Annotated in this window: 55 protein-coding genes and 2 pseudogenes (1 of these 57 only partly in view); 29 read left to right on the plus strand and 28 right to left on the minus strand. The window is 72.1% G+C overall.

Features of this window, described 5'->3' with window-relative positions; genetic code table 11:
• The first annotated feature begins 198 nt into the window (after positions 1 to 198).
• The 4 genes from AC3EUJ_RS28445 (at position 199) to AC3EUJ_RS28460 (ending at position 3,489) form a co-directional block, all read left to right on the plus strand.
• Entirely contained in the window at positions 199 to 711 is a 513-nt protein-coding gene (locus tag AC3EUJ_RS28445) for a toxin-antitoxin system HicB family antitoxin (protein ID WP_431966263.1), read from the plus strand.
• 83 nt (positions 712 to 794) lie between these two features.
• The gene (locus AC3EUJ_RS28450) at positions 795 to 1,637 is read left to right on the plus strand and encodes a DUF4097 family beta strand repeat-containing protein (protein ID WP_431966265.1); all 843 of its coding nucleotides are present in this window, start codon (positions 795 to 797) and stop codon (positions 1,635 to 1,637) included.
• Positions 1,638 to 1,711: 74 nt separating this feature from the next.
• Positions 1,712 to 2,698: an ATP-binding cassette domain-containing protein gene (locus tag AC3EUJ_RS28455; protein ID WP_431966267.1), complete on the plus strand. Its 987-nt coding sequence runs from the start codon at positions 1,712 to 1,714 to the stop codon at positions 2,696 to 2,698.
• A complete protein-coding gene (locus tag AC3EUJ_RS28460) occupies positions 2,695 to 3,489 on the plus strand; it encodes an ABC transporter permease (protein ID WP_431966269.1) in 795 nt (264 codons plus the stop codon). The genes AC3EUJ_RS28455 and AC3EUJ_RS28460 overlap by 4 nt, the downstream gene beginning before the upstream one ends.
• A gap of 99 nt (positions 3,490 to 3,588) precedes the next feature.
• Here AC3EUJ_RS28460 and AC3EUJ_RS28465 read toward each other — a convergent pair whose 3' ends face one another.
• Both AC3EUJ_RS28465 and AC3EUJ_RS28470 read right to left on the minus strand, forming a co-directional pair.
• Positions 3,589 to 5,250: an alkaline phosphatase D family protein gene (locus AC3EUJ_RS28465; RefSeq protein ID WP_431966271.1), complete on the minus strand. Its 1,662-nt coding sequence runs from the start codon at positions 5,248 to 5,250 to the stop codon at positions 3,589 to 3,591.
• Between the two features lie 114 nt (positions 5,251 to 5,364).
• Positions 5,365 to 6,036, minus strand: coding sequence for an HNH endonuclease family protein (locus tag AC3EUJ_RS28470; protein WP_431966273.1), 672 nt, complete (start codon positions 6,034 to 6,036; stop codon positions 5,365 to 5,367).
• 436 nt (positions 6,037 to 6,472) lie between these two features.
• Between AC3EUJ_RS28470 and AC3EUJ_RS28475 the strand changes: the two genes are divergently transcribed.
• Complete coding sequence (locus tag AC3EUJ_RS28475) at positions 6,473 to 6,958, plus strand: hypothetical protein (RefSeq protein WP_431966275.1); 486 nt, start codon at positions 6,473 to 6,475, stop codon at positions 6,956 to 6,958.
• Positions 6,959 to 6,966: 8 nt separating this feature from the next.
• On the opposite strand, the gene AC3EUJ_RS28480 is transcribed toward AC3EUJ_RS28475, so the two are convergent.
• From AC3EUJ_RS28480 to AC3EUJ_RS28495, 4 genes are all read right to left on the minus strand, one after another.
• Positions 6,967 to 7,725, minus strand: a complete 759-nt coding sequence (locus AC3EUJ_RS28480; RefSeq protein WP_431966370.1) for a Mut7-C RNAse domain-containing protein — start codon at positions 7,723 to 7,725, stop codon at positions 6,967 to 6,969.
• 258 nt (positions 7,726 to 7,983) lie between these two features.
• Entirely contained in the window at positions 7,984 to 8,646 is a 663-nt protein-coding gene (locus AC3EUJ_RS28485) for an HAD-IA family hydrolase (RefSeq protein ID WP_431966277.1), read from the minus strand.
• A 168-nt stretch (positions 8,647 to 8,814) separates the two neighbouring features.
• On the minus strand, positions 8,815 to 9,348 hold the full coding sequence (locus AC3EUJ_RS28490; protein ID WP_431966372.1) for a hypothetical protein: 534 nt from the start codon (positions 9,346 to 9,348) through the stop codon (positions 8,815 to 8,817).
• A gap of 171 nt (positions 9,349 to 9,519) precedes the next feature.
• Entirely contained in the window at positions 9,520 to 10,506 is a 987-nt protein-coding gene (locus tag AC3EUJ_RS28495) for a peptidoglycan-binding domain-containing protein (protein WP_431966279.1), read from the minus strand.
• Between the two features lie 188 nt (positions 10,507 to 10,694).
• On the opposite strand from AC3EUJ_RS28495, the gene AC3EUJ_RS28500 reads away from it, so the two are divergent.
• From AC3EUJ_RS28500 to AC3EUJ_RS28510, 3 genes and pseudogenes are all read left to right on the plus strand, one after another.
• Positions 10,695 to 12,740 (plus strand): MFS transporter, encoded by a 2,046-nt coding sequence (locus AC3EUJ_RS28500; RefSeq protein ID WP_431966281.1) that lies wholly within the window; start codon positions 10,695 to 10,697, stop codon positions 12,738 to 12,740.
• A 94-nt stretch (positions 12,741 to 12,834) separates the two neighbouring features.
• Positions 12,835 to 13,177 (plus strand): annotated as a pseudogene (locus AC3EUJ_RS28505) (PNPOx family protein); the annotation flags it as partial.
• A 172-nt stretch (positions 13,178 to 13,349) separates the two neighbouring features.
• Positions 13,350 to 14,015: a nitroreductase gene (locus AC3EUJ_RS28510; protein ID WP_431966283.1), complete on the plus strand. Its 666-nt coding sequence runs from the start codon at positions 13,350 to 13,352 to the stop codon at positions 14,013 to 14,015.
• Positions 14,016 to 14,304: 289 nt separating this feature from the next.
• On the opposite strand, the gene AC3EUJ_RS28515 is transcribed toward AC3EUJ_RS28510, so the two are convergent.
• Positions 14,305 to 14,634 (minus strand): antibiotic biosynthesis monooxygenase family protein, encoded by a 330-nt coding sequence (locus tag AC3EUJ_RS28515; protein WP_431966285.1) that lies wholly within the window; start codon positions 14,632 to 14,634, stop codon positions 14,305 to 14,307.
• A gap of 247 nt (positions 14,635 to 14,881) precedes the next feature.
• Between AC3EUJ_RS28515 and AC3EUJ_RS28520 the strand changes: the two genes are divergently transcribed.
• Positions 14,882 to 15,148, plus strand: a complete 267-nt coding sequence (locus AC3EUJ_RS28520) for a DUF2087 domain-containing protein (RefSeq protein ID WP_431966287.1) — start codon at positions 14,882 to 14,884, stop codon at positions 15,146 to 15,148.
• A 31-nt stretch (positions 15,149 to 15,179) separates the two neighbouring features.
• Here AC3EUJ_RS28520 and AC3EUJ_RS28525 read toward each other — a convergent pair whose 3' ends face one another.
• Positions 15,180 to 15,848 (minus strand): hypothetical protein, encoded by a 669-nt coding sequence (locus tag AC3EUJ_RS28525; RefSeq protein ID WP_431966289.1) that lies wholly within the window; start codon positions 15,846 to 15,848, stop codon positions 15,180 to 15,182.
• A gap of 123 nt (positions 15,849 to 15,971) precedes the next feature.
• Positions 15,972 to 16,640: a DedA family protein gene (locus AC3EUJ_RS28530; RefSeq protein ID WP_431966291.1), complete on the minus strand. Its 669-nt coding sequence runs from the start codon at positions 16,638 to 16,640 to the stop codon at positions 15,972 to 15,974.
• 521 nt (positions 16,641 to 17,161) lie between these two features.
• Here AC3EUJ_RS28530 and AC3EUJ_RS28535 point away from each other — a divergent pair.
• From AC3EUJ_RS28535 to AC3EUJ_RS28545, 3 genes are all read left to right on the plus strand, one after another.
• Entirely contained in the window at positions 17,162 to 18,583 is a 1,422-nt protein-coding gene (locus tag AC3EUJ_RS28535; protein WP_431966293.1) for a family 2B encapsulin nanocompartment shell protein, read from the plus strand.
• 179 nt (positions 18,584 to 18,762) lie between these two features.
• Entirely contained in the window at positions 18,763 to 19,530 is a 768-nt protein-coding gene (locus AC3EUJ_RS28540; RefSeq protein ID WP_431966295.1) for a DUF4097 family beta strand repeat-containing protein, read from the plus strand.
• Positions 19,531 to 19,620: 90 nt separating this feature from the next.
• On the plus strand, positions 19,621 to 20,865 hold the full coding sequence (locus tag AC3EUJ_RS28545) for a hypothetical protein (RefSeq protein ID WP_431966297.1): 1,245 nt from the start codon (positions 19,621 to 19,623) through the stop codon (positions 20,863 to 20,865).
• Between the two features lie 52 nt (positions 20,866 to 20,917).
• On the opposite strand, the gene AC3EUJ_RS28550 is transcribed toward AC3EUJ_RS28545, so the two are convergent.
• Positions 20,918 to 21,046, minus strand: coding sequence for a hypothetical protein (locus AC3EUJ_RS28550; RefSeq protein WP_431966299.1), 129 nt, complete (start codon positions 21,044 to 21,046; stop codon positions 20,918 to 20,920).
• Between AC3EUJ_RS28550 and AC3EUJ_RS28555 the strand changes: the two are divergent.
• Positions 21,018 to 21,383: pseudogene (locus tag AC3EUJ_RS28555) on the plus strand (1-deoxy-D-xylulose-5-phosphate synthase N-terminal domain-containing protein); the annotation flags it as partial. The gene AC3EUJ_RS28550 and the pseudogene AC3EUJ_RS28555 overlap by 29 nt on opposite strands.
• A 123-nt stretch (positions 21,384 to 21,506) precedes the next feature.
• Here AC3EUJ_RS28555 and AC3EUJ_RS28560 read toward each other — a convergent pair.
• On the minus strand, positions 21,507 to 21,728 hold the full coding sequence (locus tag AC3EUJ_RS28560; protein WP_431966301.1) for an FmdB family zinc ribbon protein: 222 nt from the start codon (positions 21,726 to 21,728) through the stop codon (positions 21,507 to 21,509).
• A 20-nt stretch (positions 21,729 to 21,748) separates the two neighbouring features.
• Positions 21,749 to 22,408 carry an O-methyltransferase gene (locus tag AC3EUJ_RS28565; protein WP_431966303.1) on the minus strand — a complete coding sequence of 220 codons (660 nt, stop codon included), beginning with the start codon at positions 22,406 to 22,408 and terminating at the stop codon, positions 21,749 to 21,751.
• Positions 22,409 to 22,430: 22 nt separating this feature from the next.
• On the opposite strand from AC3EUJ_RS28565, the gene AC3EUJ_RS28570 reads away from it, so the two are divergent.
• On the plus strand, positions 22,431 to 23,075 hold the full coding sequence (locus AC3EUJ_RS28570) for a nucleoside/nucleotide kinase family protein (protein ID WP_431966305.1): 645 nt from the start codon (positions 22,431 to 22,433) through the stop codon (positions 23,073 to 23,075).
• Here AC3EUJ_RS28570 and AC3EUJ_RS28575 read toward each other — a convergent pair.
• From AC3EUJ_RS28575 to AC3EUJ_RS28585, 3 genes are read right to left on the minus strand one after another with little or no spacing between them, the layout of a single operon-like run.
• Positions 23,056 to 23,883: an HAD family hydrolase gene (locus AC3EUJ_RS28575; protein WP_431966307.1), complete on the minus strand. Its 828-nt coding sequence runs from the start codon at positions 23,881 to 23,883 to the stop codon at positions 23,056 to 23,058. The genes AC3EUJ_RS28570 and AC3EUJ_RS28575 overlap by 20 nt on opposite strands.
• Positions 23,880 to 26,306 carry a phosphoribosyltransferase gene (locus AC3EUJ_RS28580; RefSeq protein ID WP_431966309.1) on the minus strand — a complete coding sequence of 809 codons (2,427 nt, stop codon included), beginning with the start codon at positions 26,304 to 26,306 and terminating at the stop codon, positions 23,880 to 23,882. The genes AC3EUJ_RS28575 and AC3EUJ_RS28580 overlap by 4 nt, the downstream gene beginning before the upstream one ends.
• 32 nt (positions 26,307 to 26,338) lie before the next feature.
• Complete coding sequence (locus AC3EUJ_RS28585) at positions 26,339 to 27,505, minus strand: HpcH/HpaI aldolase/citrate lyase family protein (RefSeq protein ID WP_431966311.1); 1,167 nt, start codon at positions 27,503 to 27,505, stop codon at positions 26,339 to 26,341.
• Positions 27,506 to 27,731: 226 nt separating this feature from the next.
• On the opposite strand from AC3EUJ_RS28585, the gene AC3EUJ_RS28590 reads away from it, so the two are divergent.
• The gene (locus AC3EUJ_RS28590) at positions 27,732 to 28,646 is read left to right on the plus strand and encodes a TerD family protein (RefSeq protein ID WP_431966313.1); all 915 of its coding nucleotides are present in this window, start codon (positions 27,732 to 27,734) and stop codon (positions 28,644 to 28,646) included.
• 25 nt (positions 28,647 to 28,671) lie between these two features.
• On the opposite strand, the gene AC3EUJ_RS28595 is transcribed toward AC3EUJ_RS28590, so the two are convergent.
• The 6 genes from AC3EUJ_RS28595 to AC3EUJ_RS28620 form a co-directional block, all read right to left on the minus strand.
• Positions 28,672 to 29,403, minus strand: a complete 732-nt coding sequence (locus AC3EUJ_RS28595; RefSeq protein WP_431966314.1) for a TerD family protein — start codon at positions 29,401 to 29,403, stop codon at positions 28,672 to 28,674.
• An 83-nt stretch (positions 29,404 to 29,486) separates the two neighbouring features.
• Complete coding sequence (locus AC3EUJ_RS28600; protein WP_431966315.1) at positions 29,487 to 30,629, minus strand: DUF475 domain-containing protein; 1,143 nt, start codon at positions 30,627 to 30,629, stop codon at positions 29,487 to 29,489.
• Positions 30,630 to 30,645: 16 nt separating this feature from the next.
• Positions 30,646 to 31,221: a TerD family protein gene (locus AC3EUJ_RS28605; RefSeq protein ID WP_431966316.1), complete on the minus strand. Its 576-nt coding sequence runs from the start codon at positions 31,219 to 31,221 to the stop codon at positions 30,646 to 30,648.
• Positions 31,222 to 31,284: 63 nt separating this feature from the next.
• Positions 31,285 to 31,860 carry a TerD family protein gene (locus AC3EUJ_RS28610; RefSeq protein ID WP_431966374.1) on the minus strand — a complete coding sequence of 192 codons (576 nt, stop codon included), beginning with the start codon at positions 31,858 to 31,860 and terminating at the stop codon, positions 31,285 to 31,287.
• A gap of 84 nt (positions 31,861 to 31,944) precedes the next feature.
• Positions 31,945 to 32,403, minus strand: coding sequence for a peroxiredoxin (locus AC3EUJ_RS28615; protein ID WP_431966318.1), 459 nt, complete (start codon positions 32,401 to 32,403; stop codon positions 31,945 to 31,947).
• Between the two features lie 138 nt (positions 32,404 to 32,541).
• Positions 32,542 to 32,982, minus strand: a complete 441-nt coding sequence (locus AC3EUJ_RS28620; protein ID WP_026250565.1) for a DUF3052 domain-containing protein — start codon at positions 32,980 to 32,982, stop codon at positions 32,542 to 32,544.
• Between the two features lie 406 nt (positions 32,983 to 33,388).
• Here AC3EUJ_RS28620 and aceE point away from each other — a divergent pair, with 406 nt between their 5' ends.
• Positions 33,389 to 36,133 carry a pyruvate dehydrogenase (acetyl-transferring), homodimeric type gene (gene aceE, locus AC3EUJ_RS28625; RefSeq protein WP_431966320.1) on the plus strand — a complete coding sequence of 915 codons (2,745 nt, stop codon included), beginning with the start codon at positions 33,389 to 33,391 and terminating at the stop codon, positions 36,131 to 36,133.
• Positions 36,134 to 36,213: 80 nt separating this feature from the next.
• Here aceE and AC3EUJ_RS28630 read toward each other — a convergent pair whose 3' ends face one another.
• The gene (locus tag AC3EUJ_RS28630) at positions 36,214 to 36,576 is read right to left on the minus strand and encodes a peptidase inhibitor family I36 protein (RefSeq protein WP_431966322.1); all 363 of its coding nucleotides are present in this window, start codon (positions 36,574 to 36,576) and stop codon (positions 36,214 to 36,216) included.
• 104 nt (positions 36,577 to 36,680) lie between these two features.
• Positions 36,681 to 38,282, minus strand: coding sequence for an MFS transporter (locus AC3EUJ_RS28635; protein WP_431966324.1), 1,602 nt, complete (start codon positions 38,280 to 38,282; stop codon positions 36,681 to 36,683).
• 103 nt (positions 38,283 to 38,385) lie between these two features.
• Here AC3EUJ_RS28635 and AC3EUJ_RS28640 point away from each other — a divergent pair, with 103 nt between their 5' ends.
• The 3 genes from AC3EUJ_RS28640 (at position 38,386) to AC3EUJ_RS28650 (ending at position 41,187) form a co-directional block, all read left to right on the plus strand.
• Entirely contained in the window at positions 38,386 to 39,069 is a 684-nt protein-coding gene (locus tag AC3EUJ_RS28640; protein WP_431966326.1) for a TetR/AcrR family transcriptional regulator, read from the plus strand.
• A gap of 53 nt (positions 39,070 to 39,122) precedes the next feature.
• Positions 39,123 to 40,322, plus strand: a complete 1,200-nt coding sequence (locus AC3EUJ_RS28645; RefSeq protein ID WP_431966328.1) for an alpha/beta hydrolase — start codon at positions 39,123 to 39,125, stop codon at positions 40,320 to 40,322.
• 76 nt (positions 40,323 to 40,398) lie between these two features.
• Positions 40,399 to 41,187 (plus strand): DUF4429 domain-containing protein, encoded by a 789-nt coding sequence (locus AC3EUJ_RS28650; protein WP_431966330.1) that lies wholly within the window; start codon positions 40,399 to 40,401, stop codon positions 41,185 to 41,187.
• On the opposite strand, the gene AC3EUJ_RS28655 is transcribed toward AC3EUJ_RS28650, so the two are convergent.
• Positions 41,148 to 42,167, minus strand: coding sequence for an aldo/keto reductase (locus AC3EUJ_RS28655; protein WP_431966376.1), 1,020 nt, complete (start codon positions 42,165 to 42,167; stop codon positions 41,148 to 41,150). The two genes, AC3EUJ_RS28650 and AC3EUJ_RS28655, sit on opposite strands and share 40 nt — an antisense overlap.
• A 5-nt stretch (positions 42,168 to 42,172) precedes the next feature.
• On the minus strand, positions 42,173 to 42,634 hold the full coding sequence (locus tag AC3EUJ_RS28660; RefSeq protein ID WP_431966332.1) for a MerR family transcriptional regulator: 462 nt from the start codon (positions 42,632 to 42,634) through the stop codon (positions 42,173 to 42,175).
• 61 nt (positions 42,635 to 42,695) lie between these two features.
• On the opposite strand from AC3EUJ_RS28660, the gene AC3EUJ_RS28665 reads away from it, so the two are divergent.
• Positions 42,696 to 43,514, plus strand: coding sequence for a serine hydrolase domain-containing protein (locus AC3EUJ_RS28665; RefSeq protein ID WP_431966334.1), 819 nt, complete (start codon positions 42,696 to 42,698; stop codon positions 43,512 to 43,514).
• Positions 43,515 to 43,606: 92 nt separating this feature from the next.
• Here AC3EUJ_RS28665 and AC3EUJ_RS28670 read toward each other — a convergent pair whose 3' ends face one another.
• Positions 43,607 to 44,335, minus strand: coding sequence for a cache domain-containing protein (locus tag AC3EUJ_RS28670; protein WP_431966336.1), 729 nt, complete (start codon positions 44,333 to 44,335; stop codon positions 43,607 to 43,609).
• A gap of 46 nt (positions 44,336 to 44,381) precedes the next feature.
• A complete protein-coding gene (locus AC3EUJ_RS28675; protein ID WP_431966338.1) occupies positions 44,382 to 45,122 on the minus strand; it encodes a FadR/GntR family transcriptional regulator in 741 nt (246 codons plus the stop codon).
• 113 nt (positions 45,123 to 45,235) lie between these two features.
• On the opposite strand from AC3EUJ_RS28675, the gene AC3EUJ_RS28680 reads away from it, so the two are divergent.
• The 9 genes from AC3EUJ_RS28680 to fabF all read left to right on the plus strand — a co-directional run bounded on the left by AC3EUJ_RS28680 (position 45,236) and on the right by fabF (position 54,228).
• A complete protein-coding gene (locus AC3EUJ_RS28680) occupies positions 45,236 to 46,315 on the plus strand; it encodes an ABC transporter ATP-binding protein (protein ID WP_431966340.1) in 1,080 nt (359 codons plus the stop codon).
• Positions 46,306 to 47,505: an ABC transporter substrate-binding protein gene (locus AC3EUJ_RS28685; RefSeq protein ID WP_431966342.1), complete on the plus strand. Its 1,200-nt coding sequence runs from the start codon at positions 46,306 to 46,308 to the stop codon at positions 47,503 to 47,505. Before AC3EUJ_RS28680 ends, AC3EUJ_RS28685 begins: the two co-directional genes overlap by 10 nt.
• A gap of 7 nt (positions 47,506 to 47,512) precedes the next feature.
• A complete protein-coding gene (locus AC3EUJ_RS28690; RefSeq protein WP_431966344.1) occupies positions 47,513 to 48,409 on the plus strand; it encodes an ABC transporter permease in 897 nt (298 codons plus the stop codon).
• An 11-nt stretch (positions 48,410 to 48,420) separates the two neighbouring features.
• Positions 48,421 to 49,236, plus strand: coding sequence for an ABC transporter permease (locus AC3EUJ_RS28695; protein ID WP_431966346.1), 816 nt, complete (start codon positions 48,421 to 48,423; stop codon positions 49,234 to 49,236).
• Positions 49,237 to 49,302: 66 nt separating this feature from the next.
• Positions 49,303 to 50,502, plus strand: a complete 1,200-nt coding sequence (locus tag AC3EUJ_RS28700) for a PucR family transcriptional regulator (protein ID WP_431966348.1) — start codon at positions 49,303 to 49,305, stop codon at positions 50,500 to 50,502.
• Between the two features lie 101 nt (positions 50,503 to 50,603).
• A complete protein-coding gene (locus AC3EUJ_RS28705; protein WP_431966350.1) occupies positions 50,604 to 51,539 on the plus strand; it encodes an ACP S-malonyltransferase in 936 nt (311 codons plus the stop codon).
• A 14-nt stretch (positions 51,540 to 51,553) separates the two neighbouring features.
• Positions 51,554 to 52,585, plus strand: a complete 1,032-nt coding sequence (locus tag AC3EUJ_RS28710; RefSeq protein WP_431966352.1) for a ketoacyl-ACP synthase III — start codon at positions 51,554 to 51,556, stop codon at positions 52,583 to 52,585.
• Positions 52,586 to 52,658: 73 nt separating this feature from the next.
• Positions 52,659 to 52,904, plus strand: a complete 246-nt coding sequence (locus tag AC3EUJ_RS28715) for an acyl carrier protein (protein ID WP_018556746.1) — start codon at positions 52,659 to 52,661, stop codon at positions 52,902 to 52,904.
• Positions 52,905 to 52,968: 64 nt separating this feature from the next.
• Entirely contained in the window at positions 52,969 to 54,228 is a 1,260-nt protein-coding gene (gene fabF, locus AC3EUJ_RS28720; RefSeq protein ID WP_431966354.1) for a beta-ketoacyl-ACP synthase II, read from the plus strand.
• 68 nt (positions 54,229 to 54,296) lie between these two features.
• Here fabF and AC3EUJ_RS28725 read toward each other — a convergent pair whose 3' ends face one another.
• Positions 54,297 to 54,804, minus strand: the 3' portion of a protein-coding gene (locus AC3EUJ_RS28725; RefSeq protein WP_431966356.1) for a beta-ketoacyl-ACP synthase 3. It continues 449 nt past the right edge of the window; only the last 508 of its 957 coding nucleotides appear in the window; its start codon lies off the right edge, out of view — the gene reads right to left on this strand; the stop codon is at positions 54,297 to 54,299.

Consider the following 54,804-nt stretch of genomic DNA (forward strand, 5'->3'; position numbering starts at 1 on the left):
CCCCCCCCCCTCCCCCCCCCTCCCCCCCCGCGGTGCCAAGCAGCGCCATCCATGGCGCGTCGAGTGCGCATGGCGCCACAATGACCCTGTCCGACGCCACGGCATTTTGCCAGTTCAGAGCAGCCACAGCCAAAGTCGCGCCACACGTGGCGCCATTCGGGCTTGCGCGTGGCGCCATAGTGGTGCCACTATGACGTCATGGACCTCACGCCGTATGTCGACACCCTCCGCCGCGAACTCGCGGTGGCCGCCGAGGCCGGCGGGGAGGATGCCCGCGAGCTGGCCGAGCGGCTCACCGCTCCCCTGGAGTCGGCGACCCGCCTGACCATGCTCAACGTGCTCTCCGCCGCGATGGACGAGATCACCCGCGAACTCGCCCCCGGCTCGGTCGACGTACGGCTGCGCGGACTGGACCCCGACTTCGTGGTGACACTGCCGCCCGCCGGCGGCGGCCCCGCGGACCCGCCCGTCGCGCCCGTCGAACCGCTCAAGGCCCCGGCCGAGGGCGACGAGGGTGGCACCGCCCGCGTCAACCTGCGCCTGCCGGCGCACCTCAAGGCCCGTGCCGAGGAGGCCGCGAGCCGCGAGGGCCTGTCGGTCAACGCGTGGCTGGTACGGGCCGTGTCGGCCGCGGTCGACGGCGCCCCGCAGCCGCGCACGGCGGAGAAGACCCGCACCACCGGACAGAGCTTCACGGGCTGGGTGCGCTGACCGCACCCCGCGCCCGACCCGCTTCACCCACACCGCGTCCCACCAGCGGGGACGACCCAAGGACTCAAGAGGACGGGACAGCCATGCCTTCTTTCGACACGCCCGAACCGATCTCGGTCACCGCCCACGTGGGCGCCGGCTCCGTCCGGTTCACCGCGGGCGACCGCCCCGACACCGTCGTCGAGGTGCGGCCCCGCGACCCGCAGCGGGACAAGGACGTGCGGGCCGCCGACCAGACCGAGGTCGGCTACGCGAGCGGCGTCCTGACCGTCAGGACGAAGGAGCGCCACCTCATCGGGCCCAGCGGCGCCGTCGACGTGACGGTCGAACTGCCCACGGGCTCGCGCGTCGACGTGACCGGCTCCTGGACCCAGGTGCTGGGCGAGGGCCGGCTCGGCGAGGTCCGGGTGAAGACCTCGTCCAACGACGTCCGCCTCGACACGACCGGCCCGCTGCGGCTGACCGCCTCGCACGGCTCGATCAACATCGACCGGGTCGAGGGCGCGGCCGAGATCACCACCAGTTCCGGCAGCCTGCGCGTCGGCACCCTCGACGGTCCCGCCGTCCTGAAGAACTCGCACGGCACCACGACCGTAGGTGCCGCGCTCGGTGAACTGCGGGTGCGCGGTGCCCACGGCAACGTCGACGTCGAGCGCGCCGAGGGCTCGGTCACGGCCACCGTCGCCCACGGCAACCTGCGCGTCGCCGAGGTCGCCGGCGGCACCGTCCGGCTGGAGACCTCCTACGGCGCCATCGAGGTCGGCATCCGCGAGGGTACGGCCGCCTGGCTCGACGTCAGCTCCGAGCGCGGACAGGTGCGCAACACGCTCGCCGACGCCGAGCCCCCGCAGAAGACCGAGGGCACCGTCGAGGTCCACGCCCGCACCCGCTGGGGCAACATCGAGATCCGCCGCGCCCGGGCCTGAGCGCCACCACCCCAACCACCGCCTCCCCCATCCACGTCAGCCTTCGAACGGAGGGCCCCGTGCCTTCATCTGTCATGCCCACGCCCATCCAGCCGGACGGCCACGCGTCGCCGGCCGCCGTCTCCGCCATCGGACTGCGCAAGTCCTACGGCGGCAAGACCGTCCTCGACGGCATCGACCTGCGCATCCCGGCCGGGTCCGTGTTCGCCCTGCTCGGCCCGAACGGCGCCGGCAAGACCACCGCCGTCAAGATCCTTTCCACGCTCATCACCGCCGACGGCGGGCAGGCCCAGGTCGCGGGCCATGACCTGGCCGGCAATCCGCAGGCGGTGCGTGCGGCGATCGGTGTGACCGGGCAGTTCTCCGCGGTGGACGGGCTGATCACCGGTGAGGAGAACATGCTGTTGATGGCGGACCTGCACCACCTGCCCCGGCGCGAGGGACGGCGGGTCGCCACCGAACTGCTGGAGCGCTTCGACCTGACCGAGGCCGCGAAGAAGCCCGCCTCCACCTACTCCGGCGGCATGAAGCGACGCCTGGACATCGCCATGACCCTGGTCGGCAGCCCGCGGATCATCTTCCTCGACGAGCCGACCACCGGCCTCGACCCGCGCAGCCGCCACACCATGTGGCAGATCATCCGCGAACTCGTCACCGGCGGCGTCACCGTCTTCCTCACCACCCAGTACCTGGACGAGGCCGACGAACTCGCCGACCGTATCGCCGTCCTGAACAACGGCACCATCGCCGCCGAAGGCACCGCGGAAGAACTCAAGCGCCTCATCCCCGGCGGACACATCCGGCTCCGCTTCACCGACCCCGCCGCCTACCGGAACGCCACCGCCACCCTGCCCGCCGCCGCCCGCAACGACCAGGCCCTGACCCTGCAGATCCCCAGCGACGGCAGCCAGCACGCCCTGCGCACCCTCCTGGACCGACTCGACGCCGCCGCCGTCCACGCCGACGAGCTGACCGTGCACACCCCCGACCTCGACGACGTCTTCTTCGCCCTCACCGGCGACACCACCCTCCCCCACCAGCCCACGGAGGCCCTGCGATGAGCACCCTGACCCTCGCCCTGCGCGACTCCTCGACGATGCTGCGCCGCAACCTCCTGCACGCCCGCCGCTACCCCTCCCTCACCCTCAACCTCCTGCTCACCCCGATCATGCTGCTCCTGCTGTTCGTCTACGTCTTCGGCGACACCATGAGCGCCGGCATCGGCGACGGCACCCCCGACCGCTCCGCCTACATCGCCTACCTCGTCCCCGGCCTGCTCCTGATGACCATCGGCAGCACCACCATCGGCACCGCCGTCTCGGTCGCCAACGACATGACCGAAGGCATCATCGCCCGCTTCCGCACCATGGCCATCCACCGCGGCTCCGTGATCGCCGGACACGTCGTCGGCAGCGTCCTGCAGTCCGTCCTCAGCGTCGTCCTCGTCGGCGCCGTCGCCGTCGCCATCGGCTTCCGCTCCACCCACGCCACCCCCCTCGAATGGCTCGCCGCCTTCGCCCTCCTGGTCCTGTTCGCCACCGCGCTGACCTGGATCGCCGTCGGCATGGGCCTGGCCGGCCCCAACGCCGAAGCCGCCAGCAACAACGCCACACCCCTGATCCTGCTCCCCCTGCTGTCCAGCGCCTTCGTCCCGCTGCACTCCATGCCCGGCTGGTTCCAGCCCATCGCCCACTACCAGCCCTTCACCCCCGCCATCGAAACCCTCCGCGGCCTCCTCCTCGGCACCGGCATCGGCAACAACGGCTGGATCGCCATCGCCTGGTGCGCCGGCCTCACCGTCCTCGGCTACCTCTGGTCCACCGCGAGGTTCAACAGCACCAGCGCGTTCTGATCCCGTGCCCGCGCACGACGGCGGAGGGCCCGCGACACACGCGGAGCCCTCCGCTCGCGTGTGGCGTCCCGGCTCGCGGGGCGCGGTGAACGGCCCGGCTCAGTCCGTCGTGAGGTGCGTCTCCATCACCGTCACCAGCGTCGCCCGCCGCGAAGTCCCCTTCGGCGCGCGGGTCTGGTCCAGCCGGAGCCCGGCGGCGCGGCCGCGGAGGGTCAGGGTCATGAGCTGGTTGCCGAACCAGGGGCCGTCCAGTTTGCGCCAGCGCAGCGACGGGGTGCCGGCGCGGCCGTGGCGGGTGAGGGCGCGGCCGATGAGGCGGGCGGGGCCGGTCCAGGCGAAGCGGAAGGCGAGGCGCATGTAGCCGGGGATCGTGTTGTGGACCGGCGAGCAGGTGAGCTGCAGCAGCCGGGAGCGCAGGGGTGCGCCGGGGCGGTGGGCCTCGGCGGTGTAGGCGTGGTGGACGTCGCCGGACAGGACGCAGATCGTGGCGGGGGCCTCGGGGCCGTCGGCGGCGTCGGTGAGGAGCCCGGCGAGATCGTCGAAGGAGCCGGGGAAGGCCGCCCAGTGTTCGAGGTCGCCGGCCTGGCGCAGGCGTTCGCCCCGGTGGGTCCAGCGGCGGCCGCGGCTGCCGCCGCAGAGGGCCGCGCTCCACGCCTCGGTGGCGTGGATGGCGTACGGCAGGAGCCAGGGCAGGGAGGTGCCGATGAGCAGGTGGTCGAAGCTGCCGTCGGGGCGGGCGTTCTCGCGCAGCCAGTCGAGTTCCGCCGGGTCCAGCATCGCGCGGTCGTGCTCGTCCAGGACGCGGGCGGCGCGTGAGTCGACCATGAGCAGGCGGGTGCGTCCGAGGTCGCGGCGGTAGCTCCAGCGGGTCTGCGCCGGGTCGGCCTCCACGCGGGCGGCGAAGGCACGCAGGGTCTCGGTGCCGTCGTCGGCGGCGCGTACCGCCGCGAGGAGCCGGTCGTCGGCGAGTTCGGCGGGGGTGAGGTTGCCGAGGTGCTGGTGGACCCAGTACGAGGCCAGGCCGCTGATGACGCGTTCGTTCCACCAGGCCGCCTCCCGCATGGTGTTGCGCCACGTGTGGGAGGTGTTCCAGTCGTCTATGACGTCGTGATCGTCGAAGATCATGCAGCTGGGCACGGTGGACAGCAGCCAGCGGATGTCCGGGTCGAGCCAGGACTCGTAGTAGAGGTGGGTGTATTCCTCGTAGTCGGCGACCTGGTCCCAGGGCGGCTCGTTCAGGTCGCGGCGCCGGGCGAGCCAGCGGCGGGTGGCCGCGGAGGTCTCGTCGGCGTAGATCTGGTCGCCGAGCAGCAGCAGGAGGTCGGGGCGGAGCGCGTCGCCGGATGCGATGTGGTGGGCCAGGGTGTCCAGCGCGTCGGGGCCGATGGGGTCGGGTTCGCCGGGGGGCGGTGCGGCCCAGCGGCAGGAGCCGAAGGCGACGCGCAGCGGCCGTGCGTCCTGCGCGCCCTCCCCATCGCGCCCGGCGGTGTGGATGGTGCTGGGCGGGTACGGGGAGTCGCGCAGCGGCCAGACCTGCTGCCCGTCGAGAAGGACGCGGTAGGCCGTGGCGGTGCCGGGGCGCAGCCCGGTGACGGTGACGATCGCGTAGTGGTGGCCGGCGATCTGCCAGGTGTGCCCGGTGCCGGTGGCCCCGTCGTCGCAGGCGACGGTCGCGGTGGCGGGGCGGTCGGCCTCGACCCACACGGTGGCCGTGTCCTCGTCCACGTATCGCAGCAGCGGTCCCAGGCGCAGTTCTGCCATGGCGGTCGGCCTTCCCTCCGTCGTCGTGAGGTGTGGACGCCGGAGGGAAGGCGTGAGTTCCCGGCCGCGCCCGGGGCCGCGGTCCCGGCGGCCGGGCGGGGCCGGGACGCGGGGTCAGCAGCCGCTGAGGACGCTGCCGAGCTTGCTCTTCTCGGCGGAGTCGACCGACAGGCCGTAGTAGTACTTCACCTGGACCCAGGCGCGCACGTAGGTGCAGGCGTAGGCGGTGCGGGGCGGCATCCACGTGGCCGGGTCCTGGTCGCCCTTGGCCTGGTTCACGTTGTCGGTGACGGCGATGAGCTGCGGGCGGGTGAGGTCGTTGGCGAAGGCCTGGCGCCTTGCGGTGGTCCAGGCGGAGGCGCCGGAGTCCCAGGCCTCGGCGAGGGGCACGAGGTGGTCGATGTCGAGGTCGGAGGCGGCCGTCCAGGTGGCGCCGTCGTAGACGGAGTACCAGCTGCCGCTGGTGGCGGCGCAGGAGGAGTCGGTGACCACGCCGCTGCCGTCGCGCTTGAGCACGGTCTCACGGGTGTTGCAGGCACCGCTGATGGTGATCCAGTGGGGGAAGAGGTCGCGGTCGTAGCCGGTGCGGTTCTCGGTGGCGACCTTGAGCGACGCCAGGTAGGTGCGGGCGGTGGCGGCGCTGACGGGGGTGGGGAGCGCCGCCTGGGCGGTGGGGCCGTTCAGGGTCGCGAAGCCGGCGAACAGGCTGGTGAGAGCCATGAGGAGACCCAGTCGTCGACGCGCGTAGACACTGCGCCGCGCGAGAGCACTGCGTATCCGGGACATAGGGAACTCCCTTGAATGTGGGGGTGTTTGACTGCTGGAACCGCCGGCCATCCTTCTGCTGGGACGTTTCTGCGGGACAAGCGGCAGGTAACAGATTGTCGACATGCACACGTCATGTCTAGGGGTGGGACGGCACCGGATCCGCGCCATGGCGTCCCCTCGCGCGGGCCGACCCCCCTGCGGCCCGGGCGCGGTAGGCGTATGTGTCAGAGCGTCAGAAAGCCGGCACCCGGACCGATCGCGGTGCGCGCCGCACGACGCGTCAGCCGACGGTGGTCGATGAGGCCGGCGGCGAAGGCGGGGATTCACCGCCGCAGGCTCTCGCCGCCATCAGCCACAGCCGCCGTGCCCCGGGATACGCTGCTCCGCTCCGCACCGACTGGAGGTCACCCGAGTGCTGCCCGCACGTCTGCGCGCCGGAGTTCCGTCGGCTCTGGTGATTCTCTCCCCGTCCGGCTGCTCCTTCCCCTGGGGCTGCACCGACACGACCGCGGAGCGCGGTGAGGCCGGAGTCAGGGTGCAGGTCGAGGACACCTACGGGCAGCCTCTCGGCGCCACCGCCGAGGTCGTCGACTGGCACCTCGAGCCCCACCCGCAGGTGCCCTCCGAAGGCGACCAGGTCCGCTTCCGCTACCGCTTCGACGGCGTCGACGGGAGCTCCGACCCCGTGCTGGACGCCTGCGCCGTCGACAGGGAGCGCGTGGCGCTGGGGTGTCAGCCCGTCTCTGCGTCCCAGGCGTTCGGACCGAACGGCGACCCCACGGGCACCGACTGGCTCGCCGTCGAGCACCCCGAGCAGGTTGCCGGAGTGCTGTTGATACCCAACGACCAGTCCTACGGCGGACGAACCTGCGAGCAGGACATCAAGGACGGCGCCGGGCCGCATCCCCCGGCGCCGGCCCGCATCGGGGACCGGTTGTGAGCCGTCGTTCAGTCAGCGAGCCGGCGATGCGGGGCGTCCTGGGCGGCGCCGAACTCGGTCACCGCGTCACGGACGATGGCCTCGAGGCGGGCGTGGTGCGCGCCCCGCCAGTACGGGCGCTCGCAGACGAGGCACTGCGCGAACACGTCGTAGCTGCGGCGGGTGCCGTGCTCCAGCTTCTCCCAGACCGCGTCCTTGCCGGCCTCCCGTAGCCGCCCGTTGCACGCCGTGCAGCGCGTCCAGGGCTCCAGGACGGGAGCGAACCGGCCCAGCACATCGCGCAGTTGCTCGTCGGGCTGGTCGCTGTAGACGTACGCGCCCGCCCACAACTCCCGGCGGCGCAGCAGGCCGCGGTCCCGCGAGAGCATCACCCGCCGCTCGGCGGCCGACCGGGCGGCCAGGGCGGGGTCGCCGATGTCCTCGCTCTCGTAGGCGGCGTCGACTCCCAGCAGGCGCAACCGCCGGGCGAGTGTGCCCAGGTGCACGTCGAGCAGGAAGCGCAGCGGCGCCCCGGGCACCGACTGCGGCCGGGTGACGGGCTCGACCTCCACGTGATCGCCGGCGACCGCCACGTACGACACGGGCACCTCCCGGCCGTCGGCCAGCAGTCGGCCGACCTCCGTGAGCGGGACCCCGAGCGACTCCACGACGTGCCCCAGCGAGGACACGCCGTCGGTGACGACAGTGGTACGCCCCTCCCGTCGCGCCGCCGCGGCGAAGAGCCGCAGCGGGGAGGCGAAGCTGATGCCGATCTCGGGTCCGGTCACGCCGCTCACCCGGCCAGGATGTCACCCCGGCGGCGCGGGGCACACGGGGTTTTCCCCGGCCCGCGTCACACCGCGCGGTGCTCGATGAGGCTGCGGGCACGCTCCGGCACCGTCTGCCGGGCCGGCCACCTTGCGGCCGTCCTCGCCGAGCCGCTCGGGCGGGGCCCAGGCCATGTCCGCCCTCCAGTCGAAGGCGCCGGAGGTCAGGAGGCGTTCGCCCGCGGCCGGCGGCGAGGTCATCTCCGGTCGCCGCAGGCGCTAGCCGATGCGGAGGAGGAGGGCGCCGTCGGCGGCGACCTCGACGTGGACCGCCGCGAGGGTGTCGACGTGGACGGTGGGCTCGTGGGCCGCCGCACGCGGGCCCACCCCGACCACGCGCATCCCGGCGGCCTTGGCGGCCGCGATGCCGACCTCGGAGTCCTCGAAGACCACGCAGTCCTCGGGCGCGAAGCCCAGTTCGGCGGCGCCCTTGAGGAAGCCCTCCGGGTCGGGCTTGCTGGCGCTGACGCGCTCCGCGGTGACCATGACGGCGGGGAGCGGGAGGCGGGCGGCGTCCATGCGGGCCCGGGCGAGCGCCTCGTCCGCGGAGGTCACCAGGGCGTGCGGGCGGCCCTGCAGCGCCGCCATGAAGGCCGGGGCGCCCTCGACCGGGACCACGCCGTCGACGTCGGCGGTCTCCTCGGCGAGCATGCGGGCGTTGTCCGCGTGGTTCTCCGCCATCGGGCGGTCCGGGAGCAGCACCGCCATCGTGGCGTAACCCTGGCGGCCGTGGACGACCTTCATCACGGCGTCGCCGTCGAGCCCGTGCGTCGCGGCCCACCGGCGCCAGCAGCGTTCGACCACGGCATCGGAGTTGACCAGCGTGCCGTCCATGTCCAGCAGCAGAGCGCGGGCGGGGACGACGGTGGACGGCGACAGCATGGAACTCCCTCGGACGTACAAGCAAGTGGCCCGCCCGCCGGTCAGGGGAAACGGGCGGAACCACTTTGTTCCTACACGATACAAAATCGTGCGGCGGTTCCGCCAGGGGGGGTGCCGGGGCGCCGCCCGCGTCGGGGCCGCCCCGCGTCGGGCCGCGCCCCGCCGGCCTCACGGACCGGCGCCCGGCCCGTCCACGTACTGCAGCAGTCCATAGGTGAAGCCCGCGGTCCGGCGGCCCGCCCCTGGCACGGCCTGCGGATCGGTGAACTCCAGCCGCCAGCGGGTGGGGGCGTCGCCCTCCAGGGGCCGTGCGGGCGGGAACGCCCGGGCCACCTCGTCGACGGTGCAGGACCAGGGCGTGAGGTCGTCGAGGCCCGACAGCCTCGGCCCCGGCTCCCCCGGGGCGCGGACCAGCCACTCGTTCCAGATCGCCCCGCCGCCCGGCGCGCACAGCACCTCGAACCGCAGGGTCGGCCACAGCGGGACCGGCCACAGCAGCGCCGGGCAGGTCAGGTCGCCCACCTTCCGCCGGAGCACCGCCTCGGGCGGCCCGAGCACCGTCCGGTAGCGGCGTTCGCCGCGCGGGAAGCCCCTGGCGTGGCCCCAGGCCTGCCAGCGGCGGTTCGCCTCCCGCATCTCGGTACGGCTCGCCCCGAGCGTGCGCAGCGCCTCCTCCACCAGTTCGGGCCGGTGGTCGGCCATGCGCCGCAGCAGTACGAGTTGGAAGCCCCGCGGCCCGAAGTCGTCGATCGCCACGCCCCCATCCTGCCGGAGCGTCCCCGGGGCCCGGGCATGGCGGCGCCCGCCGCGGGACCGGGTCCCGGGGCGGGCGTCGTGAGGCGTATGCGGAGCCGAGGCGGCGGCCGGCCGGTCTCAGCCGGGTCCGTTTCCGCTTCCGCCGTCGCCGGAGTCCGGGTTCGGCGTCGCGCCGGTCTTCGCCTCCAAGGCCGCCCGGGTGTTGGGCCCGTAGACGCCCTGCGGATCGCCCTTGACCCCGTAGAAGAACTGGAAGCGGGCCACGGCGTCACCGACCTTCCGGTCGTAGTCGCCGTTGGAGGGGCCGTAGTAGAGCCGCACCGCCTTGAGACGGTTCTGGAGGTCCACGACCGCGGGGCCCGTGTCGCCGCGCCGCAACGTCGCGGGCGCGGCCGGCGGAGCCGAACTGGGCGGCTGGGAGACCTGGCCGCCGGCGGAGGCCGTCGGCTGCGACGCGGTGGCGCTGGGTGTCGGGGTGCCCGTCGTGGCCGAGGCCGAGGCCGAGGCGCTCGCGGACGCGAGCGTGGAGGGAGTGACGCTGGGCGAGGCCGGGCGCGAGGCGGAGGACGAGGGCCGCGCGGACGTCGGCAGTTCGACCGCGGGCTCGGAGGCGCCCTGGTCGGGGGCGGCCTCGGTACGGTCCGGTATGCCGGTCAGCTGGGCGGTCAGGAAGACCGCGCCGACGGCGAGGCCGACGGCCCCGATGCCCGCGCCGGCGACCAGCGCACCGCGGCGGCGGCGATGGGCCCCGGCGCGGCGCCTGCTCACGGCAGGGGAGGGATAGGGCGCCAGCTCACGGGACGCGGCGGCAACCGGCACCGGCAGCCGGTCCGAGGAGACCGTGCCGAGGTCGATGAGATCGGTGTCCTCGTCCGGCCGCGCCGCCCCCGCGGCCCCCTCCGGCGGCACCGGCGCCAGGGGCGCGGTCGGCGGGTCCGCGTCGTGCGACGGGAAGGCCTCGGCGGCCCCCGCCGCCACGGCGGCCGTGACGGCCTCATCCGCGTCCGCGTACTCCTCCGGCCCCGGCACGTACGGCCGCACCCGTAGGGACTCGTACTCGTGCTCCTCCTGCGAAGCCGGTGATCCCGGCTTGTCAGACGCCACCGGCGCCCCCTCCCCATGCCCTGACAGACGCAGTGATTATGCAGACCGCGCGTGCTCACTGCCCAGGCGCCTCCGTTTCCGACGGTCGTACAAACGGAGCCAATCTTGTGGAAAGGGTGTGAATATTTGTGGGGTAGTGACGTGAACGCGGTACCGGAGCCCCCGGTGCCCGAGCGGAACGAGTCCGTATGGCGCAGGACGACACCACTGCCCCAGCCGGGCGGGCCACGACGGACGGCCCGTCGGAAGTGACCGACAAGCGGTCCGTGTACGTCGCGATCGGCGCGCTCGCGCTCGGTCTGCTGCTCGCCGCCCTCGACCAGACGATCGTCTCCACCGCGCTGCCGACGATCGTCAGCGACCTGGGCGGGCTGAAGCACCTCTCCTGGGTGGTCACCGCCTATCTGCTGGCCTCCACCGCCGCCACCCCGCTGTGGGGCAAGCTCGGCGACATGTACGGGCGGAAGAAGCTCTTCCAGTCCGTCATCGTGATCTTCCTGGTCGGCTCGGCGCTGTGCGGGCTCTCCCGGAGCTTGGGCGAGCTCATCACCTTCCGCGCGCTGCAGGGCCTGGGCGGCGGCGGTCTGATCGTGCTGTCGATGGCCATCGTGGGCGACATCGTGCCGCCGCGCGACCGAGGGCGCTACCAGGGCGTGTTCGGGGCGGTGTTCGGCGCGAGCAGCGTGCTCGGACCGCTGCTGGGCGGGCTGTTCGTGGACACCCTCGGCTGGCGCTGGGTGTTCTACGTCAACCTCCCCCTCGGCATCGTCGCGCTCGCCGTGATCGCCACCGTGCTCCACATCCCGGTCCGGCGGACCACGCACCGCATCGACTACTGGGGCATGGTGCTGGTGGCGGCCGCGGCGACCTGCCTGGTGCTGATGACCTCGCTGGGCGGTACGACCTGGCCCTGGGGCTCCTGGCAGGTCGTCGGGCTGGCGGTGGCCGGCGTGCTGCCGGTCGCCCTCTTCGTCCTCGTCGAGCGGCGGGCCGAGGAGCCGGTGCTGCCGCTGCGGCTGTTCCGCATCCGCACCTTCTGGCTGTGCTCGGTCATCTCGTTCGTCATCGGCTTCGCCATGTTCGGCTCGCTGACCTTCCTGCCGACCTTCCTCCAGGTCGTGCACGGCTACTCGCCGACCTGGTCCGGCGTGCACATGATCCCGATGGTGGTGGGCATGCTGGTGGCCTCCACCGCCTCCGGCCAGATCGTCTCCCGCACCGGCCACTACAAGATCTTCCCGATCGCCGGAACCGCCGTCACCATCGTCGGTCTGTTCCTGCTGCACCAACTCGACGAGACCACCGCGGTCCGGGCGCTGAGCCTGTTCCTGCTCGTCTTCGGCCTCGGGCTCGGCCTGGTCATGCAGGTGCTGATCCTCGCCGTGCAGAACGCCGTCGGCTACGCCGACCTGGGCGCGGCCACCTCCGGCGTCACCTTCTTCCGCTCCATCGGGGCGGCCTTCGGCGTGTCCATCTTCGGCACGATCTTCTCGGCCAACCTCGCCCGCGAGATCACCGCCGCCCTCGCCGGGCTCACCCTGCCGCCCGGCTTCGACCCGGCCGTGATCCAGTCCGATCCGCGCGGCGTGCGCCGGCTCCCGCCGTCCCTGCGCGACCCGGTGCTGCACGCGTACTCCACCGCCATCACCGGTGTCTTCCTGTGGGCGGTGCCGGTCTGCGCGCTGGCCTTCGTCCTGGCCTGGTTCCTGAGGGAGCAGCCGCTGCGGCGCACGGTCACCGTGCCCGACGCCAGCGAGACGATCGGCACCAACCCCGTCGACCGCTCCTCCCTCGACGAGATCGCCCGCGGTCTGAGCGTCCTCGGCAGCCGGGAGGCGCGCCGTGACCTGTACGCCCGGATCACCGCTCTGACCGGCCTCGACGTCCAGCCCGCAGCCGCCTGGCTGCTGCTGTACATCGCCCGCACCGGCTCCGCCGACCCCGTCGACCTCGCCCTGCAGACCACGGTGCCCTACAACGTCATCGAGGCCGCCGCCTTCGAAATCGAGGAACGCCGCTACGCCGTCCGCCACGGCAACCCGCTGCACCTCACCGAACGCGGCCAGGAGGTCGTGGCCCTGCTCACCGAGGCCCGCCGCAAGGTGCTGGCCGAGCTCCTCGGCGACTGGGACCCCGAGCGCCACGCCGACCTCGCGGCCCTGCTCACCCGGCTGACCACCGAACTCTGCGGCCAGGACCGGGACCGCCCCGGTCCCCACCGGCCCACGGCGTGAGCCAAGACGGTCACCGCGCTGACACGGCGAAGGCGGCCAGTGCGGTGAACTCGGGCTCGCGCAGGCCGACGCGCAGGCCGGCGCGGTGCGGGAGGGCCGGACCGGCGCCCGGCTGCTGTTCGTCATCCCGGGGCGCACCACGACGCTCGGGGTGAACGGCCGGGCCCGCGTCTCCCACCCGCCCGGAGCCGCTGTCGCGACTGACCGCCGTGGGCAAGCCGCCGGCCAGTGCGCTGGTGCTGGGGATCGGGGAGGTCTACCCGCACTGCCCCAAGTCGCTCCTGCGCAGCGGGGCCTGGAAGCCGGAGCAGTGGTTGCCGTCGGACGCCCAGCCGGCCTCGGCCGAGGTGACGCCGGCCCAGCCGCGGATGCCGGAGCTGACGATCGCCGACGTCGAGCAGGCGGAGGCGGATTCGCTGAAGGACCGGTACGAGTAACGCGCCCACCAGCGATCGCTGAACCACCAGCCCGCCGGCCCCCGGACCAGCACGCCCCAAGTTCAGTCGCGAGACAGCCCGTTACCCCCCGCCGTACGACCTCTCTGTTGCCTTCTTGCACGCTGAAGCCGGTAGAGAAGTGGTGGTCGTTGGCCGAGAGGGACGAGAAGACATGGATGTGTATGAAGCAGTCGGCAGTCGCCGGGCCGTGCGGGCGTTCAGCGATGAGCCGGTGACCAAAGAGGCACTCGAACGAGTGCTGGCTGCGGCGACGCGTGCTCCGTCGAGTGGGAACCTCCAGCCGTGGCACCTGTATGTCGTGAGCGGCGAGCCCTTGGCCGAACTGAAGAGGCGCGCGACGTCCAGGGCATTGGCGGGCGACCCGGGGGATGAGCGGGAGTATCCGATGTACCCGGCCGAACTGACCTCGCCATATCTGGACCGCTTTTCGGCCGCGGCCGCCCAGCGGTACGAAGCACTGGGGATCGATCGTGACGACCTCGACAGGCCCAGGAAGATCGCCGCCTTGAACTCGGAGGCGTTCGGGGCGCCGGTTGTGCTGTTCTGCTACCTCGACCGGACGATGGGGCCGGGGCAGTGGGGGGACGCGGGGATGTACTTGCAGACGGTCATGCTTCTGCTGAGGGCGGAAGGGTTGCACAGCTGCCCTCAGGTGATGTGGACGATGTATCGCAAGACCGTCAGCCAGTTGGTCGGGGCAGATGACGGGCTCGTGCTGTTCTGCGGTGTCGCGGTGGGATTCGAGAAGGAAGGTGTGCCACCGCTGCGCACAGGGCGGGCGGACATGACAGAGACAGTGAGCTTCATCGGATGGTGACCGTCGGGCGGTCAAGCACCACGGGCCGCGCTACCGCGACCCTCCGGGCCGCGTCGCGCTCCCCGGCGGCAGCCCCAGGGTGTTCACCGGCTGTGGCCTCATCTTGACGGCACCACGCGCAAGCCCCGTGCGGGCCTCCGCCTGGCCACGACGTTCACCGGCCGCTGCCGAGGCCCCTCGCTGTTCACGCTCTTCGACGCGGCATCGATGGCGTCCGGTGATCGCGGACGACAAGGCGGTTTCCCGGACCGGTGGGCGGCGCCCCGCGGGCGCGGGGCGCCGCGCGGGATCAGGCCTGCTTCGGCGCGGCCTGCTGGACGACCTCGAAGGACCACAGGGTGGACCCGGTGGCGGCCGGCCTGGGCCGTTCCCCGCCGCCCTCGCCGCCCTCGCGGTGGGCGGCCTGCATCGGGCCGGACATCCAGTTGCGGAAGTCCTCCTCGCTGCGCCACCGCGTGTACACGAGGTACTGGTCGGTGCCCTCGACCGGGCGCAGCAGCTCGAACCACTCGAAGCCGTCCGAGCCCTCCACGGCGCCCGCCCGCGAGGCGAACCGCTTCTCCAGGACCTCGCGCTGCTCAGCCGGGACGGACAGTACGTTGATCTTGACGACGCTCATGGGTCCATCCTGCCCCAGCGCCCGCCCGTCGTCGGCGCGGCGGGCCGCGAACCACGCACCGGGTGCACCACCCGGCGGTGACCGACAAGGCGAGGAACGGGTACGGCACGTGCCACACGTCAGCTGGAGTCCGCCGGACTGGCAGCCGACTCCACCCCGATCCGGGACGGGAAAAATCGCGTGCCCCGGTCAGCCCCGCGTGTCACGCTGCCCGGCGGAGTGTCGTCCCGAACGTGGAGGAGTATCTGTGTCCGAGAGCGGTGCGCATGCGGTGTCGGCCCTGTTCTCGCAGGGGCGGCTCACGGTCATCCCGCGCCGGGTGGCGCGGCGTGAGCAGTTGCTGCGGCACCTGACCGAGACCCTCTTCCAGCCGGCGCGGGACTATCACGAGCGCGAGGTCAACGAGGCGCTGCGGACGGTGCACGACGACTGCGCGGCCCTGCGCCGTTACCTGGTGGAGGGCGGCTGGCTGGGGCGGTCGGCGGACGGGACCGCGTACCGCAGGAAGCGCTGAACCGCGTCCCCGCAGGGGCGCCGGGTGCTTGTCAGCGGGGTGCGCCGTCCCGCGGCTGACCGGGGGCGGCCGGGCCGGGACCGTCCGGCGCGCTCGGCCCCTCCCCCGGGGCGAGCAGCAGCACGCACACGGCGATGACCCACAGCCCGGCGAGCCCGAGGCCGATGAAGCCGGCGAACGGGATGAACATCAGCACGCCCAGGACGAAGCCCACCCATCCCAGCCAGTGCGGCAGCGGGCCGGCGTCGCCGCGGGAGACGGCCAGTCCCGCCGCGAGCAGCATCACGCCGATCCCGGCCAGGATGGGCATGAACAGGTCGCTGCCGAGGGCGTTGAGGGCCTGCAGGGCGCCGCCGCCGACCAGGGGGCGGTCGCTTGCCTCGACGAGGCTGAGGGTGAGCCCGGCGCTGATCCAGAAGCCGAGGGCGGCCATGATGCCGCCGGCGAAGGCGACCTGGGGCAGCCAGCCGGTGCGGTCGGACGCGGACAGGACGTGCCGCAGGCAGCCGGCGAAGAAGGCCAGGAAGAGCCCCGCGACGAGCAGCAGGTACAGGCCGACGCCCTGCCTGGTGTCGTGGGTGAGGTAGAACGCCCTGACCGCGACCCCGGAACTGCCGATCCCCGGGGTGTCCCCTTGGAGCGCGTAGGAGACGGCGGCGAGGAGCACGGCCGCCAGGCCGGTGAGCGGTCCGAGTCGCATCGGGGGTCTCCGATCCGTCCGTTGGCACCCCCCAGACCGGTTGCTGTCCGGACCGATGCTCTCACGGCTCGCCTGGGGCCGCCCATCGACGGGGCCCACCCGGGGCGCGGCCGGATCGGTGACTCAGTGGGCCTCGGCGACCGCGGCCCGCTCGGGCGAGGCCGCGGCCTGCGCGGGCAGCGTCACCGGGACGACCGTCTGGGCGCGGCGCTCCCGGCGGAAGACGTACGCAGCGAGGGAGCCGGAGCCGCACAGGGCGACGGCGGAGGTGGCGGTGCCGAGCCAGCCGGCGCCGAGCCACTGGCCGCCCGCGTAGCCCAGGCCCACGCTGTACGCGGCCCAGGCCAGGCCGGCCAGCGCCGACCAGGGCAGGAACTCGCGGATGCGGCGGTGCGCGGCACCGGCGGTGAGGCTGACGACGGAGCGGCCGGCGGGGGCGAAGCGGGCGAGCACGACGAGCGCGCCGCCGCCGCGGGCCAGGACGGTTCCGAGGATCTCCTGGGCGGTGGAGAGCCGGCGGGAGTGGGCCACGTGCTGGTCGATCCATTCGCCGCCGCGCCAGGCGAGGCGGTAGGCGGCCAGGTCGCCGAGGGTGGAGGCGACGGCCGCGCAGAGCAGCAGGGCGACCACGTCGAGGATGCCGTTGTCGCCGGCTGCGGTGCCCGCCGTGGCGGCCGAGATCAGCAGGACGCCGCTCGGCATCACCGGCAGGAAGACGTCGAGCACGATGAACGCGGCTACCAGGGCGTAGATCCACGGTGAATCGAACAGGGAACCTGCTCCGATGAACACCGCGTCCTCCTCTCCCGGCGAGTGCGCGGCGCCATCGGGGGGTGAGGCGGTGTCGCGCAGAAGCGGTTCCTCTGCGATCCGCTCTCAGCCGTACAGCGTACGCCAGCCATGCTCCTGCGATCCTCTCGGGGGCGCGTGACGTTTTCCTCATCTTCGATGGCGACCATCGGGAATAGCACGCGATTAACCGGGAGGGGCGACAGAACGTCCCCGGAACGTGATGTTCCATCCCCGCGCTCCGGCCGCATCATGGACATGCCACACATTCGCCGCCCCGCCACCCGGTGTCCGTCGTCGCACATGCGTACGCCCACGCTTCGGCGGGCCCCCGGCGGCCCGTAACGCAATGCTCACCCGAATGAGTGAGTGCAGGGCGCTCCACCCGATGGGTAGCTTCCGAGAGGAAAGCGGCCGAAGGCAGGGGGGACCACCGCACAGGAAACCTTGTTTCACCGTGAATTGATTTCCTTAACCACGCTTTTGTGCGCGTGGGCCATCAGGCCGCAAGGGAAGGACCATTCATGACGGTTGAGCCGGGTGTCGCACCGGGGGCGACGACGGGGAACGGCGAGTCTCAGCGGAGTCTGGGCACCGCTGCCGCGCGGAATTTGGCGACGACCACCAAATCCGCGCCGCAGATGCAGGGAATCACATCGCGGTGGCTGCTGCGGGTGCTGCCGTGGGTCGAGGCCGCCGGCGGCGCCTACCGGGTCAACCGGAGGCTCAGCTACTCGGTGGGCGACGGAAGGGTGGACTTCGTCCAGACCGGCTCCGAGGTCCGGGTGATCCCGGCGGAGCTCGGCGAACTGCCGCTGCTGCGCGGCTTCACCGACGAGGCGGTGCTGGCCGCGCTCGCCGGGCAGTTCGAGCAACGGGAGTTCGCGGCCGGCGAGACGATCGTGGCCGCCGGGCAGCCCGCCGGCCACGTCTTCCTCGTCGCCCACGGCAGGATCGACAAGCTGGCCCCGGCCAAGTGGGACGGCCAGGGCGTGATCGGCAGCATCGCCGACGGTGACCACTTCGGATCCGAGGGACTGGCCGGCCCTGAAAGCACGTGGGAGTACACCGCCAAGGCGGTCACCGCCGTCACCGCGCTCGCCCTGCCGCGCCAGGCCTTCCAGGCCGTCATGCAACAGGCCGACGGGCTGCGCGAGCACGTCGCGGGCTTCGTCACCGGCACCCAGCAGGCGCAGAACAAGTACGGCGAGAAGGCCATCGAACTGGCCTCGGGCCACGTCGGGGAACCGGACCTGCCCGGCACCTTCGTGGACTACGAACTCTCCCCGCGCGAGTACGAACTGAGCGTCGCCCAGACCGTGCTGAGGGTCCACAGCCGCGTCGCGGACCTGTACAACCAGCCCTACAACCAGGTCGAGCAGCAGGTGAAGCTGACCGTCGAGGCGCTGCGCGAACGGCAGGAGCACGAACTGGTCAACAACCAGGAGTTCGGGCTGCTGCGCAATGCCGACTACCGGCAGCGCATCACCACGCACTCCGGCCCGCCGACCCCCGACGACCTCGACGAACTGATCAGCCGGCGCCGCGACGCCCAGTACCTGCTGGCCCATCCGCGCGCCATCGCGGCCGTCGGAAGGGAGTTCAACAGCCGCGGCCTGGTACCGCACTCCATCGATTTCCACGGCCACCACCTGCCGTCGTGGCGCGGAATCCCGATCCTCCCGTGCAACAAGATCCCGATTTCCCGGGAGAACACCACCTCCATCCTGGTGATGCGCACCGGCGAGGACAACCAGGGTGTGATCGGACTGCACCAGACCGGGATCCCCGACGAGTACGAGCCGGGTCTTTCGGTGCGTTTCATGGGAATCGACGAGAAGGCGATCATCTCCTATCTCGTCAGCACCTACTATTCGGCGGCCGTCCTCGTCCCCGACGCCCTCGGCGTCCTGGAGAACGTGGAGATCGCGCGTCCCGGAGCCTAGCCACAGCGCGCACGCGGCTTCCGGGAGCGGCGGCGCGTGCTCGTGGTGAGGCGCGCGGCCCCGCCACGAGCCCGCCCGCCGGCCCGCCGAACCCCCGGGCGGGGCGGGGGTTTTCCCCACCCCGCTTCCGGTGGGCGGCCTGATTCCGGGCACATCGGACGCTCCGTAGCGTCCTGGGTATGACGAAGAGCACCCGCACGTTGAGGACCCTCGCCGCCGCCGCGGGCGTCGTGGCACTGGTCGGTACGGCGTCCGCCTGCGCGAACGCCTCCGACGACAGCGAGCCGGAGCGCAAGAGCTTCGCGCTCGACGGGAACGAACTGACCATCGACTCCTCCGACAGCAAGGTCGTGGTGAGGCCGGCCGACGTGGACGAGGTCCGCGTCACCCGGTGGTTCGACGGCTGGGCCGTGCTCGGCGACACGCCGAAGGCCACCTGGTCGATGCACGGCGGCACCCTGACCTTCCGCACCAAGTGCCAGGGCGTCGTGCAGAACTGCTCGGTGCGCCATGAGGTGCTGGTGCCGCGCGGGGTCCACCTGACGGTGGTCAACGGCGACGGCAGCGTGGAGGCGAGCGGCTTCAGCACCCCGCTGAAGCTCACCACGGGCGACGGCTCGGTCGTCGTCCGGGACGTGACCGGCCCGCTCCGGCTCTCCAGCGGCGACGGCCGGATCGACGCCGGCGGCATCGGCTCCCGCGAGGTCAGCGCCCACACCTCCGACGGCTCGGTGAAGCTGGCCTTCGACAAGGTGCCCGACCTCGTCGAGGCGACCAGCGGCGACGGCCGGGTCAGCGTCGCGCTGCCGCACCAGCGCTACAAGGTCTCCGCACGCTCCGGCGACGGGCACGTCAGCGTCGACGTCCCCCGCGACGACACCAGCGGCCACGTCGTGACGGTCCGTACGGGGGACGGCTCGGTGAGCGTGACGGAAGCCGGCCGCTGACCGCAACCGCCCGGCCCGTGTGTTCGTCCCAGCCAGGTGGGAGACTGGAGCGGACAACCACCGGCGGCGGACCTGCGGGAGAGGGCGACTGTGACGACGGCACGCTCGTGGTGGCGGCGGGGGGACAATCTGCGCGCCGACGCCCAGGCCGCGAAGGATGCCGCCGCCGAGGCGTTCTACGAGCTGGACACGGCCCAGCGCGACCTGGTGATCTCCATAGAGACCATCACCGCGGTCGACAGCTCCCCCGCCGCGCGGCGGGCGAGCGAGGACTTCCGGGCACTGGGCGAGCGCATCGACCAGGTCAGCGCCGCCTACATCGCGGCGGTCGACGCCTACGACCTGGACCGCGACGAGTTGGAGGCCGCCACCGCGGCCCGCGCCCGTGCCGAGCTCACCAAGGCGAAGGACGATCTGGTCCGGGCCAGGAAGGACCTGGACGCCTTCGCCCGGGGGATCGGCCCGCTGCTGGACAAGGCCGAGACCCAGCTCGCCCGCCTCGCCCCCGCCGTCGAACGGGCCCGGCAGGCACTGCTCGCCGCGTCCAACGCGCTGGACGCCGTACGGGCCTCGGGCCTGCGCGCGGACGACCTGGCGGCCCGGCTGGCCGCCCTCGCCCCGGAACTGACCAAGCTCAACCAGGGCGCCGGCACGCACGGCGTACAGGAGACCATCCGGCGCGCCGACGAGGTGCTGCGCACGGCCGAGGCCATCCGCACGGAGGCCGAACGGCTGCCGGAACGGGCCCGGGAGACCGACAAGCGGATCGTGTCGCTGCGTACCCGGACCCAGGCCCTGGCGACCCGCACGGAAGGCGTCGATCCCGTCCTCAGCGAGTTGCGCCGCCGCTTCAGCATGGCGTGCTGGCAGGACCTGCAGCAGGTACCGGAGCGGGCGACGGAGGCCGTCGGCCGCGCGGAGCAGAAGCTCTCGGAGGCGGCCAAGGCCCGGGACGAGCAGCGCTGGCCGGACGCGACGGCCCTGCTGGGCACGGTACGGGCGCTGCTCGACGACGCCGACGCGGCGGTGTCCGCGGCCGGGGACCGGCTGCGGCGGCTCAACGAGGTCAGCAAGGACCCACAGGGCGAGATCGAGCGCACCCGGTTCGCCGTCCGGGACGCCCAGCGGCTCGCCATGCAGGGCCGCTCGACTCCCGAGCAGCGGCACGCCCGCCCCCTCGACGAGGCCGTCGCCCGGCTCGACCGCGCCGTCGAGGGACTCCAGGGCCGGCACCCGGACTGGTGGCACTTCCTCACGGAGACCGCGGCGGTGCGCGACACGGCGGCCCGGGTCGTCGCCGCGATCCGCAAGGACCGCGCCTCCGGGCGGGCCTAGCCGACTTCACCGTCGCGCCGCGCACGCGTGCGGTGGTGTCCGGCGGTGGGCGTCATCCTGGCGTGATGATCAGCTTGCCGCGCTTGGCCGTGCCCTTCCGTTCGAGCTCGGTGAGCGCCGGGATGGCTTGCGAGAGCGGGACCGTGCGGGCGATGGGGGAGCCGCAGCGTTCCCTCCGCACTTTGCCCTTCTCCTTGCGAGACAGGGCGCGCCGCGCCTTCCTCAGCCGTTTCCCGGCCCCGCGGGCCGCTCCCCGCGCCCCAGGGCGCGAGGACACGGCACGACCGGCCCACCGCCGCCGCCCGCACCGCGACAGCCACCACCCGGCGCGGGCCGACGCCGGGGTTCACCGTCGTGCCGCACCGCGCCGCAGGACCACGCGTCCTGCCGCCGGCTGCGGCGTCGCCAAAGCAAGCCACGCCTCCACGGTGCCCGGCCGGGCCGACGGCCTGGCCAAGCGCGACCACACCGTCGCCGTCCTCGGCGACGGCGCCCTCACCGGCGGCATGGCCTGGGGCGCTGAACAACATGGCCGCCGCCAGGGACGGCCCGCTGGTCATCGTCCTCAACGACAGCGGAGCCCGGCAGTGGCCCGCGGCGGCGCCGTCCCGCCGACGGTTGTCCGGCCCCGCCGCGGCCCGTCAGCCGCAGCAGCCCCCGCCGCAGCAGCCCCCGCCGCCCGCCGCCGGGCGGGGGGCCGCCGCGGCGGCGGAAGCGGTGCCGCCGACCGCGACCGTCGACAGGAGCTTGACCGTGTCGTCGTGCCCGGCGGGGCACTCCGCGGGCGCGGCGGACTCGGCCATCGGCCGGCTCAACTCGAACGTGGTGCCGCAGGAGCGGCAGCGGTACTCGTAACGGGGCATGGGCACAGATTAACCACGGCTCACAGCTTGCGCGCCAGGGTCAGCCCGTCCGCCACGGTCAGCAGCAGCGCCTCCACGCGCCCGTCGGAGGCGACACGGTCGTTGAACGCTCGGATCCCCGCCGTGTCACCCGTGGCGCGCGGATCCACGACCCGTCCGTGGAAGAGCGTGTTGTCGGCGGCGATGATCCCGCCGGGCCGCATCCGCGGCACCAGCTCCTCCCAGTAGTTGACGTAGTTGCCCTTGTCGGCGTCGAGGTAGACGAGGTCGATCCACGGATCGCCCGGCAGCGCCCGCAGCGTGTCCAGCGCGGGTGCGATCCGCAGGTCCACGCGGTCGGCGACACCGGCCTTGGCCCAGGCGTCACGGGCGACCGCCGTCCACTCCTCGGAGATGTCGCAGGCGATGAGCCGCCCGTCCGCCGGCAGCGCCTGCGCCATGGACAGGGCGGAGAAGCCGGTGAAAGTGCCGACCTCGACGACCTGCCGGGCCCCGGTCAGCCGCACCAGGAAAGCCAGCAGCGGGCCCTGCTCGCGCGCCGACTGCATGCTCGCCGCGTCCCCGAAGCGAGCGTGGGTGATCTCGACCAGCTCCTCCTGGACGGCGTCCAGCGGCGGGTTGTGCTCGAGGACATAGGCGTACAGTTCGGGCGTGAGCTGCGGGTTCTTGGTCTCGTGCACGGCTGCTCCTTAAGGTGGCGGCATGTACGTGGATGACGTCCTCGCCCTGGTGCCCAGCATGCCAGGCAGGCGGGTGCTGCTGGGGCTGGCGGGCGCGCCCGCGGCCGGCAAGTCGACCCTGGCCCGTTCGCTGGTGGAGGGGGTCGACGCGCGGCTCGGCCCGGGCACGGCGGCGTACGTGCCGATGGACGGCTTCCACCTCTCCAACGCCCAGTTGGACCGGCTCGGACTGCGCGGCCGCAAGGGCGCGCCGGAGACCTTCGACGTGGACGGCTATGTCCATCTGCTGCGGCGGCTGCGCTCGTGGCGGGGCCGCACCGTCTACGCGCCGGACTTCGACCGGGACCTGGACGAACCGGTGGCGGCCGGGATCGCCGTGCCGCCGCAGGCCCGGCTGGTGGTGACGGAGGGGAACTACCTGGCCGACGACGGCGCCGGCTGGCACGAGGTCAGGGACCTGCTGGACGAGCTGTGGTTCGTCGAGTCCGACGCCGCGGTCCGCGAGGAGCGGCTGCTGGCCAGGCATGTGACGGGCGGTCGTACGGAGGCGGAGGCCCGGGCGTTCATCGAGGCCAGCGAACGGCCGAACGCGCTGCGCGTCGAGGCGACGCGCAGCGCGTGCACGCGGGTGGTGCGGCCGGACGGGGTCAGCGGCGCGCCACGCTGAGCATCCGGCGCAGGATCTCCTCCCCCGCCGCGACGCCGGGCAGGGTCAGCGCGTCGACGTGCGGCGCGCCCCAGCCGGTGTCGGCGAGTTCGCCGTGGCCGGGACGCCAGGCGGTGTGGGCGGCGAGCAGCAGCTCGGCGTCCAGGAGGGAGTCGCCCGCGGCGAGCACGTGGTCGGCGCCGGTGCGGCGGACGACCTCGGCCAGGGCCGCGGACTTGGTGAGCGGCTTCGGTACGGCGTAGATCTTGCGGCCTTGCAGCGAGACGGTCCAGCCGCGCTCCTCCGCCCATTCGGCGAGGTCCTTCACCCACAGCTCGGGCAGCAGCGACCGCTCGACGACCAGGTAGACGAACAGGTCCTCGGCGATGCGTTCCTTGCGCAGCCAGGACTCGTCGGCGGTGCGCGCCATGTACGCGCGGACCTCGGCCAGCGGCGCGCAGCCCTCGGCCAGGCGGCGGCGCATCTCGGCGTTCCAGTCGTGGTCGGTGTGGCCCTTGACCAGGATGTGCCCGCCGTTGGCGCAGATCGCGTACCGCGGCACGGGGCCGGGGAGGTTGATGCGCCGGTACTGCTTGCGGGTACGGGTCGTCGCCGGGACGAACTCGGCGGCGGCCGCGAGGCGCTGGATCAGCGCGGCGGCGGTCTCCGTCATGAAGGACAGCGGCCGGCCCTCGTGCACCTCGACGCACAGCAGCCGCGGCGCCTCCTCGTCCGCCATCGACAGGGCCAGGGCCGCCGACGAGTAGATGAGGGTACGGTCCAGGTCGCTGGCGACGAGGGACCTCACGATCTCCGGGCGCTGCTTCACTTGGCCTCCACCGCCTTCCCGTCGGTACCGGTCGCGCCCCGGGTGAAGCGCGGGTGGATCAGCCCGACGCACGAATACGGCAGGTCGTCCACCTCCTCCACCGGGACGCCGCGCTGCTCGGCGAGCAGCCGGATGTGCGCCAGGTCGGCTCCCGCGCCCCGCCGGGCGAGCACCCGCCAGGGCACGCGGCGCAGCAGCACCCGGGTGGTCTCGCCGACGCCCGGCTTGACCAGGTTGACGTCCCCGATCCCGTACTCCTCGCTGATCCGCTCGACCGCGGCCCAGCCCTCCCAGGTGGGCGTGCGGTCGCCGGCCTGGAGCTCCTTGACGTCGCGGGCGACCTCGTCGGTGACGGCGGTGAAGCGGGCCGAGACCTCGTCCAGGAAGAGGTTGGAGACGTCCGAGCCTGCCAGCTCCCGGTAGAACTTGGCGCCGTGGAAGTCGTCGGGGCCGATCAGATCGGCGCGCAGCACGGTGCGCGAGACCAGGCCGGAGACTGTGGAGTTCAGGCACGCGGACGGGATGAGGAAGTCGTCGCGGGTGCCGAAGGTGCGGACGCACGACCCGGGGTCGGCGAGCACCGCGATGTCCGGGTCGAAGCCCGCGAACGGGGCCACGGCGTCGGCCAGTTCGCGGGTGATGGCGCCCTTGCCGGTCCAGCCGTCCACGAACACCGCCCGTGCGGGGTCGTGGTGCTCGGCCAGCCAGCGCAGGGCGGTGGTGTCGATGCCCCGGCCGCGGACGATGGACACGGCGTAGTGCGGCAGGTCCAGGCCGTGCGCGTGCCGGGCCCAGCGGCGCATCAGGACGCCGACCGGGGTGCCCGCGCGGGCCAGCGACACCAGGACGGCGTCCGGGCCGCGTTCGGCGAGCACCAGCTCGGTCACGGCGCCGACGGCGCGGGCGATGCGGCCGGCGGAGTCCGCCAGCGCGTCCCGGAACAGCTCCTGGTACTGGGCGCTGGGCTGGTACTCCACGGGCAGCGACTCCGCGTAGTGCGCCCCGCCGCTCTGGATGGCCTCCTCGCGCTCCTCGGTCGGCGCCTCCAGTTCGACGTCGGAGAGGTCCTTCAGCAGCCAGCCGACCTCGTCGGGCGCGTACGAGGAGAACGAGGGCCCGCGCAGCGGCTCCGGGAGCGTCGGGGCGGGCGGGCGGGGTTCGTACGAGGGCACCACGGCCAGCAGGAGCCTTTCGGTATGGGCGGCGAGCTGCGCGAGCAGCCCTCCGGGGGCGTGCAGGGCGGGCGTGTCGCCCGCGCTGTCCACGACGGCGACGACGGCGTCGAAGCCGGCGCCGGCGATGTTGTACGCGTAGCGCTCGCCGGGCCCGTCGGCCGGGTCGTCGTGGCCGGGGAAGGCGATCCGGGTGCGTATCGCGTACCCCGGGTCGTCCACGGCCAGGACCGGGGAGCGGGTCGTCGTGGAGAACCGCACCTCCGCGGCGGGCAGGGACTCCTGCAGGGCCTGCGCCAGTCGCAGCGGGGCGTACATGAGCTCCTCGTTGCCGAGGACGAGGACACGGGGTGCCGGGCCGTCGCCGAGGACGCGCAGTCCCTCCGCCAGGCGTACCGCCATCGCGGGCAGCGCGGCCTCCAGCCGCGCGCGGTGCGCGGGCGTGAAGCCGTGCCGTCCGCCGTCGGGCAGTCCGGCGGGCCAGTCGAGGCGCACCCGGTGGGGTGCCACCGGGTGCGCCTCGGGCGGGAGGGCGGGCTTCGCGGTGCCGTGCGCGGCGACCAGTTCCTGCCCCCGCTCCAGGACCCCGTCCGGGAGGACGACCGTGCCCGAGGCCAGCGCGATGACGTCGACGCTCGCGCCCAGGTCCGCCGCGAACCGGGTGAGCAGTGCGCGGTCGGCCTCCGAGCGCATGTCCACCAGGGCGACCACGACATAGCGACGGCGCGGGTAGCGGGTGTGCAGCGCCCGCACCGTGTTGAGCACCGTCCGGCCGGTGGAGAACTCGTCGTCCACCAGCACCAGCGGCCCGTCCGCGGCCAGCAGGCCGGCGTCCTCGGGCAGCAGCAGGTGCGAGGTCGCGTGGCTGTGCTCCTCCTCGAAGCCGCCGACCGCCTCGACCCCGGGGACCGGGCGCCGGGTGGAGTGCAGGTACGGGGCGGTCCCGAGGCCGTCGGCCACGGCGTGCCCGAGGCCGGTCGCCGTCTCGGCGTAGCCGAGCACCACGGACCGGGCCGCCTCGGCCTCGCCCAGCAGCTCCCGCACGCGCACGCCGAGCCCGTACCCGGCGTCGTAGACGACGTGCGGACGCTGCGGCACGTGCTTGCCCAGCACATTGGAGACGAGCAGGTGCGCCCGCTTGGGGTTGCGGCGCAGGGCGAGGCCGAGCAGAGCGCTCAGGCCGTCCCCCCGCAGGGTGACGCCGAGCCGGTCGGCGACCCACTGCCCGGACCAGATGTGCTCCACTGCCATGCGTTCGGCACTCTCCCTCTCGTTGCGGTTTGTCACGACGGCACGCATGCGGAGAGCAGCTCGACGAAGCCGATCTCCTCCCGTGCCACGCCGAAGACCTCGGCGCGCCGCACGGTGCGCTCGGCCCAGGCGCGGTGCGGCTTCACCTCGTTCATCTTGTTCGTGTAGGCCGAGCGCAGCACGCCCCCGCCGCTGCGGTCCTCGTGGAGTATGTCGACGGCGTCGCTCCACTCCTCGTGGGAGACGACGCTGAGCGCGTGCACGGGCTGGACGTGCGAGGGGTGGATGCAGGTCTTGCCCTGCAGGCCGTTCGTCCGGTCCAGTTCGATCTCGCGCAGCAGTCCGTCCATGTCCCGCTGGATGAGGGCGTCGCGCAGGTCGACGGCCTCGGGGACGAAGGGGCTCTGCCGCAGCAGCGGCTTGAACATGCGCTCGGAGTGCTTGAAGTACTCCCAGACCGGGCCGGTGATCGTGAAGCCGGTGCCGTCGGCGCGCCCGAGGACGTTGACCACGTCGGCGATGACCGAGGCAACGATGCGGACGTCGTAGGCGGTCATGTCGGGCGAGCGGCGCAGCCCGTAGGCGGAGCAGAAGTCGGTGACGCCGAGCCGCAGCGCGAGGACGCGGTCGCGGTACTTGTCGACGGTGCGGGAGATGCCGTACAGCGTCTCGGTGCGGGTCTCCAGGTGGAGCAGCTGCGGGGACTCCAGGACCGGCATCGCGAACAGCCGCCGTCCGCAGGCCGCCTCGGCGGCGGCGAGGGCCTCCAGGAAGGGGACGCCGGACTCCTCGGTGAACTTGGGGAGCACGAACCCGGAGAGCAGGGACACGTCGTCGCCGAGCCGGCACACGAGGTCGGTGATCTGCTCGGGGGTGCGGACGCGTATGAACAGCAGCGGGGGGTCGCCGTCCGGGACCCGGTGGGACAGCTCGCCGAGCTGGCGGACCAGGTTCTCCTCCCCGGCCTCGACCTCCCGGTCGTCGATGGAGTCCTCCAGGCACAGCACCATCGACACGACACCGCGCGCGGCCTGCTTGAGCACGTCGTCGGCGAGCCGCGACCGGGTGGCCGGGCAGTAGAGGGTGGCGCCGAGGGCGACGGCGAGCATGCCGGCCGGTGAGGCGGCGGTGAACTCGGCGGGCTCCTGGTGGAAGAGCTCGGTCCGTACGTCCGGCGCGAGGTGCCCGAAGTGGCGCATGCTTTCCCCCGTGGCAGGTGGTGGTTGGAGAGGTGGGAAGCGTCCCCCGACGCCGTGGCCGACCATCGTACGTGCGAGCCCCCTGCGGACGTTCCCGGCGTACGTGAAAATCAGGTAACCCCCTCGAGTCCGTTACGTGCCGCCCTGTCCGCGTCTCTCCCCTCCGGCGCACCCGTGCTGTGCCCCGCGTTGTGGGCGCGGCCCCCGGGAGGGCAGGATTGCGCGCATGACGCAGTCGATGGTGAAGGGCTCCAACATCCCGGTGACGGCCTCGGGGGTGCGGGCGGTGCTCCGCTGGAGCCCGGGGGCGGGTGTGCCGGACGTCGACGCCTCGGCGCTGCTGCTGGGTGCGGACGGCCAGGTGCGCTCGGACGAGGACTTCATCTTCTACAACCAGCCCCGGCACCCGGGGGGCGCCGCCCGGCACCTGCCCAAGCGCAGCGAGCCGGCCGGACTGACGGACGCCATCGAGGTGGACCTGGCCGCGCTTGAGGCGGGTGTGGACCGGGTGGTCGTCGCGGCCTCGGCGGACGGCGGCCCGTTCGCCCTCGTCTCCGACCTGACGGTGCTGCTCTACGACACGGCCGCGGGCTCCGACGCCGAGCCGCTGGCGCTCTTCGACGTCGTCCCCGACACCGGCGACGAGTCCGCGCTGATCTGCGGCGAGCTGTACCGCAGGGCGGGCGGCTGGAAGTTCCGCGCGCTGGGGCAGGGCTACGCCTCGGGGCTGGAGGGGCTGGCCACCGAGTTCGGCATCACCGTCGAGGAGGGCGATCTCGACGAGGCGCCGCCGCCGCGGCCGGAGGGCGAGGTGGCCTCGGAGCCGCAGCCCGTGCCGCCGACCGTCGCGGTGACCGGCGAGCCGGACGCCTACACCCTGCAGGCCCCGGCGCCGGTGCCGCCGCAGCCCACCGCGCCGCCCGCCTACGGCTACCCGCAGGAGCCGCAGCCGACGGTGGCCGCCCCGGCGTACGGCTACCCGCAGGAACCGCAGCCGACCGTGGCCGCCCCGGCCTACGGCTACCCGCCGCAGCAGCCCGCGCCGACCGCGGCGGTCCCCGCTCCCGCGTACGGCTATCCGCAGCCGGTGCAGGGTTTCCGGCTGCCGCCGATGGGCCCGCAGTTCCAGGAACGCCGCTGAGCGCTCCCGGCGGGGGGCCGCGCGCTCAGACCTTGGTCTTGTAGCCGCGGCCCCACTGCAGGCCCCAGCCGTAGAGCCGGTCGAGCTCGGCCTGGAAGCCGTACACGTACTTCACCTCGCGGCGCACGGTCAGGTCGCCCTTCTTGTTCTCGATGAGCACCACCGCGCAGGAGCGGGCCTGCGGTTCGCGCTCGTCCAGCAGGATCTCGATCCGCGGGCCCGAGCTGGGGAAGATCTCCACCTTGGCGTGGGTGCGGTCGAAGGCGGGCGTGCCGTCGTAGATGTAGACGAAGACGAGCATGCGCTTGAACTCGTCGTGCTTGTCGAGGTTGATGTAGAGCGTCTCGCCGGAAGAGCCGCCGAAGCGGTCGTCGCCGGTCATCTGGATGTACGGCGGGGCGTCGAGGTCACCGAGGAAGTTGCCGAGCGGCTGGACGACGCCCTTGGTGCCGTCGGCCAGTTCGTACATGCACGCCAGGTCGAGGTCGACGTTGACCATGGCGGGGCCGGCGGCCTGCACCGGCTCCGGCTTGAACAGGTTCATCTGCCGGCTCAGCCAGGAACCGCTGCGCTGGTTCCAGCCGCCGGTGTCGGAGGTGCGCATCTGCCAGGACAGGTTGATGCGCAGGTTGCCGACCGCCGCGCCCTGCTTGGACAGCGAGACGACCTGATGCCGCCTGGTGAGCTCGATGGTGTGCGCGTTCGCCATGTCGAACTGCGCGTTGAAGCCGCCGCTCGGCCGCAGGAAGTTCCACATGCCCGTCCGTCCCCTGCACGCAGGCCGCCCCCCGCCGGGTCGGCGGGGGGCGGCGTGACCCGAATGTCGTGACGAGACGGGGGTCAGACCCCGCTCGTCACCTCCGCTTTGTCGTCCCGCTGCTCGGAGCTTTCCCCGAGACGGCGGTTTCGCACCACCGACGACCAGTAGGACGCACCGATCAGGACGACACCGATGAGGCCGGTGATGACCTCGTTGATCTCGAACTTGATGGTGACCAGGAGGATGATCGCCAGCGCGCCGATCGCGTAGTGCGCGCCGTGCTCCAGGTACACGTAGTCGTCCAGGGTGCCCTTGCGGACCAGGTAGACGGTGAGCGACCGGATGTACATCGCACCGATGCCGAGGCCGAGGGCGATGATGAAGATGTCGTTGGAGATCGCGAACGCGCCGATGACGCCGTCGAAGGAGAACGACGCGTCGATGACCTCCAGGTAGAGGAAGAGGAAGAACGCCGCCTTGCCCGCCAGGCCCACGGCCGAGGCACCGCTGCCGGCCGGCTTGCCGCCCGAGCTTATCTCCTCCAGCTCGGCGTCGGCCTCGTCGGCCTCGTCCTCCAGCCGGTCCTCGAAGTAGCTCGAGATGCCGCCGACGACGAGGTAGGTGACGAGGCCGCCGATGCCGGCGAGCAGCACCGTGGAGGACTTGTCGCCGCCGCCGTGCGAGACCTCGGTGGCGAGGGTGGTGGCGGTGATCAGCAGCGCCACCAGGGCGACGACCACGGAGAGCGTGTCGAGCTTGCCGAGCTTGGAGAGCGGCTTCTCCAGCCAGGCGAGCCACTTGTGCTCACGCTCCTCGAAGATGAAGTCGAGGAAGATCATCAACAGGAACATCCCGCCGAACGCGGCGATCGCCGGGTGCGCGGAGGTGACGAGATGCTCGTACTGGTCCTTGTTGTTGATCGCCAGGTCGATGGCCTCGATGGGCCCGATCTTCGCCGTGATCGACACGATGATGATCGGGAACACGAGGCGCATGCCGAACACGGCGATCAGAATGCCGATGGTGAGGAAGATCTTCTGCCAGAAGGCGTTCATCTTCCGCAGGATCCCGGCGTTGATCACCGCGTTGTCGAAGGAGAGCGAGATCTCCAGCACCGACAGGATGGCGACGAGGGCAAGCCCCTCCGCACCCCACAGGAAACCGGCGAGGGCCAGGCCGGCGGCGGTGACACCGAACGACCAGCCGAAAGTTCGGAGGAGCACTGGATATCCAATCCCTTTACGAAACGTTGACCCCAAAGTCTAGGGCGATGCCCCGGAGCCCTGATGCATACCCCTGGCCAACGGCTCGGAACTTCCATTCGCCGCCGTACCGGTACAGCTCTCCGAAGATCATCGCCGTTTCGCTGGAGGCGTCCTCGGAGAGGTCGTAGCGCGCCAGTTCACTCTGGTCGGTCTGGTTGACCACCCGGATGAAGGCGTTGCTGACCTGGCCGAAGGTCTGACCCCGGGCGTCGGCGTCGTAGATGGAGACCGGGAAGACGATCTTGTCGACCCGCTCGGGCACGGCGGACAGGTCCACCAGCAGGACCTCGTCGTCGCCGTCGCCGTCACCGGTCAGGTTGTCGCCGGTGTGCTCGACCGAGCCCTCCGGGCTCTTGAGGTTGTTGTAGAAGACGAAGTACTCGTCACCCAGCACCCGGCCCGAGGCGCACAGCAGCGCGCTGGCGTCCAGGTCGAAGGGCGCCCCGGTGGTGGAGCGCGCGTCCCAGCCGAGCCCGATCAGCACGCTGGTCAGATTGGGTGCGGCCTTGGTGAGGGAGACGTTGCCCCCCTTGGCGAGCGTCACGCCCATGCTGTTCTCCTCCCCCGCGGGGGCTCGCGGCCCGCCGGACGCGGACCGCGAGACCCCGGCGAATCAGACGTTGACGCCGAAGTCCTGCGCGATGCCGCGCAGCCCGGACGCGTATCCCTGGCCGATGGCCCGGAACTTCCACTCCGCACCGTGCCGGTACAGCTCCCCGAAGACCATCGCCGTCTCGGTCGAGGCGTCCTCGGTGAGGTCGTAGCGGGCCAGTTCCTTGTTGTCGGCCTGGTTGACGACGCGGATGAACGCGTTGCGGACCTGGCCGAACGACTGCTGACGGGTCTCGGCGTCGTAGATCGACACCGGGAAGACGATCTTGGCGACATCGGCCGGCACGCCGGCCAGGTTCACCTTGATCTGCTCGTCGTCCCCCTCGCCCTCACCGGTGATGTTGTCACCGGTGTGCTCCACGGAGCCGTCGGGGCTCCTGAGGTTGTTGAAGAAGACGAAGTGCTGGTCCGAGAGGACCTTGCCCTCGGTGCCCGTGAGCAGGGCGCTGGCGTCGAGGTCGAAGTCCGCGCCCGTGGTGGTGCGGGCGTCCCAGCCGAGGCCGACGATGACGGCCGTGAGGTTGGGGGCCTCCTTCGTCAGCGATACGTTGCCACCCTTGCTGAGGCTGACTCCCACGAGTCCTCCCATGTCATCGCGTGCTGCTTGTCTCGAGGTCGCACCAGGATCAACGCCCTGAGGTTAGTACCCGGTTCCCCGGGACTACAGGGCTTCGAGCGCCTTGACGTACTCGTTCAGGTCACGGGCGTCCGGCAGGCCGTTGACGACGGTCCAGCGGATCACGCCCTCCTTGTCGATGACGAAGGTGCCGCGCACCGCGCAGCCCTTGTCCTCGGCGAAGACGCCGTAGGCCCGGGAGACCTCGCCGTGCGGCCAGAAGTCGGACAGCAGCGGGTACTCCAGGCCCTCCTGGTCGGAGAAGACGCGCTGGGTGTGCATCGAGTCGTTGGAGACCGCGAGCAGTTGGACCTCGTCGTTCTGGAACGCCGGGAGCTCGTCGCGGAGCGCGCACAGCTCGCTCGTGCAGACCCCCGTGAAGGCGAAGGGGAAGAAGAGCAGCACGACGTTCTTCGAGCCCGTGAAGTCGGACAGCCGCACGGTCCGGCCGTGCTGGTCCCTGAGCGCGAAGTCGGGGGCCTTCTCTCCTACGGCGAGCGCCATGGTGGACACACCTCTCCGGTGACGGTGACGGGGCCCGCGGCCGGGCCCCGCGGCCCAGTCTCGCACCGCCCCGCCGGCGAAATGCGAGGCGCCCCCGCGACGCTGGGTCACGGGGGCGCGGTGCCGGTCAGGAACGCCTCAGCGCTTGCCGGCCTTCGCCGTCTTGGGGGTCACCAGACGACTGGCGGTCCAGTCCTTGGAGACGTTGACACTACTGGTCTGAGCCAGGCCCGCAGTCTGCGCGGCCTCTCCGATGTCACTCGGCTCGACGTGCCCGTCACGGCCGGTCTTCGGGGTCATGAGCCAGATCTGGGCGCCCTCGTCGATGGCGGACGTGGCGTCGACCAGGGCGTCGGTCAGATCGCCGTCATCATCACGGAACCACAGGATGACGCCGTCGGCGACGTCGTCATACTCCTCGTCCGCGAGCTCTTCGCCCGTGATCCCCTCAATACCCTCACGGAGCTCGTGATCGACGTCGTCGTCGTAGCCGAGCTCCTGGACCACCTGTCCGGGCTCAAAACCAAGCCGGCTCGCCGGGTTGGTTTGCTCCTCCGCGTGGCCCGCGGTCGCGCTCACGCTCTGCCTCCTGTCATGGGGGTTGTCTTCCCGCTCCTGTGCGGGGTTATGGGCGGTAGTCCACACGGGCGCGGCGGTTCGCGCAAGTACCCAGCCGCCCATCCCGCCCAAACGTTGACGTGTCACCGCAACCCGAACCGTGAGGGGTGACGTGGCTCACTCCACTATGCCAGGATTTCTCCCGAATCGGGGCCGCGGTCGGTCGTACGTCCGAGTGGGCGTAGAGTTGCGGTTTGGTCGGACGGCCACCGGACAGCCATGCGAGAGCCTCAAGAGGGTCTGGAAGAGGGGTCTGTCTCACTTAGTGGTGGTTACCACTCAGTAGAGATGACGTATCCCGAACGCGCGGTACACGATGGAGGCGGCGCGACCCAGCAGAGCAAGACCCTAGAAGCGAAGGAATAGCGTGGCTTCCGGATCAGATCGCAACCCGATCATCATTGGCGGCCTTCCCAGCCAGGTCCCGGATTTCGATCCCGAGGAGACGGCGGAATGGCTCGACTCGCTTGACGCCGCCATCGACGAGCGCGGACGCGAGCGCGCCCGCTACCTCATGCTCCGCCTGATCGAGCGTGCCCGCGAGCGGCGGGTTGCCGTGCCCGAGATGCGCAGCACGGATTACGTCAACACCATCGCGACCAAGGACGAGCCGTTCTTCCCCGGCAACGAGGACATCGAGCGGCGCATCCTCAACGCGACCCGCTGGAACGCCGCGGTCATGGTGTCCCGGGCGCAGCGGCCGGGTATCGGCGTCGGCGGGCACATCGCCACCTTCGCTTCCTCGGCCTCCCTCTACGACGTGGGCTTCAACCACTTCTTCCGGGGCAAGGACGACGGCAAGGGCGGGGACCAGATCTTCTTCCAGGGCCATGCCTCCCCCGGCGTGTACGCCCGGGCCTTCCTGCTGGACCGGCTCTCCGAGACCCAGCTCGACGCGTTCCGCCAGGAGAAGTCCAAGGCGCCGTACGGCCTGTCGAGTTACCCGCACCCGCGGCTCATGCCGGACTTCTGGGAGTTCCCGACCGTGTCCATGGGCCTCGGCCCGCTGGGCGCGATCTACCAGGCCCGGATGAACCGCTACCTGCAGGCGCGCGGCATCGCCGACACCGAGCAGTCGCACGTGTGGGCCTTCCTCGGCGACGGCGAGATGGACGAGCCGGAGTCGCTCGGCCAGCTGTCCCTGGCCGCCCGTGAGGGCCTGGACAACCTCACCTTCGTCGTCAACTGCAACCTGCAGCGGCTCGACGGCCCGGTGCGCGGCAACGGCAAGATCATCCAGGAGCTGGAGTCGCAGTTCCGCGGCGCCGGCTGGAACGTCATCAAGCTGATCTGGGACCGCACCTGGGACCCGCTGCTGGCGCAGGACCGCGACGGCGTGCTGGTGAACAAGCTCAACACCACGCCCGACGGCCAGTTCCAGACCTACGCCACCGAGACCGGCGCGTACATCCGCGACCACTTCTTCGGTGACGACCACCGGCTGCGCAAGATGGTCGACGGCCTCACCGACGACCAGATCCTGCACCTGGGCCGCGGCGGCCACGACCACCGCAAGATCTACGCGGCGTACAAGGCCGCCCGCGAGCACAAGGGCCAGCCGACCGTGATCCTGGCCCAGACCGTCAAGGGCTGGACGCTCGGCCCGAACTTCGAGGGCCGCAACGCGACCCACCAGATGAAGAAGCTGACGGTCGACGACCTCAAGCGCTTCCGCGACCGGCTGCACCTGCCGATCGCGGACAAGGAGCTGGAGTCCGGCGCCCCGCCGTACTACCACCCGGGCCGGAACTCCGAAGAGATCCAGTACATGCACGACCGGCGCAAGGGCCTGGGCGGCTACGTCCCGACCCGCGTCGTGCGGGCCAGGCCGCTGGCGCTGCCGGACGACAAGGCCTACGCGGGCACCCGCAAGGGCTCCGGCCACCAGACGATCGCCACCACGATGGCCTTCGTCCGGCTGCTGAAGGACCTCATGCGGGACAAGGAGATCGGCAAGCGCTTCGTGCCGATCGCCCCCGACGAGTACCGCACCTTCGGCATGGACTCGCTCTTCCCGTCGGCCAAGATCTACAACCCGCTGGGCCAGACCTACGAGTCGGTCGACCGCGAGCTGCTGCTGGCCTACAAGGAGTCCCCGACCGGCCAGATGCTGCACGACGGCATCTCCGAGGCGGGCTGCACGGCCTCGCTGATCGCCGCAGGGTCCTCCTACGCGACCCACGGCGAGCCGCTGATCCCGGTCTACGTCTTCTACTCGATGTTCGGTTTCCAGCGGACCGGCGACCAGTTCTGGCAGATGGCCGACCAGCTGGCGCGCGGCTTCGTGCTGGGCGCCACGGCGGGCCGCACCACCCTCACCGGTGAGGGCCTGCAGCACGCCGACGGTCACTCGCACCTGCTGGCCTCGACCAACCCGGCCGTCGTCGCGTACGACCCCGCGTTCGGCTTCGAGATCGCGCACATCGTCAAGGACGGCCTGCGCCGCATGTACGGCGAGCCCGCCGACGGCGAGGACCCGAACGTGTTCTACTACCTCACCGTCTACAACGAGCCGATCGTCCAGCCGGCCGAGCCGGAGGGCGTGGACGTCGAGGGCATCCTCAAGGGCCTGTACCGCTACCGGGCCGCCGAGGCGGGCGCGATCCCGGCGCAGATCCTGGCGTCCGGCGTGGCCGTGCCGTGGGCGCTGGAGGCGCAGCGGATCCTCGCCGAGGAGTGGAACGTCCGGGCCGACGTGTGGTCCGCGACCTCCTGGAACGAGCTGCGGCGCGACGCCGTGGAGGCGGAGGAGCACAACCTGCTCCACCCGGAGGAGGAGCAGCGCGTCCCGTACGTGACGCAGAAGCTCAGCGGCTCAGAGGGCCCGTTCGTGGCCGTCTCGGACTGGATGCGGGCCGTCCCGGACCAGATCTCCCGCTGGGTGCCGGGCACCTGGCAGTCGCTCGGTGCCGACGGCTTCGGCTTCGCCGACACCCGTGGCGCGGCGCGCCGGTTCTTCCACATCGACGCCCAGTCGGTGGTCCTCGGCGTGCTCACCGAGCTCGCCAAGGAGGGGAAGATCGACCGCTCCGTGCTGAAGCAGGCGATCGACCGGTACCAGCTGCTCGACGTCGCCGCCGCCGACCCCGGCGCCGCGGGCGGCGACGCGTAACACCGTCGTCCCGACCGGGCCCCCGCCGCGCGACCGCGCGACGGGGGCCCCGGCCTTTCCCGGCTCCCCGCGGGCTCGTGTCACTGGTCGACGATCTGGAAGGCGCGGATCGTGTGCCGGGATTCCGGGACCCATGTGCCGGACGGGAACGTCACGAAGTCGCCCTCGGTGGAGCACTCGGCGCTCTGGTAGGTCGTCACGAGCTTGCGGGTCCGGTTGACGAACGACTTCGCGGACGTCCCCGGCGGCAGCGGCACGCAGGAGTTGACGTCGGTGTCGGCGAGCTCGTGGATCAGGCGTGCCCCGCGGTAGTCCGGCCTGCCCCACAGGCACAGCTCCCCGGGGTCGCAGCGGCCGGCGGGGACGGCCGCCGCGGACGGGGCCGGAGCGGCCAGGACCGCGGCGGCCGCGGTCAGGGCAAGGGTCAGGGCTGCGTTGCGCATGTGGATCACTCCCCCGTGATGGTCGGAGCTCCACGGTGAACGGCGAGGCCCGGGGCCGCCAAGGGCCCCGGGCCTCGTTCACCCGGATAGGGAATCGTCCGGCGTCAGATGTGCACCCCGCCGCCGGCGGCGTCCGCGTTGACGCCGCGCTTGGTCAGGAGGGCGATGCCCGCCGCGAAGGCGGCCACGATGCCGGCGACGGTGAAGGCCAGGCCCATCCCCGAGAGGAAGGTCTCGTTGGTGACCTTCGTGATCAGTGCCACGACCTGGGCCGGGGTCTCCTTGGCGACGGGCGGCACACCGACGACGACCGCGTCCGCGGCCTGCGCGGCCGGCTCGCCCTTCAGCGGGGGCAGCCCGGCGGCGGCCCACTTCTCGGGCAGGACGCTGTCCACCCGCGAGGCCATGATCGTGCCCAGGACGGCGGTGCCGAGGCTGCCGCCGACCTGCATCGCGGAGCCCTGGAGGCCGCCGGCCACGCCGGACAGCTCCAGCGGGGCGTTGCCGACGATGACGTCGGTGGCGCCGACCATCACGGGGGCCAGGCCGAGGCCCAGCAGCGCGAACCAGAGGGACATGACGGCGGTGCCGGAGTCGGCCTCCAGGCCGGTCATGCCGAACATGGCGACCGCCGTGCACACCATGCCGCCGACCAGCGGCACCCGGGGACCGAACTTGGTGATCAGCGCGCCTGCGACGGGCGAGCTGACGATCATCATCGCGGTGAGCGGCAGCAGGTGGACACCGCACTCGACCGCCGACATGCCGTGGACGTTCTGCAGGTAGAAGGTGACGAAGAACAGGCCGCCCAGGAAGGCGAAGGCCATCAGCACCATCAGCGCGGTGCCCGCGGACAGCGGCACCGAGCGGAACATCCGCAGCGGGATCAGCGGCTCGGAGGCCTTGGTCTCCCAGAACGCGAACAGGACGAACAGCAGCACCGATCCGACCAGGAAACCCAGGGTCAGCGGGTCGCCCCAGCCCCACTCCGGGGCCTTGATCAGGCCCCACACCAGGCCGAACATCGCGCCGGAGAGCAGCACGATGCCGGGGATGTCGAAGGACCGCGGGGCGTTGTCGGCGCGCACGTCCTTGAGAATGACCAGGCCCATGACCAGCGCGACCAGACCCACGGGCACGTTGATGAAGAAGACCGACTCCCAATTGACGTGCTCGACGAGCAGACCGCCCGCGATCGGCCCGGCGGCGGTGGAGGCACCGATGACCATGCCCCAGATGCCGATGGCCATGTTGAGCTTCTCGGCCGGGAAGGTGGCGCGCAGCAGGCCGAGCGCGGCGGGCTGCAGGAGCGCGCCGAACACGCCCTGCAGGACGCGGAGCGTGATCACCATGCCGACACCGCTGGACACGCCGATCAGGCCGGAGGTGAGGGCGAAGCCGGCGAGGCCGACGAGGAAGGTCTGCCGGTGCCCGAACCGGTCGCCGAGCTTGCCCGCGGTGATCAGCGAGACCGCCAGGGCCAGCATGTACCCGGTGGTGATCCACTGGATCTGCTCGCGGGAGGCACCGAGGTCGGCCTGGATGGCCGGGTTGGCGACGGCGACGATCGTGCCGTCCAGCGCCACCACCATGACGCCGATGGCGACCGAGAACAGGGTCAGCCAGGGGTGGCCGCGCAGGGGCTTCTTGGAGGGCGCCGGTATCTGGTCCGGGCCCTTGCCGGTGACGACGGAGGCTTGGGTCATGGGCAAGAGATTATGTCAGCGCCTGACATTTGACCAAAGCAGTCATCCGTCGTAACTGTCAGGAGCACGGAAGTATGGTGGGGCCCCTGGAGGTGGACGGCAGATGAAGCACGCGATGCGCGCGACGCCCGTGTGCGGACTGCGCGAACGCAAGAAGCAGCGGACGCGCGACGCGCTCATACGGGCCGCGATCGAGCTCTTCGTCGTCAAGGGGTACGAGCGCACGACCGTCGACGAGATCGCGGCCGGGGTCGAGGTCTCCCAGCGCACCTTCTTCCGCTACTTCGCGGGCAAGGAGGAGGTCGCGCTCGCGCTGGAGGACAGCGTCGAGGAGGCCTTCGTCGACGCGGTGGCCGAGCGGCCGGCCGGCGAACCGCCCTTCGAGGCGCTGCGCGCGGCGCTGGACGAGTCCTGGCACAGCATCAGCGCGGTCATCGCCGCCGTCGTGCCACTGTCCACCTACATGGCGATGTACCGGGTGATCGAGTCCACGCCGACGCTGCTGTCCGCCCAGATGCGCCACTCGGCGCTCGTCGAGGAACGGCTCGCCTCGGTCATCGCCGCCCGCGAGGGCCTGGACCCGGCCGACCCGCGGCCGCGGGTGCTCGTGGCGGCCGTCGGCGGGGTCATCCGGGTGGCCCAACGCCTGTGGGGCGACGGCGACGAGACCAGCGTGGAGTCCATCCGCCGGATCACCGAGGACCACCTGAACCTGCTGGTCCCGGTCCTCGCACAGCCGTGGGACGAACACCCGGGTGTGTCCGGAATCTCCTTGTTCCAAACGTGACTTGAGTCACGGCGCGCCCGGGTGATCTCCAGCGTCTCCTAGGGTGTCCCCCAGTGAACCTCGTCGACGAGCGCTTCAGCTCTCCCTCCGTGCGCGCCCTCCTGGCCCTGGCCGTGGTCTTCGTCATGCTGGCGACCACCGGCTGGACCGCGCTGCGCCATCACAAGGGCGGCGGGGACGCGCTGGCGGTGGCCACGGCCGCGTGGCGGCACGGCTCGGTGGGCGGGCATCCGCTCCCCGACCCCCGGTCGGGCCCCGGCATCATCGCCCGCTTCTTCGCCTCGGTCGGGCCGGACGGCGCCAAGCGGCTCGCCGAGCGCTACCCGCTCGTCGTCGGCAACCTCAACGGCGCTCCGATCTCGCTGCGTTACCAGGCCAACCGGCGCTCGCTCCGCACGGCCGGCCTTCAGGAGACCGCCCGCTCGCACAGCTCCCTGCTGACCGCCGAGGGCCGCGAGGACGCCGCGCAGCGCGCCGGCCGCTACGCCTCGCTACTCGACGGCGGACGGCAGATCCTCGCCTTCGACCCCACCGGCCGCGGACGCGCCGCCGAAGTGTTCGGCGACCTCGACACCGCCGAACGGGTGTCGGTCGTCGTGCCCGGGGTCGACACCGACGTGCTCTCCTTCGAGCGCGAGGACGATCCGGCCCGCGCCCCCGTCGGCATGGCCCGCGCGCTGTACGCGGCCGAGCGCGCCGCCGCCCCGCGCACGAGCACGGCCGTGATCGCCTGGGCCGACTACACCACCCCGCAGGGCGTGGGCCTGGACGCCTCCACCGGGGAACTCGCCGAGCAGGGCGCCGTCCGGCTGACATCACTGGTTCGGGCGCTGCCGGGACGCGGTTCGGTCTCGCTGTTCTGCCACTCCTACGGCTCGGTGCTGTGCGGCGTCGCCGCCCCCGGCCTGCCGTCCGGCCGGGTCTCCGACATCGCCGTCTTCGGCAGCCCCGGCATGCGGGCGGACACGGCGGCCGACCTCGGCACGGCCGCCCGGGTGTGGGCCACACGCGACGGCACCGACTGGATCGGCGACGTGCCGCACATGGAGTTCGCCGGCCTCGGCCACGGCGCGGACCCCGTCTCCCGGGCCTTCGGCGCCCGGGTGGTGACCTCCGAGGACGCCGAGGGACACGCGGGGTACTTCCGCTCCGGCACCGACAGCCTCGCCAACTTCACCAGCATCGCCCTCGGCCGCTACCCGGACGTCCGGTGCGCCGCCGGCAGCGACTGCACGGCGGGCGCGGCCTGGTAGGCCTGGCCTACGCCTGGCCTAGTCCGGCCGCTCCCGGCCGGTTCCCGAAACGGCGACGCGGCCTACGATGACCCGTATGGGTGACGTATTGGCCGGATCCAACGCCGTATGGGAGTTCGATACCGATGCGGTGCTCATCCGTTACGAGCGGGGGATGCGCAACTCGAAGCTGCTGCAGACCCTGGTGCGGCGGCGTGTCCCCTACGAGGCCCTCGCGGGCGTCGAACTGGCCCCGGGGCGGCGCGGCACGATCGTGCTGCGCGCGCTCCCGCGGCGGGGCGCCGATCCGCTGATGGAGGCCGCCAAGGGCCAGCTCAAGGAGACCGCCGACCCCTACCGCCTGGTGCTGCCCGCCGAGCGGGAGCTGCTCGCCGAGTACTACGCCGGGGAACTGCTCTCCGCGATCGGGGCGGCCGGCGGCGGCGCGGACGCCGAACCGGCCCCGCGCCACCTGGTGGAGGTGCCGTCCGCGCCCCTGTCGTTCAAGGCGTACGACGGCAAGGCGTCCTTCGACGGCGAGACGGTGTCCTTCCGCTGGTTCTGGACGGGCGCGTCGACAGCCAAGTGGAAGGCCGGTGACCAGCACTTCCCGGTCGCCGGGCTGTCCGGCGTCGACTGGCGCTCCCCCGAGATGCTCGGCGGCCACCTGCGGCTGCTGGCGCGCGACGCGGAGGGCCGCCCCTCCGGCAACCCCGACGACGACCCGGCGACCGTGGTGTTCGGCCTCGGCTACGGCCTCGTCCACGAGTCGCTGCCGCTGGCGGCGGCGGTCCTGGCGGCGGTCCAGCGGGCCGCTCGGACGCGGCCCGCCCTGGACCGGGACGGCTACTCGCGGGCCGCCGACGTGGACGACATGTCGGGGTAGCGGTCACCCGCGACCTGCCCGGCGATCGGCTCCAGCCGGCCCAGCTCGGCCTCGTCGAGGACGATCCGGGTGGCGGCGGCGTTCTCCCGCAGGCGCTCGGCCCTGCGGGTGCCCGGGATGGGCACGACGGTCAGCCCGTGCACCTGCGCCCGCTGCTGCACCCACGCCAGGGCGATCTGGGCGGGCGTGGCGTCGTGGGCCTTCGCGACCTCGCGCAGCGGCTCCAGCAGGTCGAGGTTGCGCTTGGCGTTCTCCCCGGAGAAGCGGGGCTGGTACTGACGGAAGTCGTCCGCCGACAGCTGGGAGGCGTCCTGGAAGGAGCCGGTCAGGAAGCCGCGGCCCAGCGGGGAGTACGGCACGAGTGCCACCCCCAGCTCGGCGGCGGCACCGGTCAGCGAGATCTCCACGTCCCGGCTGAACAGCGACCACTCGGACTGCACGGCCGCGATCGGGTGCACGGCGTGTGCCTCGCGCAGCTCGGCCCCGGTCACCTCCGACAGGCCCAGGTGCTTCACCTTGCCCGCCCGCACCAGCTCGGCCATCGCGCCGACGGACTCGGCCAGCGGCACGGCGGGGTCGCGGCGGTGCATGTAGTACAGGTCGATGACGTCCACGCCGAGGCGCCGCAGGCTGCCGTCGACTGCCCGGCGGATGTACTCCGGGTCGTTGCGCACGCCCCGGTACCGCAGGTCGTCGGCCTTGCGCTCTATGCCGAACTTGGTGGCGAGGGTGATCCCGTCCCGGTGCTCCCGCACGAAGGGGGCGATGAACTCCTCGTTGGCCCCCATGCCGTACACATCGGCGGTGTCGAAGAGCGTCACCCCGAGGTCCAGGGCGGTGCCGAGCGTGGCGCGGGCCGCGGCCTCGTCGGTGGGGCCGTAGAACTCGCTCATCCCCATGCAGCCCAGGCCCTGCACGCCGACCAGGGGGCCGCTCGTGCCGAGCGTGACCTTGACGATCGGCTCGTTGTTGTCGCTCATCCCGTTCATGCCCTCTCCGACGCCCGGCGGGCGTCAGCGTAGGTGTCGATCTTGTGGTCGAGGACCGCGAGGGTGTCCTGCAGCTCGGCGATCCGCCGCACCACGTCGCGCCGGGTCGACTCCAGCAGCTCCTGGCGGTCGCAGAAGGTGTGCTCCCCCAGCCGCACCAGCTCGGCGTAGCGGACCATGTCCGCGACCGGCATCCCGGTCAGCCGCAGCTTGCCGACGAAGGCCAGCCAGTCGAGGTCGCGGTTGGTGAAGCGGCGCTGCCCGGTGTGGGAGCGGTCGACGTGCGGCATCAGCCCGATCCGCTCGTACCAGCGCAGCGTGTGCGCGCTCAGACCGGTGAAGGCCGCCACCTCGCTGATCGTGTAGCGGTCCCGGCCGTCCGGGAGGGGGTGCCGCACCTCGTCGGAGCAGCTGAGTACGCTTCCGGGCTTGCCCTTGGCCACCTGCGTCACGGTCATGGGTTCCACGCTAAAACCCTGGAGTGCACTCCAGGCAAGGCCATTCGTTAGGCTCACGGTCATGCGGAGCCTGAGCAGCCTGAACGCGATCGAGAACTGGCCTGTCCCGACGGCCGCGGCGGCGGTCGTCCGCCGTGACGGCACCGTCCTGGGAGCGTACGGCGAGACCGGGCGGCGCTTCCGGCTGGCCTCGGTGACCAAGCCGCTGTCCGCCTACGCGGCGCTGGTCGCGATCGAGGAAGGCGCGATCGAGCTCGACGAGGCGGCCGGCCCCGAGGGCTCGACCGTACGGCACCTGCTCGCCCACACCTCCGGCCTCGCCTTCGACGAGCACCGGGTGATGGCGGCCCCCGGCACGCGGCGGATCTACTCCAACGCGGGCTTCGACGCGCTGGCGGACCACATCGCCAAGGCCACCGAGATCCCCTTCGCCGAGTACCTGCGGCAGGCGGTCCTGGAGCCGCTCGGCATGCACGCCACCGACTGCCCGGGCTCGGCGGGCGCCGGCGCGGTCTCCACCGCCGACGACCTGGTCCGCTTTGCCGTCGAGCTGCAGGCACCGCGGCTGCTGGCCGCGGAGACGGTCGCCGCGGCGACCTCCGTCGTCTTCCCCGGCCTCAAGGGCGTGCTGCCCGGCTACGGCGGCCAGAACCCCAACGACTGGGGCCTGGGCTTCGAGATCCGGGGCCACAAGTCCCCGCACTGGACGGGCGCCTCGTCCTCCCCGCGCACCTTCGGCCACTTCGGCCAGTCCGGCACCTTCCTGTGGGTCGACCCCGACGCCGGCGCCGCCTGCGTCGTCCTGACGGACCGTGACTTCGGCGAGTGGGCCCTGCCGTTGTGGCCGGCGCTCACGAACGCGGTGCTGGCGGAGCTCTGACCGCTCCCCCGCCACGCGCGTTCCCGGGCCCGGAGCCGCGCCGGAGCCGCGCCGGAGCCGCGCGGCGGGCTTTCCCGGCACGCGGCGCGGAACTACGCGCCGCGGGACTGTCCGGGGAGAGCCGTGACGAGCGTCAGCGGGATCGGTCCGCAGGACCGGCCGCTGAAGCTCCGCAGGAGCGAGCCGGCCAGGTGCCGGGGGTCGGTGGAGGCGGCGACCCGGCCCCGGGCGTTGACCAGGGCGGCCGGCGCGGGCAGCCGGCGCAGCAGCGGCAGCACCGCGGCCTCGAAGTGCCGCAGGTACACGTCGGCGGCGGCGACGCCGAGGAAGCGGCCGCCGTGCTGGACCGGCACCGACAGGGTGAGGCTGTACTCGTCGGAGCACAGGTAGTCCACGTACGGTCCGGCCACGGCGCGCTCGCCGGTGCTGCGGGGCAGCGCGAACCAGTCCCAGTGCGTGTAGTCCGAGTAGGCCGAGGTGCCCGGGTCGAGGTCGGGCAGGAGCGGTCGCAGGCCGTCCTCCCCGTGGTTCTGCCACCACTCCAGCCAGGCCGGCACATCGCCGAGCAGCCCGGGTTCGGCGATGAAGCCGATGCCGGAGACCAGGTCGTGCCGGCGCCGCAGCCGCTCGTGCAGCAGCGGGCGCAGGGCGGCGAGGTCCGCGGTGGTGGGGGCCCGGCCGGCGGCGCGGACGGCGGCGATGGCGGTGGTGCGCTCGGCGACCTGGGCGACGTCCGCGAAGACGTCCTCCAAAGTGCCGCGGACCCGGTCCACGACGTCGGCGACGACCTCGTCGACGAGGGTGGTTGAGCTGACGGCCACGGCGGCTGCCTCCGGTGCGGGAGGACGGGAGGTGCGGACGCCCGGGTCAGCCGGTGACGGTCAGACGCAGTCCGATCAGGCGCTCCATCGCGTGCTGCACCCGCCGTTCGGCCAGGGACCGGGCCAGCTCCGGGTCGCCGTCGCGCACGGCGCGGAGCAGCGCGCGGTGCAGCCCGACGACCTCCGCGCGGGCGTCGTCCTCCCCGAGTGCGAGACAGATTAGCGCTCCGATCTCCGCCTGGATACGGATCTCCTCCTTGGTGAGACGGGCCGACTGGGCGGCCGCGGCGAGCTCCACGTGCAGCCTGCCGTAGACGCGGCCGCGGGCGGCGAGGTCGTCGGCGGCCTCGAACTCCTCCAGGGAGCGTTCCAGCGGAACGAGGTCCGCGGGCTCGGTGCGCTGGGCGGCCAGCCGGGCGGCGGTGCCGGCGACGGCGGCCCAGTGGTCGGCCAGGTCACGCAGTTCCTCGGTGCTCCAGTCGGCCAGCCGGTGGCCGAGCCGGGTGGTGCGCGGCGGGTCGGGGGCGGTGACGAAGCTGCCGCCGCCGCGACCGCGGCGGGTGGTGACCAGTCCCTGCTGGCGCAGGGCCATGAGGGCCTCGCGCAGGGTCACGGTGGACACGCCGAGGCGGGTGGCGAGCTCGGTCTCGCCGGGGAGCTGCTCGCCGTCGGCGAGCAGGCCCAGTTCGATGGCGTCCGCAAGGCGCCGTACGACCGCGTCGACCCGGGCGAGGTTGCCGACCGGCGCGAAGACGGCGTGCAGCGCGCCATTCGAAAGTTTGCTCACCCGCCCACCTTCTCACTTGGCGAAAGTTTTACCCCGGCCAGGCCTTGTCCTTTGAAATATAACTTCATAGGTTTCCGGTCAATGTTCCAGGCGAAGAGAAAGGTTCCCCGCCGATGGAGGGAACGGCCGAGGCAACGGACACCGGGACCCCCGCCGTACGCCTGAGGGACCTGCGCAAGTCCTTCGGCCAAGTGCACGCGGTCGCCGGGGTGGACCTGGAGATCGCCGACGGAGAGTTCTTCTCGATGCTGGGCCCCTCCGGTTCCGGCAAGACCACGGTGCTGCGGATGATCGCGGGCTTCGAGGCCCCCACCGCCGGCACCGTGGCGCTGGCCGGCCGGGACGTCACCCGGCTCGCCCCCTTCGAGCGGGACGTCAACACCGTCTTCCAGGACTACGCGCTCTTCCCGCACATGACGGTGGAGCAGAACGTCGCCTACGGGCTGAAGGTCCGCGCGGTGCCCAAGGCGGAGCGGATCGAACGCGCCCGCGCGGCGCTCGCCTCGGTCCGGCTGGAGGGCTTCGGCGGTCGCCGCCCGGCGCAGCTCTCCGGCGGCCAGCGGCAGCGGGTCGCGCTGGCCCGCGCCCTGGTGGGCCGGCCCCGGGTGCTGCTGCTCGACGAGCCGCTGGGGGCGCTCGATCTCAAGCTGCGCGAGCAGATGCAGGTCGAACTGAAGGCGATCCAGCGCGAGGTGGGCATCACCTTCGTCTTCGTCACCCACGACCAGGAGGAGGCGCTGACCCTCAGCGACCGGATCGCGGTCTTCAACGGCGGCCGGATCGAGCAGGTGGGCACCCCCGCCGAGGTGTACGAGCGGCCGGCCACGCCCTTCGTCGCCGGCTTCGTCGGCACCTCCAACCTGCTCACCGACGACACCGGGACCTACAGCGTCCGCCCGGAGAAGATCCGCCTGCTGGCCCCCGGCGTGCCCCCCGGGCCCCCGGACCCCGCGGACGACGAGCTGCGCACCGTCTCCGGCACCGTCGCCGAGGTCGTCTACCTCGGCGACGCCACCCGCTTCCTGGTCGACCTCGACGAGGGCGGCCGGCTGACCGCCCTGCAGCAGAACCAGGAGACCTCCTCGGCCGACGTCGCCGCCTACCGGGGAACCCGCGTCCGCCTCCAGTGGCACCGCCGGCACAACGTCACCGTCCAGTCCCCCCACCCGGAAACGGAGTCCACGTGCGTCTGACCCGTACCCTCGCAGCCTTTACCGTCCTGGCCCTGGCCACCGCCTGCGGCGGGTCGTCCCCCTCCGGAAAGGGCACCGGCCCCTCCGGCGGCGCCTTCACCCCGCCCAAGCTCAGCGCGCCGAAGGCCCTGGGCAGGACCGAGGGCGCGGTCAACCTGATCGCCTGGGCCGGCTACGCCGAGGACGGCTCGAACGACAAGTCCGTCGACTGGGTCACCCCGTTCGAGAAGGCGACCGGCTGCCAGGTCAACACCAAGGTGGCCGGCACGTCCGACGAGATGGTCAGCCTGATGAAGACCGGCCAGTACGACGCCGTCTCGGCCTCCGGCGACGCCTCGCTGCGCCTCATCGCCTCGGGCGACGCGGCGCCGGTCAACACCGGGCTGGTCCCCAACTACAAGGACGTCTTCGCCAGCCTGAAGATGCAGAAGTGGAACTCGGTGAACAAGGTCGCCTACGGCATTCCGCACGGCCGCGGCGCCAACCTGCTGATGTACCGCACCGACAAGGTCTCCCCCGCCCCCACTTCCTGGTCGGCGGTCTTCGAGGCGGCCTCCCCCTACAAGGGCCACGTCACCGCGTACGACTCCGCCATCTACATCGCGGACGCCGCGCTGTACCTGATGAAGACCAAGCCGGAGCTGGGCATCAAGGACCCGTACGCGCTGGACCAGAAGCAGTTCGACGCCTCCGTCGCCCTGCTGAAGGAGCAGAACGCCAACGTCGGCGAGTACTGGAGCGACTACCTCAAGGAGATCTCCGCCTTCAAGAGCGGCGACTCCGTCATCGGCACCAGCTGGCAGGTCATCGCCAACCTCGCCAAGGGCGAGAAGGCGCCGGTCGAGGCGGTCCTGCCGAGCGAGGGCTCCACCGGCTGGTCCGACACCTGGATGGTCTCGGCCAAGGCCAAGCACCCCAACTGCGCCTACAAGTGGCTTGACTGGATCGTCTCGCCGAAGGTGAACGCCCAGGTCGCCGAGTGGTTCGGCGAGGCCCCGGCGAACGAGAAGTCCTGCGCCCTGACCGCGGACAAGAACCACTGCACCGTCTTCCACGCGGCCGACGAGCCGTACTGGAAGCAGGTCCACTTCTGGAACACGCCCATCCCGCAGTGCCTGGACGGCCGCACCGACGTGAAATGCGTGCCCTACGCCAAGTGGGTCCAGGCCTGGACCGAGATCAAGGGCTGAGCCGTCCGTGACCACCTCGTCCACCCCGTCCACCACGAGCGGCGCCCTCGGGCGGCGGCTGGCAGGTTCCCTGCACCGCCGCCCGCGGCTGCGGCTGTCGCTGCTGCTGTCCGCCCCGCTGCTGTGGCTGGTCCTGGCCTATCTGGGCTCGCTGGCAGCGCTGTTCCTCTCCGCGTTCTGGACGACCGACGCCTTCACCTCCGACGTGGTCAAGGTCTGGAACACCGACAATTTCCGCACCGTCCTCACCACCGGCGTCTACCGGGACGTCGCCCTGCGCAGCATCGGCGTCGCGGTCGCGGTGACCGCGATCGACATCGTCATCGCCTTCCCGATCGCCTTCTACACCGCCCGGGTGGCCGCCCCGAGGTACCGGCACCTGCTGGTCGTCGCCGTGCTCACGCCGCTGTGGGCGAGCTACCTGGTCAAGGCGTACGCCTGGCGGATCATCCTCTCCGAGGACGGGCCGCTGGACTGGGTGCTCAGGCCCCTCGGTCTGAGCGGTCCCGGCTACGGGCTGCCCGCGGCGATCATGGTGCTGGCCTACCTGTGGCTGCCGTACATGATCCTGCCGATCCACGCCGGGCTGGAGCAGCTGCCGGCCAGCCTGCTGGACGCCTCCGCGGACCTGGGCGCCCGCACCTGGCGCACCTTCAGGTCCGTGGTGCTGCCGATGGTGCTGCCCTCGGTCGCGGCCGGCTCCGTCTTCACCTTCTCGCTCAGCCTCGGCGACTACATCGCGGTGCAGATCGTCGGTGGCAAGACCCAGCTGATCGGCAACGTCGTCTACTCCAACATCACCCTCGACCTGCCGCTCGCCGCCGCGCTGGGCACCGTGCCGGTCGCGGTCATCGTCGTCTATCTGCTGGCCATGCGGCGCACCGGCGCGCTCCGGAGTCTGTGAGGGCCGTGACCATGCAACTATCCCGTCCCGCCCGCGTCGCCCTGCGCGTCGCGGCCGTGCTGGGCTTCACCTTCATCTACGCACCGCTGCTGCTCGTCCTGCTCAACTCCTTCAACGCCGCGCGCGGCTTCGGCTGGCCCCCCTCGGGCCTGACCCTGCACTGGTGGGCCGACGCCTGGCACAGCTCCGGCGCCCGCTCCGCGCTGTGGACCTCGGTGAAGGCGGGCCTGGGCGCGACAGCGATCTCCCTGGTCCTCGGCACCATGATCGCCTTCGCGGTCTCGCGGTACCGCTTCTTCGGGCGGGAGGCGCTCTCCTTCCTGGTCGTGTTGCCGATCGCGCTGCCCGGCATCGTCACGGGCATCGCCCTCAACACCGCGTTCCGCACGGTGCTGGAACCGCTCGGGGTCGGGCTGGGCCTGTTCACGGTCGTCGTCGGCCACGCCACCTTCTGCGTCGTGGTGGTCTTCAACAACGTCGTGGCCCGGCTGCGGCGCACCTCCGGCTCGTTCGAGGAGGCGGCGATGGACCTGGGGGCCGACACCTTCCAGGTCTTCCGCGACATCACCTTCCCGCTGGTGCGCACGGCCGTGCTGGCGGGCGGGCTGCTCGCCTTCGCCCTCTCCTTCGACGAGATCGTCGTCACCACCTTCACCGCCGGTCCCGGCGTCCAGACCCTCCCCGTGTGGATCTTCAGCAACATGGCCAGGCCGCAGCAGGCTCCCGTCGTCAACGTGGTCGCCGCCGTCCTGGTCGCCGCGTCGGTGGTCCCGGTCTACCTCGCCCAGCGGCTGTCCGCGGACTCCGCCTCGGGAGGCCGCATCTGAGCCACGGGTGGGCGCGGGAGAGGGGTCCGTGCCATGCATCCGCCCGGATAAGGCAGGCTTGTACCCGTGCCAGAACCCGCGCTGAACGCAGTCGACCCCGCCCGCGACCACTCCCACTCCGCCACGCTGAAGAGGCTGGAGAAGTCCTCGGGGCGCCTGGCGGCGGCCGCGATCGCGCGGATGGACGCGCAGCTGCCCTGGTACCGGGCCATGCCGCCGGAGAACCGCTCGTGGATCGGGCTGGTGGCGCAGGCGGGCATCGCGGCCTTCACGGAGTGGTTCCGCCACCCGGAGACCCCGCAGGCGATCAGCACCGACGTCTTCGGCACCGCCCCCCGGGAGCTGACCAGGGCCATCTCGTTGCGCCAGACGGTGGAGATGGTGCGCACCACCATCGAGGTCATGGAAGCGGCGATCGACGAGGTCGCGGCTCCCGGCGACGAGTCGGTGCTGCGCGAGGCACTGCTGGTGTACGCGCGGGAGATCGCCTTCGCGACGGCCCAGGTGTACGCCCAGGCCGCCGAGGCGCGCGGCGCCTGGGACGCCCGGCTGGAGTCCCTGGTGGTCAACGCGGTGCTGTCCGGGGAGGCGGACGAGGGCGTGCTGTCGCGGGCGGCGGCGCTCGGCTGGAGCTCCCCCGACAAGATCGCGGTGGTGCTGGGCACGGCACCCAACGGCGACAGCGAGCTCACCGTCGAGGCGATCCGGCGGGCGGCGCGGCACGCCAAGCTCCAGGTTCTCACCGGAGTGCTCGGCGACCGGCTGATCGTGGTCGCGGGCGGCGACGGGGACCCGCTGCGGGTGGCCAAGGCGCTGATCGGGCCGTTCGCTGCGGGGCCGGTGGTGGCCGGGCCCCTGGTGGGCGACCTGCTGGCGGCGTCGAAGTCCGCGCAGGCCGCGGCCGCCGGCCTGCGGGCGTGCGCGGCCTGGCCCGACGCCCCGCGCCCGGTGCTGGCCGACGACCTGCTCCCGGAGCGCGCGATGGCGGGCGACCGACACGCCCGCGATCAGCTGGTGGAGGAGATCTACAGGCCGTTGGAGGAAGCTGGTTCGGCACTGCTTGAGACTCTGTCCGTCTACCTCGAACAGGCCTCGTCGCTGGAAGGGGCCGCCCGGATGTTGTTCGTTCACCCCAACACCGTTCGCTACCGGCTTCGACGTGTGACGGACGTCACCGGCTGGTCGCCGTCGGACGTACGCTCCGCATTCACGCTACGTATCGCGCTCATCCTGGGCCGGCTCTCCGAGTCCGGGCACACACCGTAGATACACTCAGGGCCTTTGTGGGACACCAACAAATCGCCCGTCGGTTCTTGGTCCCTGTCCCCACGGGCGGGGATCACCCCGGTCAAGAGAGAGTTGAAAGCGTGCTCGTACTCGTCGCTCCCGGCCAGGGCGCCCAGGCGCCCGGCTTCCTGAACCCCTGGCTCGAACTCCCCGGTGTCGCCGACCGCCTCGCCGGTCTGTCCTCGACCGCCGGGCTCGACCTCGCCCGCTACGGCACCAAGGCCGAGGCCGAGGAGATCCGTGACACCGCCGTCGCCCAGCCCCTGCTGGTCGCGGCCGGTCTGGTCGCGGCGGAGCAGCTGTTCGGCGATCCGGGCGCCGCGCGCTGCGCGCTGGGCGCCGTGGCCGGTCACAGCGTCGGTGAGATCACGGCGGCGGCCGTCGGGGGTGTGCTGAGCGCCGACGCGGCGATGACTTTCGTCCGTACCCGCAGCACCGCGATGGCCCAGGCCGCGGCCGTCACCGAGACCGGCATGTCGGCCGTGCTCGGCGGCGACCCGGACGTGGTCGTCGCCCACCTGGAGAACCTCGGCCTCACCCCGGCGAACATCAACGGCGCCGGTCAGATCGTGGCGGCCGGCACGGCGAAGCAGCTCGCGGAGCTGACCGCGGACAAGCCGGAGAAGGCGCGGGTCATCCCGCTGAAGGTGGCGGGCGCGTTCCACACCCACCACATGGCCCCGGCCGTGGCCGTGCTGGACGAGCTGGCGCAGACGCTGAAGGTCGCCGACCCGGCGCTGCCGTACGTGTCCAACACCGACGGCACGGTCGTCTCCTCCGGCACCGAGATCGTCTCCCGCCTGGTGTCGCAGGTTTCCAACCCGGTCCGCTGGGACCTGTGCATGGAGACCTTCAAGGAGCTCGGCGTCACCGCGATCATCGAGCTGGTGCCGGGTGGCACCCTGGTGGGACTGGCCAAGCGCGCGCTGCCCGGCGTCGCGACCCTGGCCCTGAAGACCCCGGACGACCTCGACGCCGCCCGCGCGATCGTGGCCGAGCACGGCCCCCAGGAATAGGAGTCCCCGCAGACATGCCGAAGATCAAGCCCAGCAAGGGCTCCCCGTACGCGCGCATCATGGGTGTCGGCGGCTACCGGCCGACCCGCGTGGTGCCCAATGAGGTGATCCTGGAGAACATCGACTCCAGCGACGAGTGGATCCGCTCCCGCTCCGGCATCGCCTCCCGGCACTGGGCCGGCCCGGACGAGACGGTCGCCGAGATGTCGGTCGTCGCGGCGGGCAAGGCCATCGCCGACGCGGGGATCTCGGCCGAGGACATCGGGGGCGTCATCGTCGCCACCGTCTCCCACTTCAAGCAGACGCCGGCGGTCGCGACCGAGATCGCGCACCGGATCGGCGCGGGCAAGCCGGCCGCGTTCGACATCTCGGCGGGCTGCGCCGGCTTCACCTATGCCGTGACCCTCGCCAAGGGCATGGTCACCGAGGGCAGCGCGAAGCACGTCCTGGTGATCGGCGTCGAGCGGCTGAGCGACCTGACCGACAAGTCGGACCGCGCCACCGCTTTCCTCTTCGGCGACGGCGCCGGCGCCGTCATCATCGGCCCGGCCGACGAGCCCGAGATCGGCCCCACCGTGTGGGGCTCGGAGGGCGACAAGGCCGGCACCATCACCCAGACCGTGGCGTGGGACCGCTTCCGTGTGGGTGACGTCGCTCAGCTGCCGGTGGACGAGAACGGGGAAGTGAAGTTCCCCGCGATCACCCAGGAGGGCCAGACCGTCTTCCGCTGGGCGGTGTTCGAGATGGCCAAGGTGGCCCAGGAGGCGCTGGACGCCGCCGGGATCACCGCGGCCGACCTGGACGTCTTCATCCCGCACCAGGCCAACATGCGCATCATCGACTCGATGATCAAGGCGCTCAAGCTGCCTGAGCACGTCGCGGTCGCCCGCGACATCGAGACCACCGGCAACACCTCCGCCGCGTCGATCCCGCTCGCGATGGAGCGCCTGCTCGCCACCGGACAGGCGAAGAGCGGCGACACGGCCCTGATCATCGGTTTCGGGGCGGGGCTCGTCTACGCCGCCACGGTCGTTACCCTCCCCTAGGCAACACCCACGCGGCGCGCACTCCCGCCCGCCGCAGCCCGTAGTAACCAGCACGAAGAAGGAGAGCGCCGCCATGGCCACCCAGGAAGAGATCGTCGAGGGTCTCGCCGAGATCGTGAACGAGATCGCCGGCATCCCGACCGAGGACGTCCAGCTGGACAAGTCCTTCACCGACGACCTGGACGTCGACTCGCTGTCCATGGTCGAGGTCGTCGTCGCCGCCGAGGAGCGCTTCGAGGTCAAGATCCCGGACGACGACGTCAAGCAGCTGAAGACCGTCGGCGACGCCGTCGACTACATCCTCAAGGCCCAGGCCTGAGCCTGAGCCACCCCTGGACGACGTGTCTGTCGCCCGCCCTTCTAGACGTGGAGAGACAATCCCTGTGAGCCCGACCAATCACACCGTGGTCGTCACCGGTATCGGCGCAACCACTCCGCTGGGCGGGGACAGCGCGTCGACCTGGGAAGGGTTGACCGCCGGACGTTCCGGCGTCCGACCCCTGGAGCAGGACTGGGCCGCCGAGCTGCCGGTGCGCATCGCCGCGCAGATCGCCGTGGAACCGCTGGAGGTCCTGCCCCGCCCGGTCGCCCGCAAGCTCGACCGCTCGGCGCAGTTCGCGCTGATCGCCACCCGTGAGGCCTGGGCCGACGCGGGCTTCACCGCCAAGGCCGGCGAGGACAGCTCGGTCGACCCCGACCGCCTGGGCACGGTCATCGCCTCCGGCATCGGAGGCGTCACCACGCTGCTCGACCAGTACGACAACCTCAAGGCGTCCGGCCCGCGCAAGGTGTCCCCGCACACCGTGCCGATGCTGATGCCCAACAGCCCCTCGGCCAACGTCGGGCTGGAGGTCAACGCCCGCGCCGGTGTCCACACCCCGGTCAGCGCCTGCGCCTCCGGCGCCGAGGCCGTCGGCTACGCGTACGAGATGATCCGCTCCGGCCGTGCCGACGTGGTCGTCGCCGGCGGCACCGAGGCGGCCATCCACCCGCTGCCGATCGCGGCCTTCGCCAACATGATGGCGATGTCGAAGAACAACGACGACCCGCAGGGCGCCTCCCGCCCGTACGACAAGGGCCGCGACGGCTTCGTCCTCGGCGAGGGCGCGGGTGTCGTCGTCCTGGAGTCGGCCGAGCACGCCGCCAAGCGCGGCGCCTGGGTCTACGCCGAGGTGCTGGGCCAGGGCCTGTCGGCCGACGCCCACCACATCGCGCAGCCCGAGCCCACCGGCCGCGGCATCGCCGCCGCGCTGGAGCAGCTGATCGCCGCCACCGGCCTGGACCTGGCGCAGGTCGCCCACCTCAACGCGCACGCGACGTCCACCCCGCAGGGTGACGTCGCCGAGGTCAAGGCGCTGCGCAAGGTGCTCGGCGACCACCTCGACCACGTGGCCATCTCCGCCACCAAGTCGATGACCGGTCACCTGCTGGGCGGCGCGGGCGGCATCGAGACGGTCGCCACCGTCCTCGCCCTGCACCACCGGATCGCCCCGCCGACGATCAACATCGCGGACCTGGACGACGAGATCGACCCCGGTCTGGTCTCCACCGAGGCGCGGAAGCTGCCGCAGGGCCCGATCGTGGCCATCAACAACTCCTTCGGCTTCGGCGGCCACAACGTGGTCATGGCCTTCAAGGCCTGAGCCGTACGGCACTCCTGAGGGCCGGTCAGCCGCTCGCGCGGCCGGCCGGCCCTCGGCCGTCTCCCGGGTCAGGGGCAGCCGACGACCTGCCCGGCCCAGGAGAGCCCGCCGCCGAAGCCCAGCAGCAGCACGGGAGCGCCGGGGGTCAGCTCGCCGCGTTCGACGAGCTTGGAGAAGGCGAGCGGCACCGAGGCCGCGGAGGTGTTACCGGAGTCGACGACGTCACGGGCCACCACCGCCTGCGGGGCGCCCAGTTCGCGTACGACGCTCTCGATGATCCGCAGGTTGGCCTGGTGCGTCACGATGCCGCCGAGGTCGCCGACGGGGATACCGGCGCGCCGGCAGGCCTCCTCGGCGATCGGGGCGAGGGTGGTGGTGGCCCAGCGGAAGACCGCCTGACCGTCCTGGGCGAAGCGGGGCTGCCAGGCGCCTGCCAGCCGTACGGCGTCGGCCCGGGTGGGGTCGGAGCCCCACACGACCGGGCCGATGCCGGGGCTCGTCCCCGGAGCGGCATCGGCGGCGCTGACGACGGCCGCACCGGCCCCGTCGCCCAGCAGGACGCAGGTGCTGCGGTCG

It is taken from the genome of Actinacidiphila sp. bgisy160 (assembly GCF_057707815.1).

What these genes read in the sequence shown, in the direction of transcription:
- AC3EUJ_RS28445 (WP_431966263.1), top strand. Translation starts at nt 199, where the DNA reads ATGGACCTCACGCCGTATGTCGACACCCTCCGCCGCGAACTCGCGGTG.
- AC3EUJ_RS28450 (WP_431966265.1), top strand. Translation starts at nt 795, where the DNA reads ATGCCTTCTTTCGACACGCCCGAACCGATCTCGGTCACCGCCCACGTG.
- AC3EUJ_RS28455 (WP_431966267.1), top strand. Translation starts at nt 1,712, where the DNA reads ATGCCCACGCCCATCCAGCCGGACGGCCACGCGTCGCCGGCCGCCGTC.
- AC3EUJ_RS28460 (WP_431966269.1), top strand. Translation starts at nt 2,695, where the DNA reads ATGAGCACCCTGACCCTCGCCCTGCGCGACTCCTCGACGATGCTGCGC.
- AC3EUJ_RS28465 (WP_431966271.1), bottom strand. Translation starts at nt 5,250, where the DNA reads ATGGCAGAACTGCGCCTGGGACCGCTGCTGCGATACGTGGACGAGGAC.
- AC3EUJ_RS28470 (WP_431966273.1), bottom strand. Translation starts at nt 6,036, where the DNA reads ATGTCCCGGATACGCAGTGCTCTCGCGCGGCGCAGTGTCTACGCGCGT.
- AC3EUJ_RS28485 (WP_431966277.1), bottom strand. Translation starts at nt 8,646, where the DNA reads ATGCTGTCGCCGTCCACCGTCGTCCCCGCCCGCGCTCTGCTGCTGGAC.
- AC3EUJ_RS28490 (WP_431966372.1), bottom strand. Translation starts at nt 9,348, where the DNA reads ATGGCCGACCACCGGCCCGAACTGGTGGAGGAGGCGCTGCGCACGCTC.
- AC3EUJ_RS28500 (WP_431966281.1), top strand. Translation starts at nt 10,695, where the DNA reads ATGGCGCAGGACGACACCACTGCCCCAGCCGGGCGGGCCACGACGGAC.
- AC3EUJ_RS28510 (WP_431966283.1), top strand. Translation starts at nt 13,350, where the DNA reads ATGGATGTGTATGAAGCAGTCGGCAGTCGCCGGGCCGTGCGGGCGTTC.
- AC3EUJ_RS28515 (WP_431966285.1), bottom strand. Translation starts at nt 14,634, where the DNA reads ATGAGCGTCGTCAAGATCAACGTACTGTCCGTCCCGGCTGAGCAGCGC.
- AC3EUJ_RS28525 (WP_431966289.1), bottom strand. Translation starts at nt 15,848, where the DNA reads ATGCGACTCGGACCGCTCACCGGCCTGGCGGCCGTGCTCCTCGCCGCC.
- AC3EUJ_RS28535 (WP_431966293.1), top strand. Translation starts at nt 17,162, where the DNA reads ATGACGGTTGAGCCGGGTGTCGCACCGGGGGCGACGACGGGGAACGGC.
- AC3EUJ_RS28540 (WP_431966295.1), top strand. Translation starts at nt 18,763, where the DNA reads ATGACGAAGAGCACCCGCACGTTGAGGACCCTCGCCGCCGCCGCGGGC.
- AC3EUJ_RS28560 (WP_431966301.1), bottom strand. Translation starts at nt 21,728, where the DNA reads ATGCCCCGTTACGAGTACCGCTGCCGCTCCTGCGGCACCACGTTCGAG.
- AC3EUJ_RS28570 (WP_431966305.1), top strand. Translation starts at nt 22,431, where the DNA reads ATGTACGTGGATGACGTCCTCGCCCTGGTGCCCAGCATGCCAGGCAGG.
- AC3EUJ_RS28580 (WP_431966309.1), bottom strand. Translation starts at nt 26,306, where the DNA reads ATGGCAGTGGAGCACATCTGGTCCGGGCAGTGGGTCGCCGACCGGCTC.
- AC3EUJ_RS28585 (WP_431966311.1), bottom strand. Translation starts at nt 27,505, where the DNA reads ATGCGCCACTTCGGGCACCTCGCGCCGGACGTACGGACCGAGCTCTTC.
- AC3EUJ_RS28590 (WP_431966313.1), top strand. Translation starts at nt 27,732, where the DNA reads ATGACGCAGTCGATGGTGAAGGGCTCCAACATCCCGGTGACGGCCTCG.
- AC3EUJ_RS28595 (WP_431966314.1), bottom strand. Translation starts at nt 29,403, where the DNA reads ATGTGGAACTTCCTGCGGCCGAGCGGCGGCTTCAACGCGCAGTTCGAC.
- AC3EUJ_RS28605 (WP_431966316.1), bottom strand. Translation starts at nt 31,221, where the DNA reads ATGGGCGTGACGCTCGCCAAGGGGGGCAACGTCTCCCTCACCAAGGCC.
- AC3EUJ_RS28615 (WP_431966318.1), bottom strand. Translation starts at nt 32,403, where the DNA reads ATGGCGCTCGCCGTAGGAGAGAAGGCCCCCGACTTCGCGCTCAGGGAC.
- AC3EUJ_RS28630 (WP_431966322.1), bottom strand. Translation starts at nt 36,576, where the DNA reads ATGCGCAACGCAGCCCTGACCCTTGCCCTGACCGCGGCCGCCGCGGTC.
- AC3EUJ_RS28635 (WP_431966324.1), bottom strand. Translation starts at nt 38,282, where the DNA reads ATGACCCAAGCCTCCGTCGTCACCGGCAAGGGCCCGGACCAGATACCG.
- AC3EUJ_RS28640 (WP_431966326.1), top strand. Translation starts at nt 38,386, where the DNA reads ATGAAGCACGCGATGCGCGCGACGCCCGTGTGCGGACTGCGCGAACGC.
- AC3EUJ_RS28650 (WP_431966330.1), top strand. Translation starts at nt 40,399, where the DNA reads ATGGGTGACGTATTGGCCGGATCCAACGCCGTATGGGAGTTCGATACC.
- AC3EUJ_RS28655 (WP_431966376.1), bottom strand. Translation starts at nt 42,167, where the DNA reads ATGAGCGACAACAACGAGCCGATCGTCAAGGTCACGCTCGGCACGAGC.
- AC3EUJ_RS28660 (WP_431966332.1), bottom strand. Translation starts at nt 42,634, where the DNA reads ATGACCGTGACGCAGGTGGCCAAGGGCAAGCCCGGAAGCGTACTCAGC.
- AC3EUJ_RS28665 (WP_431966334.1), top strand. Translation starts at nt 42,696, where the DNA reads ATGCGGAGCCTGAGCAGCCTGAACGCGATCGAGAACTGGCCTGTCCCG.
- AC3EUJ_RS28680 (WP_431966340.1), top strand. Translation starts at nt 45,236, where the DNA reads ATGGAGGGAACGGCCGAGGCAACGGACACCGGGACCCCCGCCGTACGC.
- AC3EUJ_RS28695 (WP_431966346.1), top strand. Translation starts at nt 48,421, where the DNA reads ATGCAACTATCCCGTCCCGCCCGCGTCGCCCTGCGCGTCGCGGCCGTG.
- AC3EUJ_RS28710 (WP_431966352.1), top strand. Translation starts at nt 51,554, where the DNA reads ATGCCGAAGATCAAGCCCAGCAAGGGCTCCCCGTACGCGCGCATCATG.
- AC3EUJ_RS28715 (WP_018556746.1), top strand. Translation starts at nt 52,659, where the DNA reads ATGGCCACCCAGGAAGAGATCGTCGAGGGTCTCGCCGAGATCGTGAAC.